Source organism: Pseudomonas sp. HUK17, assembly GCF_001566765.1.
Map to the genome: position 1 here is coordinate 56,195 of NZ_LSMW01000015.1, position 56,783 is coordinate 112,977.

50 protein-coding genes (2 of these 50 running past the window's edge) are annotated in these 56,783 nt (G+C 63.5%); 29 read left to right on the plus strand and 21 right to left on the minus strand.

Annotated features, from left to right (window positions below):
- On the minus strand, positions 1 to 759 hold the 5' portion of the coding sequence (locus tag AX284_RS10540; protein WP_068385242.1) for a hypothetical protein. Its footprint begins 117 nt before the window's first position; the window shows 759 of its 876 coding nt (coding positions 1–759); it begins with the start codon at positions 757 to 759; its stop codon lies beyond the left edge, outside the window.
- Positions 760 to 943: 184 nt separating this feature from the next.
- Between AX284_RS10540 and AX284_RS10545 the strand changes: the two genes are divergently transcribed.
- On the plus strand, positions 944 to 1,963 hold the full coding sequence (locus tag AX284_RS10545; protein ID WP_068385244.1) for a quinone-dependent dihydroorotate dehydrogenase: 1,020 nt from the start codon (positions 944 to 946) through the stop codon (positions 1,961 to 1,963).
- A gap of 120 nt (positions 1,964 to 2,083) precedes the next feature.
- On the opposite strand, the gene rmf is transcribed toward AX284_RS10545, so the two are convergent.
- Positions 2,084 to 2,299: a ribosome modulation factor gene (gene rmf, locus AX284_RS11765; RefSeq protein WP_081594565.1), complete on the minus strand. Its 216-nt coding sequence runs from the start codon at positions 2,297 to 2,299 to the stop codon at positions 2,084 to 2,086.
- A 318-nt stretch (positions 2,300 to 2,617) separates the two neighbouring features.
- Between rmf and rlmKL the strand changes: the two genes are divergently transcribed.
- Together rlmKL and AX284_RS10555 are read left to right on the plus strand one after the other, a co-directional pair.
- Positions 2,618 to 4,789, plus strand: coding sequence for a bifunctional 23S rRNA (guanine(2069)-N(7))-methyltransferase RlmK/23S rRNA (guanine(2445)-N(2))-methyltransferase RlmL (gene rlmKL, locus AX284_RS10550; protein ID WP_068385247.1), 2,172 nt, complete (start codon positions 2,618 to 2,620; stop codon positions 4,787 to 4,789).
- 167 nt (positions 4,790 to 4,956) lie between these two features.
- Positions 4,957 to 5,991, plus strand: a complete 1,035-nt coding sequence (locus AX284_RS10555; protein ID WP_064306672.1) for an acyltransferase family protein — start codon at positions 4,957 to 4,959, stop codon at positions 5,989 to 5,991.
- Here AX284_RS10555 and AX284_RS10560 read toward each other — a convergent pair.
- Positions 5,985 to 7,043 carry an oxidoreductase gene (locus tag AX284_RS10560; protein WP_068385250.1) on the minus strand — a complete coding sequence of 353 codons (1,059 nt, stop codon included), beginning with the start codon at positions 7,041 to 7,043 and terminating at the stop codon, positions 5,985 to 5,987. The two genes, AX284_RS10555 and AX284_RS10560, sit on opposite strands and share 7 nt — an antisense overlap.
- An 82-nt stretch (positions 7,044 to 7,125) precedes the next feature.
- Entirely contained in the window at positions 7,126 to 7,563 is a 438-nt protein-coding gene (locus AX284_RS10565) for an HPF/RaiA family ribosome-associated protein (protein WP_068385253.1), read from the minus strand.
- Between the two features lie 223 nt (positions 7,564 to 7,786).
- On the opposite strand from AX284_RS10565, the gene AX284_RS10570 reads away from it, so the two are divergent.
- Both AX284_RS10570 and ybaK read left to right on the plus strand, forming a co-directional pair.
- Positions 7,787 to 8,851: a diguanylate cyclase gene (locus AX284_RS10570; protein ID WP_068385256.1), complete on the plus strand. Its 1,065-nt coding sequence runs from the start codon at positions 7,787 to 7,789 to the stop codon at positions 8,849 to 8,851.
- Positions 8,848 to 9,318 carry a Cys-tRNA(Pro) deacylase gene (ybaK, locus tag AX284_RS10575; protein ID WP_068385259.1) on the plus strand — a complete coding sequence of 157 codons (471 nt, stop codon included), beginning with the start codon at positions 8,848 to 8,850 and terminating at the stop codon, positions 9,316 to 9,318. The genes AX284_RS10570 and ybaK overlap by 4 nt, the downstream gene beginning before the upstream one ends.
- 144 nt (positions 9,319 to 9,462) lie before the next feature.
- On the opposite strand, the gene xylB is transcribed toward ybaK, so the two are convergent.
- The 9 genes from xylB to AX284_RS10620 form a co-directional block, all read right to left on the minus strand.
- Positions 9,463 to 10,959 (minus strand): xylulokinase, encoded by a 1,497-nt coding sequence (gene xylB / locus AX284_RS10580; RefSeq protein WP_068385262.1) that lies wholly within the window; start codon positions 10,957 to 10,959, stop codon positions 9,463 to 9,465.
- A 69-nt stretch (positions 10,960 to 11,028) separates the two neighbouring features.
- A complete protein-coding gene (locus AX284_RS10585; protein ID WP_064306666.1) occupies positions 11,029 to 12,504 on the minus strand; it encodes a mannitol dehydrogenase family protein in 1,476 nt (491 codons plus the stop codon).
- Between the two features lie 64 nt (positions 12,505 to 12,568).
- Entirely contained in the window at positions 12,569 to 13,666 is a 1,098-nt protein-coding gene (locus tag AX284_RS10590; protein ID WP_064306665.1) for an ABC transporter ATP-binding protein, read from the minus strand.
- A gap of 157 nt (positions 13,667 to 13,823) precedes the next feature.
- The gene (locus AX284_RS10595; RefSeq protein ID WP_064306664.1) at positions 13,824 to 14,657 is read right to left on the minus strand and encodes a carbohydrate ABC transporter permease; all 834 of its coding nucleotides are present in this window, start codon (positions 14,655 to 14,657) and stop codon (positions 13,824 to 13,826) included.
- A gap of 10 nt (positions 14,658 to 14,667) precedes the next feature.
- Positions 14,668 to 15,600, minus strand: coding sequence for a carbohydrate ABC transporter permease (locus AX284_RS10600; protein WP_064306663.1), 933 nt, complete (start codon positions 15,598 to 15,600; stop codon positions 14,668 to 14,670).
- Between the two features lie 122 nt (positions 15,601 to 15,722).
- The gene (locus AX284_RS10605) at positions 15,723 to 17,048 is read right to left on the minus strand and encodes an ABC transporter substrate-binding protein (RefSeq protein WP_068385265.1); all 1,326 of its coding nucleotides are present in this window, start codon (positions 17,046 to 17,048) and stop codon (positions 15,723 to 15,725) included.
- A gap of 216 nt (positions 17,049 to 17,264) precedes the next feature.
- Entirely contained in the window at positions 17,265 to 17,579 is a 315-nt protein-coding gene (locus AX284_RS10610) for a hypothetical protein (RefSeq protein ID WP_064306661.1), read from the minus strand.
- Positions 17,580 to 17,722: 143 nt separating this feature from the next.
- On the minus strand, positions 17,723 to 17,968 hold the full coding sequence (locus tag AX284_RS10615) for a hypothetical protein (protein ID WP_068385268.1): 246 nt from the start codon (positions 17,966 to 17,968) through the stop codon (positions 17,723 to 17,725).
- Between the two features lie 152 nt (positions 17,969 to 18,120).
- Entirely contained in the window at positions 18,121 to 18,561 is a 441-nt protein-coding gene (locus AX284_RS10620) for a hypothetical protein (RefSeq protein ID WP_017638913.1), read from the minus strand.
- A gap of 651 nt (positions 18,562 to 19,212) precedes the next feature.
- On the opposite strand from AX284_RS10620, the gene AX284_RS10630 reads away from it, so the two are divergent.
- Entirely contained in the window at positions 19,213 to 20,022 is an 810-nt protein-coding gene (locus AX284_RS10630; protein WP_068385275.1) for an inositol monophosphatase family protein, read from the plus strand.
- Positions 20,023 to 20,132: 110 nt separating this feature from the next.
- Here the strand turns inward: AX284_RS10630 and AX284_RS10635 are convergent, their stop codons facing one another.
- Positions 20,133 to 20,699, minus strand: coding sequence for a histidine phosphatase family protein (locus AX284_RS10635; RefSeq protein ID WP_068385278.1), 567 nt, complete (start codon positions 20,697 to 20,699; stop codon positions 20,133 to 20,135).
- Positions 20,700 to 20,973: 274 nt separating this feature from the next.
- On the opposite strand from AX284_RS10635, the gene AX284_RS10640 reads away from it, so the two are divergent.
- The 3 genes from AX284_RS10640 to AX284_RS10650 are packed head-to-tail and all read left to right on the plus strand — an operon-like array spanning position 20,974 to position 24,060.
- A complete protein-coding gene (locus AX284_RS10640) occupies positions 20,974 to 21,423 on the plus strand; it encodes a FecR family protein (RefSeq protein WP_068385281.1) in 450 nt (149 codons plus the stop codon).
- Positions 21,420 to 22,052, plus strand: a complete 633-nt coding sequence (locus AX284_RS10645) for an OmpA family protein (RefSeq protein WP_068385284.1) — start codon at positions 21,420 to 21,422, stop codon at positions 22,050 to 22,052. The genes AX284_RS10640 and AX284_RS10645 overlap by 4 nt, the downstream gene beginning before the upstream one ends.
- A gap of 10 nt (positions 22,053 to 22,062) precedes the next feature.
- Complete coding sequence (locus AX284_RS10650) at positions 22,063 to 24,060, plus strand: CHASE2 domain-containing protein (protein WP_236712161.1); 1,998 nt, start codon at positions 22,063 to 22,065, stop codon at positions 24,058 to 24,060.
- A 97-nt stretch (positions 24,061 to 24,157) separates the two neighbouring features.
- Here the strand turns inward: AX284_RS10650 and AX284_RS10655 are convergent, their stop codons facing one another.
- From AX284_RS10655 to AX284_RS10665, 3 genes are read right to left on the minus strand one after another with little or no spacing between them, the layout of a single operon-like run.
- Positions 24,158 to 25,741, minus strand: a complete 1,584-nt coding sequence (locus AX284_RS10655) for a M48 family metallopeptidase (protein WP_068385289.1) — start codon at positions 25,739 to 25,741, stop codon at positions 24,158 to 24,160.
- Positions 25,742 to 25,743: 2 nt separating this feature from the next.
- A complete protein-coding gene (locus AX284_RS10660; RefSeq protein ID WP_017638906.1) occupies positions 25,744 to 26,103 on the minus strand; it encodes a hypothetical protein in 360 nt (119 codons plus the stop codon).
- Positions 26,100 to 27,314 carry a CHASE2 domain-containing protein gene (locus AX284_RS10665; RefSeq protein WP_160329278.1) on the minus strand — a complete coding sequence of 405 codons (1,215 nt, stop codon included), beginning with the start codon at positions 27,312 to 27,314 and terminating at the stop codon, positions 26,100 to 26,102. Before AX284_RS10665 ends, AX284_RS10660 begins: the two co-directional genes overlap by 4 nt.
- Positions 27,315 to 27,824: 510 nt before the next feature.
- Here AX284_RS10665 and AX284_RS10670 point away from each other — a divergent pair.
- From AX284_RS10670 to AX284_RS10680, 3 genes are all read left to right on the plus strand, one after another.
- The gene (locus tag AX284_RS10670; protein WP_017638904.1) at positions 27,825 to 30,227 is read left to right on the plus strand and encodes a TonB-dependent siderophore receptor; all 2,403 of its coding nucleotides are present in this window, start codon (positions 27,825 to 27,827) and stop codon (positions 30,225 to 30,227) included.
- 92 nt (positions 30,228 to 30,319) lie between these two features.
- On the plus strand, positions 30,320 to 30,820 hold the full coding sequence (locus tag AX284_RS10675; RefSeq protein ID WP_068385295.1) for a GNAT family N-acetyltransferase: 501 nt from the start codon (positions 30,320 to 30,322) through the stop codon (positions 30,818 to 30,820).
- A gap of 102 nt (positions 30,821 to 30,922) precedes the next feature.
- Entirely contained in the window at positions 30,923 to 31,987 is a 1,065-nt protein-coding gene (locus tag AX284_RS10680) for a 5-methyltetrahydropteroyltriglutamate--homocysteine methyltransferase (RefSeq protein ID WP_068385298.1), read from the plus strand.
- Between the two features lies 1 nt (position 31,988).
- On the opposite strand, the gene AX284_RS10685 is transcribed toward AX284_RS10680, so the two are convergent.
- Entirely contained in the window at positions 31,989 to 32,618 is a 630-nt protein-coding gene (locus AX284_RS10685) for a LysE family translocator (RefSeq protein ID WP_068385301.1), read from the minus strand.
- Between the two features lie 49 nt (positions 32,619 to 32,667).
- A complete protein-coding gene (ppsR, locus tag AX284_RS10690) occupies positions 32,668 to 33,486 on the minus strand; it encodes a posphoenolpyruvate synthetase regulatory kinase/phosphorylase PpsR (protein ID WP_058767088.1) in 819 nt (272 codons plus the stop codon).
- Positions 33,487 to 33,612: 126 nt separating this feature from the next.
- Here ppsR and ppsA point away from each other — a divergent pair, with 126 nt between their 5' ends.
- From ppsA to AX284_RS10720, 6 genes are all read left to right on the plus strand, one after another.
- Positions 33,613 to 35,982, plus strand: a complete 2,370-nt coding sequence (ppsA, locus tag AX284_RS10695) for a phosphoenolpyruvate synthase (RefSeq protein WP_026083586.1) — start codon at positions 33,613 to 33,615, stop codon at positions 35,980 to 35,982.
- A gap of 148 nt (positions 35,983 to 36,130) precedes the next feature.
- The gene (locus AX284_RS10700) at positions 36,131 to 37,132 is read left to right on the plus strand and encodes a zinc transporter ZntB (RefSeq protein ID WP_068385304.1); all 1,002 of its coding nucleotides are present in this window, start codon (positions 36,131 to 36,133) and stop codon (positions 37,130 to 37,132) included.
- A gap of 48 nt (positions 37,133 to 37,180) precedes the next feature.
- Complete coding sequence (locus tag AX284_RS10705) at positions 37,181 to 37,444, plus strand: hypothetical protein (RefSeq protein ID WP_017638897.1); 264 nt, start codon at positions 37,181 to 37,183, stop codon at positions 37,442 to 37,444.
- A complete protein-coding gene (locus tag AX284_RS10710; protein WP_017638896.1) occupies positions 37,445 to 38,269 on the plus strand; it encodes a mechanosensitive ion channel family protein in 825 nt (274 codons plus the stop codon). It abuts the gene before it with no gap.
- Positions 38,270 to 38,324: 55 nt separating this feature from the next.
- Entirely contained in the window at positions 38,325 to 38,909 is a 585-nt protein-coding gene (sigX, locus tag AX284_RS10715; RefSeq protein ID WP_007159259.1) for an RNA polymerase sigma factor SigX, read from the plus strand.
- A gap of 100 nt (positions 38,910 to 39,009) precedes the next feature.
- The gene (locus AX284_RS10720) at positions 39,010 to 40,065 is read left to right on the plus strand and encodes an OmpA family protein (RefSeq protein WP_017638894.1); all 1,056 of its coding nucleotides are present in this window, start codon (positions 39,010 to 39,012) and stop codon (positions 40,063 to 40,065) included.
- Positions 40,066 to 40,200: 135 nt separating this feature from the next.
- Here the strand turns inward: AX284_RS10720 and gltA are convergent, their stop codons facing one another.
- The gene (gene gltA / locus AX284_RS10725; RefSeq protein ID WP_017638893.1) at positions 40,201 to 41,481 is read right to left on the minus strand and encodes a citrate synthase; all 1,281 of its coding nucleotides are present in this window, start codon (positions 41,479 to 41,481) and stop codon (positions 40,201 to 40,203) included.
- Between the two features lie 347 nt (positions 41,482 to 41,828).
- On the opposite strand from gltA, the gene sdhC reads away from it, so the two are divergent.
- The 10 genes from sdhC to brnQ all read left to right on the plus strand — a co-directional run bounded on the left by sdhC (position 41,829) and on the right by brnQ (position 54,676).
- Positions 41,829 to 42,215, plus strand: coding sequence for a succinate dehydrogenase, cytochrome b556 subunit (gene sdhC / locus AX284_RS10730; protein ID WP_026083585.1), 387 nt, complete (start codon positions 41,829 to 41,831; stop codon positions 42,213 to 42,215).
- Positions 42,209 to 42,577 carry a succinate dehydrogenase, hydrophobic membrane anchor protein gene (sdhD, locus tag AX284_RS10735; RefSeq protein ID WP_017638892.1) on the plus strand — a complete coding sequence of 123 codons (369 nt, stop codon included), beginning with the start codon at positions 42,209 to 42,211 and terminating at the stop codon, positions 42,575 to 42,577. Before sdhC ends, sdhD begins: the two co-directional genes overlap by 7 nt.
- Before the next feature lie 3 nt (positions 42,578 to 42,580).
- On the plus strand, positions 42,581 to 44,353 hold the full coding sequence (gene sdhA / locus AX284_RS10740; protein ID WP_026083584.1) for a succinate dehydrogenase flavoprotein subunit: 1,773 nt from the start codon (positions 42,581 to 42,583) through the stop codon (positions 44,351 to 44,353).
- A gap of 11 nt (positions 44,354 to 44,364) precedes the next feature.
- On the plus strand, positions 44,365 to 45,069 hold the full coding sequence (locus tag AX284_RS10745; protein ID WP_017638890.1) for a succinate dehydrogenase iron-sulfur subunit: 705 nt from the start codon (positions 44,365 to 44,367) through the stop codon (positions 45,067 to 45,069).
- Positions 45,070 to 45,254: 185 nt separating this feature from the next.
- Complete coding sequence (locus tag AX284_RS10750) at positions 45,255 to 48,086, plus strand: 2-oxoglutarate dehydrogenase E1 component (RefSeq protein ID WP_064306648.1); 2,832 nt, start codon at positions 45,255 to 45,257, stop codon at positions 48,084 to 48,086.
- Between the two features lie 42 nt (positions 48,087 to 48,128).
- A complete protein-coding gene (gene odhB / locus AX284_RS10755; protein WP_064306647.1) occupies positions 48,129 to 49,349 on the plus strand; it encodes a 2-oxoglutarate dehydrogenase complex dihydrolipoyllysine-residue succinyltransferase in 1,221 nt (406 codons plus the stop codon).
- A gap of 80 nt (positions 49,350 to 49,429) precedes the next feature.
- On the plus strand, positions 49,430 to 50,866 hold the full coding sequence (gene lpdA, locus AX284_RS10760; protein WP_017638888.1) for a dihydrolipoyl dehydrogenase: 1,437 nt from the start codon (positions 49,430 to 49,432) through the stop codon (positions 50,864 to 50,866).
- A 207-nt stretch (positions 50,867 to 51,073) separates the two neighbouring features.
- Complete coding sequence (sucC, locus tag AX284_RS10765; RefSeq protein WP_064306646.1) at positions 51,074 to 52,240, plus strand: ADP-forming succinate--CoA ligase subunit beta; 1,167 nt, start codon at positions 51,074 to 51,076, stop codon at positions 52,238 to 52,240.
- Positions 52,240 to 53,127, plus strand: a complete 888-nt coding sequence (gene sucD, locus AX284_RS10770) for a succinate--CoA ligase subunit alpha (RefSeq protein ID WP_017638886.1) — start codon at positions 52,240 to 52,242, stop codon at positions 53,125 to 53,127. Before sucC ends, sucD begins: the two co-directional genes overlap by 1 nt.
- A 205-nt stretch (positions 53,128 to 53,332) precedes the next feature.
- On the plus strand, positions 53,333 to 54,676 hold the full coding sequence (gene brnQ / locus AX284_RS10775; RefSeq protein ID WP_064306645.1) for a branched-chain amino acid transport system II carrier protein: 1,344 nt from the start codon (positions 53,333 to 53,335) through the stop codon (positions 54,674 to 54,676).
- Positions 54,677 to 54,731: 55 nt separating this feature from the next.
- Here the strand turns inward: brnQ and AX284_RS10780 are convergent, their stop codons facing one another.
- Positions 54,732 to 55,013 carry a hypothetical protein gene (locus AX284_RS10780; protein WP_007159246.1) on the minus strand — a complete coding sequence of 94 codons (282 nt, stop codon included), beginning with the start codon at positions 55,011 to 55,013 and terminating at the stop codon, positions 54,732 to 54,734.
- A gap of 200 nt (positions 55,014 to 55,213) precedes the next feature.
- Here AX284_RS10780 and htpG point away from each other — a divergent pair, with 200 nt between their 5' ends.
- A protein-coding gene (gene htpG, locus AX284_RS10785) for a molecular chaperone HtpG (RefSeq protein WP_064306644.1) crosses the window boundary here: on the plus strand, positions 55,214 to 56,783 show its 5' portion. Its footprint extends 335 nt past the window's final position; 1,570 of the gene's 1,905 nt are visible here — the first part of the coding sequence; the start codon lies at positions 55,214 to 55,216; its stop codon lies beyond the right edge, outside the window.

Consider the following 56,783-nt stretch of genomic DNA (forward strand, 5'->3'; position numbering starts at 1 on the left):
CGGTGCGGGCAGCGGCAGGCGCGCATAGTCGAGCTTCAGCCCCAGCAGCACCTGGATGAAATCCGGGTGGTTCCAGACCGCGTTGGGCAGGGCATAGAGGGCAAAGGCCTCTTGCAGGCGGTCGATGGCCGCCGGATCCAGGCGCAGACGCTGGATCTGCGCCGGCACTTCCACGGCGATGCCGCGAATCCGGGCATAGGCGATGATGCTGGCAAAGGCGAGCGTGGTAGCTGGGTCGTTTTCCAGGAACAGCCGAGTACCGCGCCAGCTGGCCTGGCGCAAGCGCAAGGGCTGTTCCGCAGACAGATTCGGCAGGGTGCGATAGAGCGCCGCCTGAAAATCCCGATAGCCGATGATCCGCACCTGCTCGCGCGCCGCGGGCAGGGCGGCCAGCTCCTCCAGCTGCACCACCGTCGCGGGTGTGCTGTCGCCTAGACGCTGGCAGAGTCCATCGATGGCGCGCAGGTCGAGGGCCGCGACCTGAACGGTTTCAGCCACCACCAGTTGACTCAGCAAGGCATGGGTCCGGCTCTTGATCTCCTGGGTCGGACCGGACAGGGCGGCGCGTGGCAGGCCGAGGAGCAGATGCAACGGATGGCCTTCATCCCACCAAAGGCTGTCGGTTGGCGCGGGCAAGGGGACGAAGGCGTCGGCCAGCCGCTCCAGGCAGCGCTGGATGCGGCGGCTGGCCAGGGAAGGATGCAGATGCAAGGCCAATGAAGACCAGGGGCTGCCCAGGAGGTTGGCACTGTTGCTCATGGGATCTCCGGGGCGGATAGGAACGCACGGCCGATTCTAGCGTGGCAAAGACCGCGCTATCGTCAAATGATTCCCGAAAGGTAGGATCTTTTGTGCGAGTGACCGTTCGAGTCCGGCGCGAGCGACGTATGGCCGCTGGCAAGCCTGTATAATGCGCGCTTTCCGAATTGCCTGTGAGTCCGCCATGTACGACGCGCTCCGTCCTCTGCTTTTCAAAATGTCTCCCGAAGGATCGCACGATCTGGCGCTGGATCTGATCGGTGCCGCGGGTCGTCTGGGCCTGACCGGTCTCGGACGACGGCCGGGTCGGCTGCCGGTCCAGGTCATGGGTATGGAGTTTCCCAATCCGGTGGGCCTGGCCGCCGGACTCGACAAGAACGGCGCCGCCATCGACGGCTTCGCCGGCCTGGGTTTCGGCTTCGTCGAGATCGGCACCGTGACGCCACGGCCGCAGCCGGGCAATCCCAAGCCGCGATTGTTCCGTCTCGAACAGGCCGACGCCATCATCAACCGTATGGGTTTCAATAATGCGGGTGTCGACGCCCTGATCGAACGGGTCAAGGCGGCACGCTTCCAGGGTGTGTTGGGGATCAACATCGGCAAGAATGCCAGTACCCCGGTGGAGCGGGCGGTGGACGACTACCTGATCGGCCTGGACCGGGTCTACGCCCATGCCAGCTACATCACGGTGAACGTGAGCTCGCCCAACACGCCCGGCCTGCGCAGTCTGCAATTCGGCGATGCGCTCAAGAGCCTGCTGGAAGCCCTGCGCCAGCGCCAGGAAGACCTGGCGGTCCAGCATGGCCGGCGGGTGCCCATCGCCATCAAGATCGCCCCGGACATGACCGATGAGGAAATCGTGCTGACCGCCCAGGCGATCCGCGATGCTGGAATGGACGCCATCATCGCCACCAACACCACCCTGGGGCGCGAAGGGGTGGAGAATCTGCCCTATGCCGCCGAGGCTGGTGGCCTGTCGGGCGCTCCGGTGCGGGAAAAGAGCACCCATGTGGTACGGGTCTTGGCGGGCGAACTGGGTGGCCGGCTGCCGATCATCGCGGCGGGCGGGATCCTGTCGGGGGAAGATGCGGCGGAAAAGATCGCCGCAGGGGCCAGTCTGGTGCAGCTCTACAGCGGTTTCATCTATCGCGGACCGGCGTTGATCCGCGAAGCCGTGGACGCGATCGCGGCAGCACGCCGCTGAGGGATAGGGGGCTCGCTGGGAGCCCCCGTGGGACCGGGTCCCTGATCCTGGGAAGGGATCTGACTGGAACAAAACCAGAACGCTGGTGGAAGCCCTCGGGCTTCCGCTAGTGAAATCGAATTAGCCTACGGCTTGAAGTTGATTCACGCGTTGAAGACCGGCGGTGCCTACGTAGCCGTCCCATTGGTCGCTACGGCCCTCACGCCAGCCATTGAGCCAGGCCTGCCGGACGGCGTCCTGGGTGAAGGGGCAGAGGTCCCGCGATTTGCCCACAATGCCGTGCTGATAACCACGCTGGAAAGCTCGTTCCATTGGATCACGCTTGAGTCTTCTCATAGGGTAGTGCCCTCGTAGGTTGACTTGCAGATTGTCCATGGCCCGTTGCAGGCCTGGATGCCAGAGCCGGCGTCCTGACATCCGCCCCGCACCTTCGCGCTGCGGGTGGTCAATTACTAACCAATGAGACCCTGGCTGGGAACGACCTTTTAGCTATAAGACGTAATCAAATCGAAATGAAATGGCGATAAACCGCCGCTGGAATGCCGTCACTGCGGCTTGTTGAGACGCAGTCAAACTTTCACGGGAGGCGCTGTCCTTACCGGTCAATCCGACCAAAGGCAGAGAAGCGCCTTTCGCTAACCTATGGATTCAACGATGTCCGCGATGCAACAACTCATCCTCACCTGTCCCAAGGGGCTCGAGACCCTGCTGCTGGAAGAGGCCCAGGGCCTCGGTCTACAGGAAGCCCGTAGCCAGACCGCGGCGGTGCGCGGCGAGGCGAGTCTCGCGGACGCCTACCGCCTGTGCCTCTGGTCGCGTCTGGCCAACCGGGTGCTGCTGGTGCTGGCCCGTTTCCCGGTAGAGGACCCCCAGGGGCTGTACCTGGGTGTGCATGGCGTGGAGTGGGAAGAGCACCTGGCGCCCAACGGCACCCTGGCGGTGGGCTTCAGCGGCCAGGGCGCGGGCATCGACAACACCCATTTCGGCGCCCTCAAGGTCAAGGACGCCATCGTCGACCGCCTGCGCGAACGCACCGGGCAGCGCCCCACGGTCGACAAGGTCGCCCCGGACCTGCGCGTCCACCTGCACCTGGAGCGGGGTCAGGCCATCCTGTCGCTGGATCTCTCCGGCCAGAGCCTGCACCAGCGCGGTTATCGCCTGCAGCAGGGGGCGGCGCCGCTCAAGGAAAACCTGGCGGCCGCGGTGCTGATCCGTGCCGGCTGGCCGGCCCTGGCCGCGGCGGGCGGGGCCTTGGCCGACCCCATGTGTGGGGTGGGTACCTTCCTGGTCGAGGCCGGGCTGATGGCGGCGGACATCGCGCCCAACCTGCGCCGCGAGCGCTGGGGCTTTTCCGCCTGGCTGGGCCATGTGCCCGCGCTCTGGCAGCAGCTGCATCAGGAAGCCGAAGCGCGGGCGGCGGCTGGCCTGGCCAGGACGCCGGCCTGGATCCGCGGCTACGAAGCCGATCCCCGACTGATCCAGCCGGCGCGCAACAACATCGAGCGCGCCGGTCTGTCCGAGTGGATCAAGGTCTACCAAGGCGAGGTGGCCAGCTTCGAGCCGCGGCCCGACAAGGGCCAGACCGGTCTGGTGATCTGCAACCCGCCCTATGGCGAGCGCCTGGGCGATGAAGCCAGTCTGCTGTATCTCTACCAGAATCTCGGCGAGCGGTTGCGCCAGGCCTGCCTGGGCTGGCGCGCGGGGGTCTTTACCGGTGCGCCCGAACTGGGCAAGCGCATGGGGATCCGCAGTCACAAGCAATACGCCTTCTGGAACGGCGCCTTGCCCTGCAAGCTGCTGATGTTCGAGGTGGAGACCCGCCAGTTCGTCACCGGCAGCCGCAGCGGTGAGCGCTCGGCCATCGGTCAGGCGGCGGAACCGGCCAAGCTAAGCGAAGGCGGGCAGATGTTCGCCAATCGCCTGCAGAAGAATCTCAAGCAGCTCGGCAAGTGGGCGCGCAACCAGGGCGTGCAGTGCTATCGCCTCTATGACGCCGACATGCCCGAGTACGCGGTGGCCGTGGATCTCTATGGTGACCGGGTGCACGTGCAGGAGTATGCGCCGCCCCGTTCCATCGATCCGGACAAGGCCCAGGCGCGATTGCTCGATGCCCTGGCCGCCATTCCCCAGGCCCTGAACATCGATCCGGCGCTGGTGGTGGTCAAGCGGCGCGAGCGGCAGAGCGGCACCAAGCAGTACGAGCGTCAGGCGGCCCAGGGTGAATTCCTGCAGGTAGAGGAGGCGGGTGCCAAGCTGCTGGTGAATCTCACCGACTACCTGGATACCGGCCTGTTCCTGGATCATCGCCCGCTGCGCCTGCGCCTGCGTCAGGAAGCCCAGGGCAAGCGCTTCCTCAACCTGTTCTGCTACACCGGCGCCGCCACGGTGCAGGCCGCGGTGGGCGGAGCGCGCAGCACCACCAGCGTCGATCTCTCGCGGACTTACCTGGACTGGGCTCGACGCAACCTGGCGCTCAACGGCTTTTCCGAGCGACACCGCCTGGAGCAGGGCGATGTCTTGCACTGGCTGGAGAACGATCGCGGCGAATACGATCTGATCTTCGTCGATCCGCCGACCTTCTCCAATTCCAAGCGTCTGGAAGGCGTGTTCGACGTCCAGCGCGATCACGTCGCCCTGATCGATTCGGCCATGGCCCACCTGAGTCGCAATGGCGTGCTGTACTTCTCCAACAACTTCCGCAAGTTCGAGTTGGATGCCGGCCTCGCCGAGCGTTATCGCGTCGAGGAGATCAGCGCCAGCACCCTGGATCCGGATTTCGCGCGCAATCCCAAGATCCACCGCGCCTGGCGTCTCAGCCTGCAATGAGACCCGCCGCCTGAACTGCCGCTGAACGGGTCGAGCATCGATCCGTTCAGCCTGTGATCCGGCGCAATCCCGCCTTTTCCCGGGAACACCCGATCCGCCCAGGCCGTCCACAATGACGGCGCGGCGCTGGGTCGTGCCTGGCGGGACGAGGAGGGAAAGGTTCTACAATGCTGGTTTCACTGCAGGCTCTCAGGGCCCTGGCCGCCTGGCTGGTGGTCTTTCATCACTTCATGCAGGTGTTCTTCGACTTCCACGCCGACAGCCTCGGCGGCCATCTGCTCTCGACCCGGGGACAGGTCGGGGTCGATATCTTCTTCGTACTCAGCGGCTTCGTGATCTACCTGTCCACCGCCGGCCGATCGCTCAGGCGCAGCACCTTCCTCTGGCACCGCATCGCCCGTATCGTCCCGGCCTATTGGCTGTACACCGCGGTGACGGCGCTGATCCTCTATCTGGCCAGCGACGTGATGCCGGTCTACGGGATCGCCGCACGGGAACTACTACTCTCGCTGTTCTTCATCCCCAGCGAGAACCCGGCGGGCTTCGGCCATTATCCGATCCTGCCGGTAGGCTGGACGCTCAACTTCGAGATGCTGTTCTACCTGCTGTTTGCCCTGTCCTTTGGCGTGGCCGAGCGCTGGCGCATCGGCGTGGTCAGTCTGCTGGTGATCCTCGTCAGCCTGGTGCTGGCCCGCGAGTCCTTCGTCAGCAGTTTCTATCGCAATCCGATCATCTTCGAGTTCCTGCTAGGCGTGAGCCTGGCGGCGCTCTATCGGCGCGGCGCCCTGCGCGGCTCCAAGCCGCTGGCCCTGACGGCTGCTCTGGCGGCACTGGTCTGTCTGGTGGCCTTTCCGGCGGACCATCCCTGGCGGCTGCTGACCTGGGGCGTGCCCAGCGCGGTCCTGGTGGGCGCCTGCGTGATCCTCGAACCCTGGTTCGCCGGCTCACGCCTGTGCAAGGCACTGGGGGACTGGTCCTATTCGGTCTACCTGGTGCACGTCATCGTGCTCTGGTTGGGCGACTACTGGCTGCACCAGCAGTGGGGGCTGAGCCCCTACCAGACCCTGGCGGTCTGCCTGCCGGTGATCCTGCTGCTGGCCTGGGGCAGCTACGAGTGGATCGAGCGTCGTCTCTCGCGCACCCTGCGCCAGTTGGGCGAACGCCTGGCGGGACGGCGTCCGCAGTGGGTGGCGGGTCAGTAGGACGCGCGTTCGGCAGCCGTGAGCTCGGGCACTAGCGCCCGACCTTCCGCCGAGGAACGCTGTGCCGCTTCCAGCAGGGCCATGAGGGCGCAGGCCTGGGCGGGAGGGACGGGATTGGCGGCGCGCCCGGCAAGAGCCTCGACCAGGGCAAGGTAGTAGCGGCGGTGATCTCCCGCTGGCGTCGGCAATGCCTGGCGTTCGCCATCGCCCGTGATGAGCCAGCCAGAATCAGGATCCTGGCCCCAGTCCGGACCACCGGGGCGTACGCCGGCCTTGAGCGCGTCTTCCTGGCGATCCGCTCCCTGCTTGATCCAGCTGCCCGCGGTACCTTGGGCGAGAAAGCGCGGCACACCGCCAGCAGCCAGCATACCGGCTCTCAGGGTCACCTGGCGGGCGCCGTAGTCCAGTTGCACCTGGAACCAGTCATCGGTGAGGGCGCCAGCGCGTTGCCGTACCAGATTTGCCTGCAGGCGCTCGGGCAGACCGAACAGGCAGAGCGCCTGATCCAGCAGATGGGGGCCAAGATCGAACCAGAGACCGCTGCCGGGCAGCGCCGCTTCGCGCCAGCGCGTGCGCACCTCGGGGCGAAAGCGTTCGATGCGCGATTCCAGGCTGGTCAGTTCGCCCAGGGCGCCGCTGGCCAGCACCTCCTGCAGTCCGAGAAAATCACTGTCCCAACGGCGATTCTGGAACACCGACAGCAACCGCCCGGCCTGTTCGGCTTCGGCGGCCAGTTGTCGGGCTTCGGCGAGGGTGACGGTAAAGGGTTTGTCGACCACCACGTGCTTGCCAGCGGCCAGGGCGGCGCTGGCGAGGGGCGCATGGGTCTGGTTGGGCGAGGCGATCACCACCAGGTCGATGGCCGGATCCTGCACGGCGGCCAGGTAATCCGCGGTCACCCGTACCTCGGGCAGATCGGCGTGCACCCGCTCGGCGTCCCGCGAGGCCACCAGTTCCAGGGTGAGGCCGGGGATGGAATGCAGCAGCGGGCCGTGGAAGGTTTGACCGACGAAGCCATAGCCGATCAGGGCGACGCGAAAGGGGGAGGGCATGGAGCATCCTTTTTACCGGGGTGGAAAAGACTGGGGCCGCTCGATGAGCGGCCCCGGTTGTAGGCTGAAGCGCGAGGTTGCCTTACTTCAACTCATGATCGTGAGCCAGTTGCTCCCGTTCAAGGAATTCGTCCTGCCGCAAGGAATCCTGGAACTCTGCGGAATCCTCCAGGGCCAGGGGGTCATTGAGTTCGCCACCGGAAAGGCGCTTTTTCTCAAGCTTACCGGACAGGTGGGTAATGGCTCGCAACAGCTTGTCCGCCGCGCCATCCACGGCCAGATCGAGAGACTCGGCCTTGTGGGTGACCGAAAGGGGTTGATGGCCCTTGATGCGCGCTTCCATCTGGCAGCGCTTGTCCTGGGCGCCAGACTTGCCAGCGTTTTCGTCGTTGAGATGCACCTCGACGCGGGTCAGGAGTTCGTCGAAGCGATCCAGGCGGTCTTCCACCACGGACGCCACCCAATTCTGCAAACCGGCACTGCCTTCGATGTTGTGGTCACTGTTCACTTGGACTTGCATGCGGCTTCCTCTTTTTGACGGGCCTGACCATTGGATGAGGCCGGTCAGGCCGAGGTTCAAGGCTGTTCGTCCGGAGTGCGTGTCACCCGATGTTTCCTTCTGGCAGTGTTGAGGCTTGTCGCAACGTTTGGAAAGCGACGCTGAGGTCGCGGGTCGCTGGCGTTTTGCCTTTATCCACTGATAATGCGCGACCTTTCATCGTCCGTCGCAGTGGGGATTGCCAATGCCAGATGTGCTCACGCGTGGCCGCGGTTTCGCTCGGCGGCTCTGGCTACCCCGTGCGGTCGGTCTGCTGCTCAGCTTGAGTTGCATCGTCTCGGTGCAGATCACCCAGCCGGTGTCCATTGGGCTATGGATCCTGCTGCTGGCCAATGCGCTGCTCTGGTCACCGCTGGCCTACTGGCGAGCGGTGCGCGCTCGCGACCCCTATCGCACCGAACTGGGCAATCTGCTGCTGGACTGCGGCTCGGCCGGCTTCTGGGCAGCGAGCATGGGCTTCAACCTCCTGCCCAGCGTGACCTTGCTCGCCATGACCGGTATGAACATGCTCGGCGCCGGTGGCCTGGCGTTCTGGCGCCGGGGGCTGCTCGCACAGCTGGTGGGCATCCTGGCCGGTCTGGTCGTGCTGCGCCATCCGGTCGCCATCCAGACCTCCACCGCGCAGATCTATGCCTGCCTGCCGATGATCATCGCCTACCCCTGGGCCCTGGGCCTGGTGAGCTTTCGCCTGGCGCAGCAGCTGTCGCGGCGCAAGCAGGAGCTGGAGCTGATCAGCAAGCAGGATGGCATGACCGGTCTGCATAACAGAACGCACTGGGATCAGCTGCTGCAGCGCGAGTTCGCCCGCTGCAAGCGCAGTGGCGCCGAGGCCAGCCTGGTGATGATCGACCTGGACAACTTCAAGTTGGTCAACGATCGCTTCGGCCACCAGGCCGGTGACGAGATGCTGCGCCAATTTTCCGGTCTGCTGGCGCGCACCATCCGCACCAGTGACCTCGCCGGTCGTTTTGGCGGCGATGAATTCGGTATCCTCTTGCCCGACACCTCGCCCGAGCGAGCCCTGGATCTGATTCGCCGCCTGCAGGAGCGCCTCCACGAGATGCAGGCGGGCAGCCCCGGCGACCGGCAGAACGTGCGGGTCGGCATGAGCTGCGGCGTCGCCGGATTCGACCGGGCCTACGATGACGTTGCCCACTGGCTGCAGGCCGCCGACTTCGCCCTCTACCGGGCCAAGGCGCAGGGCCGCGGGCGGGCCGAGGTGGCCGATCCCCAAGGAGTGCTGGCATGACCCCGGCGATAGAATTGCTCAAGAAAGCCCAGGTGCCCCATGAGGTGCTGAGCTACCACCATGATCCCAAGGCCGCCTCCTACGGCCTGGAAGCCGCCGAAAAGCTCGGTCTGGCGCCGGAAACGGTGTTCAAGACCCTGCTGGCAGCGAGCGAGAAGCAGGAACTGCTGGTGGCCATCGTGCCGGTCGCCGGCACCCTGGATCTCAAGGCCCTGGCCCAGGCGGCCGGGGTGAAGAAGCTGGAGATAGCCAAGCCCGAGCAAGCCCAGCGCAGCACCGGCTACCTGGTGGGTGGCATCAGTCCGCTGGGGCAGAAGAAGCGGCTGCGTACCTTTGTCGACGAGTCCGCCGCGGAGCTGCCGAGCATCCATGTCAGTGCGGGGCGCCGCGGACTGGAAGTGGCCCTGGCACCGACGGATCTCGCCCGGCTGCTGGATGCGCCCTTCGTGCCGATCGGCAAGGCCTGAGACGTAGGTTGGTGCTGAGCGCAGCGAAGCCCAACGATGTAAAGGTACGGCTGTGTTTTGTTGGGCTTCGCGGTGCTCAGCCCAACCTACGGCTGAGTCTCCATGGGGTGAAAACCGCCTGGCGTTTTCCACCCCCTCCGCTCGCTAGGCTACCCCGTAGCTCTCCCGCAGTTGCTGCCGATAGCGCTGGTAGGCCGCCTCGTATTCGGCGACCCGTGCGGGATCCGGTTCGGCGCGACTGGCCGGATCCAGGTGCACGCAGCGTTCGGTGAGGCTGTCGAGCGATTCCGGACGACCCTGTTCCCGACTCCAGCACCAGGCCGCCTGCAAGGCGCCGCCCAGGGCCGCGGCTTCGCCGTGGACCGGGCAGACCACCGGGGTGTTCATCAGATCGGCGATCAGCTGGCGCCACACCGGGCTCCTGGCGCCGCCGCCGATGAGTCTCAGGGTATCGCCGGGCATGCCCAGGTCGCGCAGCAGGTCGAAGCCGTATCTCAGGGCGAAGCTCACCCCCTCGACCACCGCCCGGCACAGGTTGGCGCGGGTCAGGTTGGTGGCGGTCAGGCCGTGCAGGCTGGCGGTCGCCGTCGGCAGTGCCGGTACCCGTTCGCCGTTGAGGAAGGGCAGCATCAGCACCCCTTCGGCGCCGATGGGTGATTCCGCCACCAGGCGGGTGAGTTCGGTGAGATCCAGACCGAGCAGCTCGCGGATCTGGCCACTGGCATTGGTCAGGTTCATGGTGCAGATCAGCGGTAGCCAGCCGCCGTTGGAGGAGCAGAAACCCGCCACGGCGGGATGCTCGCTGATGCGGGGTTCGTCGGAGTAGCCATAGAGGGTGCCCGAGGTACCCAGGCTCAGGGTGATCTGGCCAGCGCGGCTGTTGCCGGTGCCCAGGGCGCCCATCATGTTGTCGCCGCCGCCGCTGGAGACCAGCGCCTGGGGATTGATGCCCAGTTGGCTGGCGACCTCCGGCCGCAGCCGCCCGACCGGCTGGTCGGCTTCGATCAGCGCCGGCAGGGCGCGTTCCAGGCGACCGCTGGGGTCGATATGGCGCAGCAGTTCCAGGTCGTACTGGCGCGTGCGCACATTGAAATAGCCGGTACCCGAGGCATCGCCGTATTCCGCCACGGCCCGGCCGGTCAGCCAGAAGTTCAGGTAATCGTGGGGCAGCAGTACCTGGGCGATCCGGTCGAACACCTCAGGATGCTGCTCCTTGGTCCAGAGCAGCTTGGAGACGGTGTAGCCCGGCGCGATGGCCAGACCCAGGCGCTCGATGGAGCCTGCCGCGCCACCGAGATGCTCCAGCAGACGCTGGTTTTCCGGGGTGGACTCGGTGTCGCACCAGAGCTTGGCCGGACGCAGCACCTTGCCGCTGTCGTCGAGCAGCACCAGACCATGCTGCTGGCCCGAGACGCCAACACCGAGGATGTCCTGGCCATCGCTGCCGGCCTGGGCCAGGGCGGCGCGGGTAGCCGCTACCAGTGCCCTGATCCAGTCCGCCGGATTCTGCTCGCGACGGCCATTGGCGCCCTCGGTCAGGGGGTGAGGCGCATTGCCTTCACCCAGTACCACGCCGCGCTCGACATCCAGGATCACCGCCTTGGTGCCCTGGGTACCGCAGTCGATCCCGAGAAACTTCATGCCTGGCCGCTCCTTGTTGTTAGGGCTTGTATGAACCATCGACGCTACCTAGGCAGCGTTTTGCCAAGGCTAGTCGCCGAGCAGGGTCTGCAAGGTGGCGCTGACCCCATGGGTCCGCAAGTTGTACAGCTGCCGCTCGAAGGCGGCAACGAAGGCGGCGGATTTCGGGATGTGCTTGCCGAAGATTTCCTCGGCGCCCAGCAGGCGCTCGGTGAGGTTCTTCTGATCCTGCACCAGCTCCTCGCAGTAGTTGGCCCGCGGATCGGGGATGCGATAGGTCGCCCCGCTCTCGTCCACGCCGCGCAGATAGACCGCCCAGGCGGCCACCACCAAGGCGGCGCGATCCATGGCCTGGTCGTCTTCGATCAGCCGGTTGATGGTCGGCACGGTGAACTTGGGAAACTTCGAGGAGCCGTCGGAGCAGACGCGCTCCAGCTGGTCGGCGATCGCGCGATTGGAGAAGCGCTCGATCAGGGTGTCCTTGTACTGGTCGAGATCGATGCCGGGTACTGGGGCCAGCTGCGGGGTCACGTCCTCGTCCATGTAGGTGCGGATGTAGCGCACGAACAGCGGGTCGGCCATGGTCTCGTGGACGAAGCGATAGCCCTTGAGGAAGCCCAGGTAGGTGAGGGCCAGGTGGCTGCCGTTGAGCAGCTTGATCTTCATCTCCTCGTAGGGGGTGACGTCATCGGTGAACTGCACGCCGACGTCTTCCCAGGCCGGACGGCCGGCGACGAATTTGTCTTCCAGCACCCACTGCAGGAAGGGCTCGCAGACCACCGGCCAAGCATCCTCGACGCCGTGTTCGGCCAGCAGGGCCTCGCGATGGGCGGTGCTGGTCATGGGGGTGATGCGATCGACCATGGCGTTAGGGAAGCTGACGTGCTCGGCGATCCAGCCGTGCAGCTCTTCGTCTACCAGGCCGGCGTAGGCCAGCAGGGCCTTGCGGGTCACCTGGCCATTGTGCGGAAGGTTGTCGCAGGACATCACGGTGAAGGGGCCGGTGCCCTCGGCGCGGCGCTTGGCCAGGGCCGCCAGCAGGAAGCCGAAGACGCTGCGCGGATCGCCGGGATGCTGCAGGTCGTGCTGGATCAGCGGCAGTTTGAAGTTGAATTCGCCAGTGCTGTCATCCATGCAGTAGCCGCCCTCGGTGATGGTGAGGGAGACGATGCGGGTGCTGGGATGGGCCAGCTTGTCGATCAGCGTTTGGGTGCCTTCCTCTGCCAGCAGCATGCCGCTGATGGCGCCGACGACGCGGACCTCGGTGTCCGGCTCGTCGGCCAGCACCACCTGGGTATAGAGGTAGTCCTGTCCGGCCAGGGCGTCACGCATGGCGCGGTCCTCGGCGCGCAGGCCGACGCCGCAGATGCTCCAGTCCAGGTCGCGGCCCTGGTTGAGCAGGGCTTCGGTGTAGATGGCCTGGTGGGCGCGGTGGAAGCCGCCGACGCCGATGTGGACGATGCCCTGACGCAGCTGGCAGGCGGCGTAGGAGGGCTTGGCGATGTATGCGGGAAGCTGGTCGAGATTCTGGCGATTGAGTTTCATGAGAGGGATCCTGGCAGAAGGCGCTCCTGGTCATGGTCGGCCATGACCAGGAGAGAAGGGGAGATCAGGCGGCCTGGCGCAGCAGCGGCGCCACGGCGCGGCCCTGTTCGTCGAACAGGTGACAGAAGTCCGCGTCCAGGGCCAGGCGCTGGCGTTCGCCGTAGGCCACGGCGCAGTCACCCGGCACGCGCACGGTCAGCGGCTCCTCGGCCTCGGTGACCATGTGGCAATAGGTGTCGCTGCCCAGGCGTTCGGCCACATCGCTGATTACCGGCAGCTGGCCGTCGGCGGCCAGGCGCAGGTGTTCCGGGCGAATGCCCAGGGTCACCGGACTGCCAACCGTCAGGCCGTCACCGCGCCGCGGCAGGTGCAGGCGCGGACCGGCGGCCAGCTCCACTTCCACGCCCTGGGCGTCGGTGGCCAGCACCTTGCCCTTGAGAAAGGCCATCTTCGGCGTGCCGAGGAAGCCGGCGACGAAGAGGTTGGCCGGATGGTGATAGAGCTCCAGGGGCGAGCCGACCTGCTCGACCCGCCCGCCATTCAGTACCACCACCTTGGTGGCGAGGGTCATGGCCTCTACCTGGTCGTGGGTCACGTAGATCATGGTGGCCTGCAGTTCCTGGTGCAGGCGTGCCAGCTCCAGGCGCATCTGCACGCGCAGGGCGGCATCTAGGTTGGACAGGGGTTCGTCGAACAGGAAGATCTTTGGCTGGCGAACGATGGCGCGGCCGATGGCCACCCGCTGGCGCTGGCCGCCGGAGAGCTGGCGCGGCTTGCGCTCCAGCAGGGGTGTCAGTTCGAGGATGCGGGCGGCATCGGTGACCTTGCGCTCCACTTCCTGCTTGTCGATCTTGGCCAGATCCAGGGCGAAGGACAGATTCTTGCGCACGCTCATGTGCGGATAGAGGGCGTAGGTCTGGAACACCATGGCCAGGTCACGTTTGGCTGGCGAGACCTCGGTGATGTCGCGCCCGTCCAGTTCCAGGGTGCCGCTGCTGACCTCTTCCAGACCGGCGATGAGGCGCAGCAGGGTGGACTTGCCGCAACCCGAGGGACCGACGAAGACCACGAACTCACGGTCGTTGATGTCCAGGTCGACGCCCTTGATGATTTCCAGCGAGTCGAAGCCCTTGCGCAGGCTGCGGATTTTCAGATTGGCCATGACAGGAATCCTCTTGTTATTTGAGCCGTCGCTGCGCGTCGCGAGCGAAGGCGAGACAAGGAGGAAGGTCGCGAGAAAGCGCAGTTTACGCGGGTAAATGAGCATTTCGAGCGAGCTTCCGACGCCGGATCGGCAAGCGCAGTAGCGCAGCGACGGCTCATTTCACGGCGCCGAAGGACAGGCCGCGCACCAGTTGTTTCTGGCTGATCCAGCCAAAGATCAGGATGGGCGCGCAGGCCAGCGTCGAGACGGCCGACAGCTTGGCCCAGAACAGTCCTTGGGGACTGGAGTAGGAGGCGATCAGCGCGGTCAGCGGCGCGGCGTTGGACGAGGTCAGATTCAGTGACCAGAAGGCCTCGTTCCAGCACAGGATCAGCGACAGCAGCATGGTCGAGGCGATGCCGCCCTTGGCGATCGGCAGCAGCACCCGGACGATTTCCTGGTAGGTGGTGGCGCCATCCAGGCGCGCGGCCTCGAGGATGTCCTTGGGAATGTCCTTGAAGTAGGTGTAGACCATCCAGACCACGATCGGCAGGTTGATCAGGGTGTAGACGGCGATCAGCAGCAGCCGGCTGTCGAGCAGTTCGAATTGCTTGGCCAGCAGGTAGATGGGTACCAGCACCCCGACCGCCGGCAGCATCTTGGTGGACAGCATCCACAAGAGCAGGCGCTGGGTGTGCTTGGTCTCGTGGAAGGCCATCGAGTAGGCCGCCGGTAGCGCCAGCAGCAGGCTGAGCAGGGTGGCACCAAAGGAGATCACCACCGAGTTCAGCGCGAAGTGGAAGTAGTCGCTACGCGCCTGGATGGTCAGGTAGTTCTCCAGCGTGGGCGTGAAGAAGAACTGCGGCGGCGTGGCGAAGGCGTCGATCTCGGTCTTGAAGCTGGTCAGCACCATCCAGAAGATCGGGAAGAACAGCACCAGGGCCACCAGCCAGGCGAGCAGGCCCAGCAGCAGGCTCTGCAGGCGCCGGGATTGCTTGAGCGTCAGCATGTCAGGGTCCTCACTGTTGGGTCAGGTTCTTGCCAAGCATCCGCACCAGGATGATGGCGGCGATGTTGGCGATGAGCACGGCGATCAGGCCGCCGGCGGAGGCCAGGCCGACGTCGAACTGCAGCAGGGCCTGGTTGTAGATCAGGTAGGCCAGGTTGGTGGAGGCGAAGCCCGGGCCGCCGCTGGTGGTGGTGTAGATCTCGGCGAACACCGACAGCAGGAAGATCGTCTCGATCATCACCACCACGGCGATGGGGCGCGCCAGGTGCGGCAGGGTCAGGTGCCAGAAGATGGCGAGCGGACCGGCACCGTCCAGGCGAGCCGCTTCCTTCTGCTCCTGGTCCAGCGACTGCATGGCGGTCATCAGGATGAGAATGGCGAAGGGCAGCCACTGCCAGGAGACGATCAGGATGATCGACAGCAGCGGATGGGTGGCCAGCCAGTCCACCGGGGTGGCGCCGAACAGCTTCCAGACCGCGGCGAGAATGCCGGAGACCGGATGGAAGATCAGGTTCTTCCAGATCAGGGCACTGACCGTGGGCATGATGAAGAAGGGCGAGATCAGCAGGACGCGGACGATGCCGCGGCCAAGGAACTCGCTGGCTTCCAGCAGCGCCGAGATCAGTACGCCGAAGACCACGCTGATCAGCAGCACGCTGCCCACCAGCAGCAGGGTATTGCTCATGCCGGGCCAGAAGCCGGCATCGGTGACGAAGTATTCGAAGTTCTCCAGGCCGACGAAGCCATGCTCGCCGGGATACAGCAGGTTGTAGCGGATCAGCGAGAACCAGATGGTCATGCCCAGGGGCACCAGCATCCACACCAGCAGCAAGGCCACCGAAGGACTGATCAGGAACCAGCCGGGACCGGCACGACGGCGTTGACGCCGGGCGGGTGCGGCAGGAGTTTCGACGGCAGGCGTCTTGAGGGTGGAGGTCTGCATGGCGATGCTCCGCAAGGCAGTGGGCCGTGACGAGGCACTGGCGTCTTGCGAGGCCAGTGGCGGATCAGGCAGGGAAAGCCGCTAGGCCGGGATCCGCGCGCGGCGGATCCCGGTATCCAGCGCTACTTAGGATAGCCGGCGCGCTTCATTTCCCGGGCGGTGGACTGCTGGGCCGCCTGCAGGGCCTGCTCGACCGACATCTGCCCGGTAAGGGCCGCGGCGAACAGCTTGCCCACCGAAGTGCCGATGGCCTGGAACTCGGGAATGGTCACGTACTGGATGCCCACATAGGGCACCGGCTTGGCCGAAGGGTGGGCCGGGTCGGCGTGCTGCAGCATGTCCAGGGAGACCTTGGCGAAGGGCGCCGCGTCCATGTAGGCCTGGCTGTAGGTGGACTTGCGGGTACCCGGCGGCACGTTGGCGATGCCGTCCTTGTCCGCGACCAGCTTGGCGTAGTCCTTGGAGGTAGCCCAGGTCACGAAGGTCTTGGCGGCATCCTTGTGCTTGGAGGAGGTTGGGATACCGAGGGACCAAGCGTACAGCCAGGAGGAGCCCTTGTCGGTGACCTCGCGCGGCGAGCCGGCGAAGCCGACGCTGTCGGCGACCTTGCTCTGGCTCTTGTCCATGGTGAAGGAGCCGGCGACGCTGGCATCGACCCAGATGGCGCACTTGCCGCTGTTGAACAGCGCCAGGTTTTCGTTGAAGCCGTTGCTGGAGGCGCCGGGCGGACCGTACTTCTTCATGTTGGTGACGTAGTAGTTGGCCGCCGCGGTCCATTCCGGACCGGTGAATTCCGGTTGCCACTTTTCATCGAACCAGCGCGCGCCGAAGGCGTTGGCCATGGTGGTGACCAGGGCCATGTTCTCGCCCCAGCCGGCCTTGCCTCTCAGGCAGAGACCGTACTGGTCCTTGTCCGGCTGATGCAGCTTGCCGGCGAACTCGGCGATCTGGGTCCAGGTGGGCTGGGCGGGCATGGTCAGGCCAGCCTGCTGGAACAGGTCCTTGCGGTAATAGGTGATGGAGCTTTCAGCGTAGAAGGGCAGCGCATAGAGGGTGCCCTTGACCGACAGGCCTTCGCGAACTGACGGGAAGAGGTCGTCCAGGTCGTAGTTGGCGGGCAGGTCCTTCATGGGCTCCAGCCAGTTCTGGGCGCCCCAGAGGCCGGTCTCGTACATGCCGATGGTCAGGACGTCGAACTGACCGCCCTGGGTGGCGATGTCGGTGGTCAGGCGCTGGCGCAGCACGTTTTCTTCGAGCACCACCCAGTTGAGCTTGATGTCGGGATGCTGTTCTTCGAAGGTCTTGGACAGCCGCTGCATGCGGATCATGTCACTGTTGTTGACGGTGGCGATGGTGACCGTTTCAGCGGCCTGAAGGGCCAGTGAAAAGGTCAGGCCTGCAGAGAGGGTGACAGCGGACAATAAAAGCGCTTTTGGTGTGGTTTTCATCTTGCACTCCGCGTCCCGTGCCAATGCAGCAGACGCTTTTCTTGTTGTTGTAACCCACTACGCGACCGGCTATTGCGGCCTTGGCAGCGGAAGCCTCGGACTGATTACAGCCCGTAGCCGCCTGGGAAACAAATGCTGGAAGACACCAAAATCGGTATTTTTTTGCACATCCCTTCCAGGCCGTGCGTTAACCTCCGGCAAGGGCGTCCGCTCTGCCTAGAGGCTTTCCGCCTTGACCTTGGTGATGCCGTCCTCGCGATAAAGCTGCAAGGTTCCGGGGGTAGATTCGATCACCCGTTCGTTTTCGATGAGGAAGGAATAGACCGGCGTCGCGCTACCCGGGGCGCGCAGGTTGCGATATTCGTAGACCACCAGGCGATCGAGCTGCGCGACTCGCTGCGGCGAGCCGAAACTCTGCCGGAGTTGCTCCTGGGTACGGCCGCCGAATTGCGAGGGGTCGGCCGGAGGAGAGGTAGGCGCCGAACTGCATGCCGACAGCGCGGCGAACAGGAGAAGGGACAGGCGTTTCATGACGGCTCCGCATGCAGGTCGAAAGGGCAGACGGGGTGAGCTGCCCATAGAACCAGACGGACCTGGAAAACGGCGATTCATTCCCTAGGCGGGATTAAAAATAATACGAATTGGAAGCCATCCGTCGACATCAATCGAACGGCCTAGAATACCCAGCGCTGTTCTTGAACAAAGGTCTGACGTTCGTTCAGCCAGCGGGCGCTATTGATAGGCTGTCGAGTGTCACGGGGCTGGGCGTCGGTTCTGCTAGGGAGAACCTCGGTACTTGCGACGGGAGCCTTGAGCGTAAGATCCGCCAGCTTGAGCGGCGGTACGGCGGGAAGGGTGGCAGCCTGGGCGTGAAGGGCTGCAAAGATCGCAATGACACTGGCCAGAATACGAATTCCCATTCCTTGGGTCTCCTGGTAGATCCGAAGCGCGAATCTACCATTACCCTGCCTATTTGGTTCCTTCTTAGTCTGACGTTACTGCGTAACTGTGATCCTGTTCGTCATCCTGAGTACCGGTCGGTCACACCACCGACAACCGGATGCCGAACCGTTCAGTCAACCGATAGCAGCTCGCGATGCTTGGCTGCCAGATAGGCGAAGAGCGGCGGGCAATCCGAGACCAGGCTGACCAAGGTTTGGCTGGCAGCGGGCTCTTGTCGCAACAGGACTTTTTCACCACGCGCATTGAGGTAGAGGGTGTATTCGGGCGTACTGGACTGGGCCATGAACCCCTCACCCATGAGCGCGCTACCCAGGGCCATCCGCTGCGGCAGGTCGCAGCTGCCTTGCCACTGGAAGGCACGGATGCCGAGGTTTTCCAGGGTTTCGGCGATGGGACAGTCGATCATCAGTGGCGGATGATCGAAGAGTGGGAATTCGCTCGACAACAGCTCCAGATGGCGCTCCAGACACTCGAAGTGCTTTCTGGGAATCAGTCGGCGCAACTGCTGCAACTGACCATTGCCGTGGAATAGCGAAGTTTGTGCGGTCATGGCGTCCTCCCGGTACATCGAGCGCTTGAATGTTCTGACCGGCTGCTGGCGGATTTGGTGCGGTCCGCTTCCACATTTCGCCGTATCGACTGCCAATACCCGACAGCCTGCAGCTTGCAGATGACATGGTGGTGACCGCCTGGTACTGGTAGAGCTTAAAGAGTAAGGACGGCGTCAATAAGGATTAGTCATATGTTCTATCGCTTTCCTCCTGGCACCTTAGGTAGCGCCAGTCTCGCCTATCAACGACCTTATCCAAATTCGCTGGCAGTTGCAGGCGGCGATATCGTTCAGCCGGTAATCGATGGCTCGCAAGAGATCACGGATATGCTGGGCTGGACATGGTGCAAAGCTGTGGATGGTCGTTCTGGTTGGGTGCCCAACGCCTGGTGCCAGCCTTGCGCCGATGGCTGGCAACTCAAGCGCGATTTCGCAGCCTTGGAATTGAATGTCCGCGAAGGCGACCAATTGAGATTGCATTACAGTGAGAGCGAATTTGTATTCTGTACCACTATGACTGGAGACACGGGTTGGTTGCCGGACGCCGTAATTCTGCTTGAGGACGATGACCTGGTGCCGTCCCGTATGGAGGATTTGCATCTTGGTTCCGAGCTGGCACCCTGGCGCTTTTCAACTGCTCCAGGAGTCTTCATGGTCAACATTGCCCCCGCCATCGCCGAACGCTACCGCGCCGTCCAGGAGATCGCCCAGGAAGCGGCGCAACTCGGCCTCGACTTCTATCACCGGCGCGGCGCGCTGCAGGTGGACCACAAGGGCAGCGACCTGCAGGACGTGGTGAGCATCGCCGACAAGACGCTGGAGGAGCTCATCCGCCAACGCCTGAGCGAACGCTTTCCAGAGGATGGCCTGCTGGGCGAGGAGGGCGGTGCAACCGATCTGGCTGCCCCCTATCTCTGGGTCATAGATCCCATCGACGGCACCGCGCCCTTTCTCAACGGACTGCACAATTGGTGCGTGTCCATCGGCCTGATGCACGAGGGGGAGCCCTTGCTCGGCGCGATCATGGATCCGAATCACGACGAACTCTTCCATGGCCTGCGGGGGCATGGTGCCTTCGTCAACGATCAGCCACTGCGTGTCCATCCCGCCACCGAGATCCGCCAGGGCTTGACCGGCCTGGGTACCACCCACAGACGTGGCAAGGAAAACTTCCTGCCCTTCGTGACCGGTCTGCTGGCCGAAGGCGGGCAGTTCTTTCGCAATGGCTCGGGCGCCCTGATGACCGCCTACGTCGCCGCCGGCCGGCTGATCGGCTATTACGAGACCCTGATCCATGGCTGGGACTGCCTGGCGGGCCTGGTCCTGATCCAGGAGGCGGGCGGCCGCCACAACGCCTTCCTGCGTAACGAGGGCCTGGTCAATGGCAATCCCCTGCTGGTGGCAGCGCCAGGGGTCTACGACCAGCTCGCCGCATTGGTAGGGCCTTCGCTGGACAAGTGAGCGGACAGTTCCGGCGGAACGAAGAGGCAAGAGGGCAGGTTGCCTGGCTATTACCGGTCACCTTGCCGCCGTCGGACGTGGCCGGTGTGACCGAAGCCAGGCGCCGCGTCCTAGCGCTGCTCTTTGCGATAGAGGCTCGGCTTCCAGTAGTCCTTCAGCAGCAGATGCAGTGGACCGCGCCAGCCGCGCTTGCGCAACTGCCAGGCGATCAGCACGTTCATGATGCCGTGTCCTAGCAACAGCACCGAGCCGTGGCGTTCGGCCAGTTCGATGAGTCGATCGGCCGCCTGGCCAGCGCGCACCGAAGAGCTGCCGATGGATTCGGTATGGGCGGCGAAGCTTAGGAACCAGGCGGATCTGAACAGCAGGCGCCAGGCCTTGACCGGCAGCCGCGGCGCATCGAGTTCCAGATAAGGCAGGTGCGCTTCGGCATAGACCTCATCGACCGGGCTGTCCGTGCGCCCCATCAGGTATTCCAGCGAGCGTACGCAACGTCCCAGGGGGCTGCTCACCACATAGCCCGCCTCCTGCGCCAGCCGCCGTGTTTCCACAGGCTCCTGGCCTGCCGGCACCGGCGCCTCCTGGTAGCGCGCGACCCAGTCCTTCATCTCCCGCGGGGTGCAGCGAGCCTTACTGGAAAGATCGGGTTTGCCGTGACGGACTAAAATGATGTGCATGGAAGGCGACCTGGGAAAGATGGTCACTAGACCGCAGTTATCAGCGTTCGTCTCGCACTGTCCCGCCCCGTAACGGTGATATCAAATTGCCACTTGTGCTGCTGGCTATGCCGCCTGGCTTGTTTATCTGGTAGAAGGTGATTGGGTTCACGAGCCTAGTGCCTGACTCGCTGGGTAGCAGGCTGCTTCGGGAAGTTGCCTGGGCGCCTGCTGCAACCCGCGTTGCCTAGTCAGAGACCGTCCAAGCACGTCGTCCATCCAAGGACAGGAAAGCATGAAAAGAATACTGTGCGCGTTGGCGCTGCTCGGTGTGCAGGTGCTGGGATCACCATTGGTGACTGCCGCGGAAGAGTCCCACGTCGCGCTGATCAAGAGCGTGTCGGGTAGCGTCAAGGTGTTGCGTCAGACGACGACCTTCCAGGCCCAGGCCGGCACCACCCTGCAGGTGGCCGATCGCTTGCAGGCGGGCCCGGAATCCACCGCGGCCATCGTCTTTCTCGACGGTACCCTGCTCACCCTGGGCAAAGACGCCGATGTGCAGCTGCGCGATTACCTGTTTGAACCCAAGAGCAGCCGTTATGGCTTCTCGGTCTACCTCACCAAAGGCGCGGCCATCTACTCGTCCGGCAAGATCGGCAAGGTCTCGCCCGACTCGGTGAAGATCGAGACGCCTTCCGCCACCATCGGCGTGCGTGGCACCCGCTTCCTGGTCCAGGCCCAATGAGCGCCGTGATCGCTGCCTCGTCCCAAGGTCGCCCGCTGCTAGGTGTTCTGCTGTCGGCGCTGGTGCTGGGCGGCTGTGCCAGCCCTCCGCTGCCCCAGACCAGGGTCACCCTGATGCCCGACGAGGATGGGCACGTCGGTGCCGTCTCCGTCACCAGCTCCGCCGGGCGCCAGGCAATCGACCAGGGCTTTGCCGAGGTTACGGTAGCCGGACCGAATCAGGCGCCGACTGCCGCGCAGTCAGTGGCCCAGCCGCTCTTCGAGCAGCAGCACCGCCAGGTGCTGGCGGCCCAGCCCTCGCCGCCAAAGACCTTCGTGCTCAACTTCCGGTCCGACAGCATGGAGCTGACACCTCAATCCAAAGCGCTGCTACCAGAGGTGCTGGACGCTGCGCGCCAGCGCATGCCTACCGAGATTTCGGTATTCGGCCACGCGGATGCGTCGGGTACGCCTTCCTACAATCTCGACCTCTCAGGGCAGCGCGCCCGCAAGGTGGCCGGTCTGCTACAGCGGCTCGATCCCAAGCTGCGTATCAACGTCGAGTTCTTCGGCGACACGGTGCCACTGGTGCCGTCTCGCCCGGGAAAGTCGGAACCGCGCAATCGCCGTGCCGAAGTCCTGATTCTCTAGGGTCTGGTGCATGAAATCCGTCACCCACCCGTTGCGTCGTCGTGCGCCCTGGATGTTCCTGGTCAGTCTGGGGCTGTCGCTGGCCTTTGGCTTCGCCGCCTTGCTGCAATGGACGCCACTGCAGTATCTCGACCGCCTCGCCTACGATCAGCTGAGTCGCTTTTCGGCCAGCGACGAGGAGGCGACCGGGGTACAGGTGGTCAGCATCGACGAAGCCAGCCTGGCGGCACTGGGCCAGTGGCCCTGGCCCCGCTATCGGGTAGCCGAGCTGCTCTCCCGCATCGCCGAAGCCGAGCCCGCCGCGATCGCCATCGACGTCTTGTTCAGCGAGCCGGACCGCACCTCGCTCAAGGCGTTGCAGCAGAGCTTCAAAGACGACTTCGGCATCGACCTGAGCTTTTCCGGCGTGCCTGCGGAGTTGCAGGACAACGACGGCTATCTTGGCTACGTCATGGGACAGACGGGGGCCATCGCCGCCCGCTTCTTCTTCCTCGATCTGCACCAGCCCGCTTCCAGCGGCCTACGGCCCGGGATTGGCTTCAGCGGTGCCCTCGACGCCCTGGCGCTGCCCGAGGCTACTGGCGCGCTGGACAACGTAGCCCCCATCGCCAGCCAGACGCGCTTTAGCGGCTTCATCAACAGCCAGCGTGACAGCGATGGCATCCTCAGGCGCACCCCCCTGCTGCTCAGTCACCAGGGCATCATCCATCCCAGTCTGGCCCTGGCCGCCACCATGCGCGCCCTGGGGCTGGCCGAGGGCGTGGTGGAGACCAGCGTCACCGGACCGGTGCTGCGGCTTGGCGATCACCGTCTGCCGCTCGACAGTCGAGGCCAGGCGCTGCTGCACCTGCACAGCACTGCCGAGCATTATCCAGAGGTCTCGGCGCTGGCGGTGCTCAGCGGCGCGGTGGCGCCCGCCAGACTCAAGGACAAGGTGGTCTTCGTCGGCGTATCTGCCGCGGGCTTCAATGATCTGCACACGACGGCCCTGGGCCAGACCTTTTCCGGCGTCAGGCTGCAGGCCGCCCTGACCCAGGACCTGCTGGACGACGCCTTGGTGCGGGTCCCCCAGTTCGCTGGAGTACTGCAACTGGCGTTGTGCCTGATCGGCGGCCTGTTGTTATCCGCCGGGTTTTTCTACAACCACAATCAGCGCCGCCTCGCCCTGTTGGCGGCAGCGTTGATCGTCCTGCCACAGCTGCTGGGCATCTGGCTGTTCGTGCGCTACGACGTCTTCCTGCCCCTGGCCGCACCCCTGCTGCTGGTGGCGATGCTTTCGGGCCTGGCGTTGGTCACCCGGATCATCCTGGCGCGCCAGTACGAAGAGCGCTGGCGCCGGCAACTGGAACGCTCACGCCAGGTCACCATCGAGTCGATGGCCGCGGTGGCCGAGACCCGGGATCCCGAGACCGGTGCCCATATCAAGCGCACCCAACACTATGTCCGTGCCATCGCCGAGCAGATGAGACGCACCGGTCAGGCGGCGGACCTGCTGACGCCGGACTATATCCAGCTGCTGTTCCTGTCCGCGCCGCTGCATGACATCGGCAAGGTCGGGGTGCCGGATGCCATCCTGCTCAAGCCCGGGCGGCTGACGCCCGAGGAAATGCAGGTGATGCAGCGGCACGCCGAATTCGGTCGCCAGATCATCCTCAGCACCGCCAGCCATCTGGAGGATGACAACTTCCTCGCCCTGGCCGCCGAGATCGCCAGTACCCACCACGAGAAATGGGACGGCAGCGGCTATCCCAACAGGCTGTCCGGTACAGACATTCCCTTGGCCGGGCGAATCATGGCGGTGGCCGACATCTACGATGCGCTGATCAGTCGTCGCTGCTACAAGGAGCCTTTCAGCCACGAAGACTCGCTGCAGATGATGCGCGAGATGCGTGGCAGCACCTTCGATCCCCAGGTGCTAGATGCCTTCCTGGCCATCGAGCCGCAGATCCTGACCATCGCCCAGCATTTTCGCGATGAAGGGGCGGGGGGAAGTCGGCGCCTGGTCTGAACGGGTGCGGCACCGACCGGACGGCGGTCCTGTACAGGGTGTTCGGATGCCGAATCGGAGATGCCCCATGGTCAGGAAGCGTCCCTCGCGTAACGGATCAAGCCTTCAGCCCTGGCACCAACTTCACGCAATTGGCCTTGACGCTGGGATAGGTCAGGCATTTCTTACCCAGCCGCTGCTGGGCGGGCTGGTCCTTGAGTTGTCGCGCAACATGGATCTTCTGCACGATGAACATTTCTTCGGAGCCGAAGTTCTGCTCGCCTTGATCGATCAAGGCGAGCGCACCCTGGGGATCGCCATTGTTCAGGCGTGCGGAAATCGCCAGCTCGTAAAGCTCCGGACTCGCCAGGCGCCAGTTCTCGATGGCCTGCAGGGTTGCCGCCGCCTGCTGCCGATTACCCTGGGCCAGGTGAAGATTAAAGGCTGCACGGCGGATGCCGGGTTGGTTGGCTACCGGTGATGACAGGGCACGTTCGACCAGGGCTTGAGCACCTCGCAGATCCTTGCGCTCCAGGGCCACATTGGCGCCATAGGCATCACGGTAGGCACTGAGTGCGGCCCGTACCCGAGGATCCTCACGCAGGTGCGACCAGCGCGAGCGCTCCACCTGGGCGCGCCGCTCGCCCTGATACTCCCGCTGCAGGTACTGGCGCAGGTCCTTATCACGTTGCATGGGCGACATGTGCGAGCGCTGCAGGTAGTCACTGGCTGTGGTAATGCTCACCAGCATGCCTTGATTGAGGAATGTCTGAGCTTCCTTGAACACTCTATTGACATCCAGCTTGGTAACCGCCGCCGTGAGGCCCAGCTGGCGTTCCTGAAGAAAGGTGGCCATCAGCGGGGTCTGCTTGCCCTGGTAGTCGTCCAGGCGTTGCAGGCTGTGGCTGGCGGCCCGCGGTGCATAGCCAGCACGGATCAGCAGGTCGACGCCGAGCAAATCTGCCTGATCCTCCTGGACGCGGCCCCAGGCCGTGTTCCAGACATTGTCGGAAAAGCTGTTGATCAAGGCGCTGTAGAGGAGGGTACGGTTGATGATCTTGCCGGTTTCTGCGGGATTCTTCTGGTTGAAGCGGACCTGATCGCCAGCGCGATCCATGCGGGTGTCGGCCACTGTCGCACCCAAGATCGCCAAGGTCGCCATGCGAGTGACGTTCTCTTTCTGCTGGATGAACGCCTTACGGCGATCATGGTGCCGCAGCAGAACGTGGCTCATTTCATGAGCCAGCATGGCGGCGATTTCATCTTCGCTGGCGACGTTTTCCAACATCCCCAGGGGCACGAAGATGTTGCCGTAAGGATCGGCCGAAGGGCCGAAGGCGTAACTATCGACCAGGCCGATCTTGAGGGGTGGCATCTCACCCGGCCAGCCCCGCCCGAGTTTTTGCACGATGCCATCCAGATACTCCTCTAGCGGAGCAATGGCGACGAGGTTCTGCTGGCGCACCTCATTGGCTGGAAGACTGTGGCCGTCGTAGCTGAGGCGCAGGTTTTCGACGTGCCGGGCATCGAGCGTGCGGTGGGCTCGCACATCCGGTTGATCCAGATAGTGGCCGTCGAAGGTGGCATACGTATGCTTTCCTGACAGATTGGCCAGGGCATCGGGCGCACCGGTGAGCGTCCCACATCCGCTCAGCGCAAGGCAGCCAAAGAGCAGCGGTAGGACAGCGCGGGCGGTGTTCATCGCTACTCCTTGGCGCAGCCGGCGCCGTAGCCCAAGGTGGCCCCACTGCTGCGGTCGGCCGTGCCACTGGCGAGCTTGGCGCACGGCATCTTTACCTCTGCGCCCTGGTTCAGGCGCACGTCCATCCGGTCCAGCCAGACTCGCCGACCATCTAGTTGTACCTCAACCAGATCCAATTCATTGGTGGACAAGACCGGTAGCGGCAGCTGGGGCAGGCGATCCCGAGACAGGCTACCCAAGGGTTTGCCGAGTGGGTCGAGCAGGCTCAAGGGGTCGCTCTCGATCGCCACGACCGTGAGGGGAGCGGCCTGAAGCTCAAGCGATACCACGAGAATTGCGCTGGTGAGCCACGCTTTGATCATGATTGTTCTCCTTGCCGGATGTGATCTCGGGTCTCCGCCCGAGCTTCTAGGTGATTGCGAAAAAGGGTGAGGCTGAGCAGTCCCAGACCGACCACGTTGAGCGGCGTCAGGCTCAGCAGGTAGCAGACGGCCATGGCGGCCAACAGGAGGATTGCCAGCACCGTTCTCAGGTAGAGCCTAGTGAACCAACCTTGCTCGCGAACCAGGACGATGGCGAGGATGGCGGCTGCAAACACCAGGCCGACGATACTGATGACATCCAGTGAGGTATCGCCCAGGCTTGGCGGGTCTCGGTAGTAGTCGGCCTGTAACGTAATGAGATTGTCCAAGGCCATGGCGTGCTGATAGACCGCCGGGATCTGTCCGTGAACCGGTGAATGGATGCGATCCGCCGCCCCCGTGATGTCGGCACCCACCAGAACCAGGCGCCCTTGTAATACGCTGCGCAGCAGCGCCCGCTCCTCGGGCAGGGTCGTTTCCAGTTCCGCTGCATTCAGGGTGAGGGTATAGGGGCAGGGCAGGGTCGCGGGAGTGGAGAAGCGCCAGAACAGCGCCGTCAGCACCATCTGGAAGGTCTCCGCCAGGGCACTGGAGCGCAGTTGGCAATGCTGGCTGTTGCTGAGCAAAGGCTGCTGGCTAGCCGTATGCAGTCCCCATTGCACGGCGATGGGAGGCGCATCCGCTGCCATCTCACGCAGCTCGCAAGTCTGGCGTTGACAGTATTCCTGATAGAGCGCTTGGGCAGGTGTAGGCAGCGGCTGACCGTCGCTGCCGGTTACGGTGAGGGGATAGCGGTCCCCCTGGTCATCCCATTGGATGATGGCCGGCTTCGTCACCTTCGCCAGCTCAGACAGGGTATCCGCCTGATTCGTCTGCGGGAGCGTCTGCCCGGTGCTGGCGAGTAACACTGGAATGTCCTGCTGGGCATAGCGGGCGAAGACGTTGGCTAGTACCTGCGGCGTCTCGTTCGCCCGGGAGTGATCATGGCTATACAGCAGGTCGACGAATACCGCCTGGGGCCGATAATGCAGCAGCCGCGCCAACACCTTGGCCTGTTCCTGATAAGGCAGAGGCCAATGCAGATCGTGCCGAAGCAGAAAGGCATCGTCCAGCAACAGCAAAACGATCTGTTGCTGGCCGCGATCGGAGTAGAAGGCCGACAGCAGTCGATTGAAGAATTGTTCGCTGGCCTTGTCCGTGGCGCTGGACAAGCCCAAGGGATCACAGGCCAGGATCAGCAGCCCTAGTACGCCTAGCAGCAGCCCACGACGCAGACGGGTCATGGACCTTGGTGGCATTCCTTGGCACATCAAAACGTTCCTTGTTTCAAGCGAGAGCAACTCTGCGGCAATGGAGGGCTTTTTGCAAATTGCGTCACGTTTTTCGTCTGGGAGTAGCTTGCCCGCTCTCTTGTCTTTGCTCCAGCCCTGGTACCCATGTTCCGCCAGTGTATTGGATGCAATGGATCAGGCAGCTTTTGCCTGAAGTGCACCCAGCTCCTGCAACTTCACGGAACCGCAGCCTAGAGCGCACGGACGCCAATGGGTAACGTTCGCGTATATTTATGATACTAATTTGCATTTACAGATAGGACATCATCTCATAGTCTTTCAGCCCGCCGCTGGCGGCGTTGGATGCAGGTCCATGGACCCGGGAGCCGGGTCTGTCGAGTCCTTACGTGGGGTATGGACGGACCGCTTCCATTCTGAGGACGAACCTAGATGCAGCACTTCACTCTTCGCGCCCTGGCGCTCTCCGTTTCCCTGGGCGTGACAGCCTTGGCCCAGGCCGCACCCATCGCCCTGTCGCAACCGGCGCAGCCGCTGGCCGATGCCCTGCAGAGCTTTGCGCGTGCCAGCGGCCTGAAGGTGAACTACGATCCCGCGGCCCTGGCCGGCAAAGGTGCGCCGGCGCTGTCGGGGCGGATGGAGCCGGATGTCGCCCTGCAGCGTCTGCTGGCGGGCAGTGGCCTGGCGGCCTCGGTCAGCGGCTCGGTCGCTACCGTCGCGCCGGTATCCACCCACGCGGAGACTGGCAGCGTGACCCTGGATGCCACCACTATCAGTGCGGACGACGGCTCCCTTACTGGTCGAGCGACCACCGAAGGGACCCGCTCCTATACCACCGGCGCCATGAGCACCTCCACCGGGCTGCCCCTGTCGATCCGCGAGACGCCCCAGTCGGTCAGTGTCATCACCCGACAGCGCATGGAAGACCAGGGCATGACCGATCTCAACGATGTGGTCCGCTACGCGCCGGGGGTGACGCTGAACAAGTTCGGCGGCGACCGCCAGGAATTCCTCGCGCGCGGCTTCCGTATCGACAACATCATGTACGACGGCCTGCCCACCACGGCCGGGACCTTCACCCTCGACACCCTGTCCTCGGCGGACCTGTCCATCTACGACCGGGTCGAGGTGGTGCGCGGCGCGACCGGCCTGATGACCGGTGCTGGCGACCCTTCGGCGACCCTGAATCTGGTGCGCAAGCGCCCGACCGCCTTTCCGCAGGTCAGCGTCACCACCAGCGCCGGCAGCTGGGATCGCTACCGTACCGAGGTCGACGCCTCCAACAAGCTGAATGAAGCTGGCACCCTGCGCGGTCGCGCCGTGGCTGCCTATGAAGACAGCAACAGCTTCCAGGACGTCCGCGAGCGCAAACGCCAGACCTTCTATGGTGTCCTTGAAGCGGATCTCAGCGACGCTACCACCTGGACCATCGGCGCCTCCAAGCAGCGCGAGGACAAGACCTCCGACTGGGGCAGCCTGCCCAGCGGTCCCAATGGCGAGGACCTGCACCTGTCACGCTCCACCTTCCTGAGCGGCGACTGGGCGTACTGGGATCAGGACACCTACACCCTGTTCTCGGACATCACCCACACCTTCGACAACGGCTGGAAGGCCAAGCTGGCAGCGCAGCAGGTCTGGGCGAATTCGGATACCTATTCCAATTACCTGACCTCTGTAGCGCCGGACTTCAGCTATTCCTCCGTCAGCGATCTGGCCACCGCCTCCGGTGCCTATCGGACGGATTCCGACCAGCTCAACCTCGATGCCTCGGTGAGCGGCCCCTTCCAGTTGCTGGGTCGAGAGCATGAGTTGATGGTGGGCATCAGTCGGCGTCAGGAAAAGTTCTACCAGCGCGGGGGCTTTTCCGGCGCAACCCCGGTCGACATCTACAACTTCCGTCCCAGCAGCATTCCCAAGCCGGCCAAGGACAGCTTGACGCCTTACGCCAGCAAGAACACCACCACCGAGGAAGCGATTTACGCTGCTGCGCGTCTCAATCCGATCGATCCCCTGCACGTCATCGTTGGGGGACGCGTCAGCTGGTACGACTTCGACAATCTCTACAGTGACAACGACTACAAGGCCACACGCGAATTCACGCCCTATGCCGGCATCATCTATGACCTGAACGACACCTACTCGGTGTATGCCAGCTATACCGAGATCTTCAAGCCGCAAAGCGAGCAGAACACCGGAGGTTCGGTACTTGAACCCCGGACCGGCAAAAGCTACGAGATCGGGCTGAAGGGCGCCTATTTCGATGGCGCCTTGAACGCTTCCGTCGCGCTCTTCGACACCGTCCAGGAAAATCGCGCCTACCTGCCGAGCAACCAGGCGACCTTCTGCCCGGGCTATCCGGTGCAAAGCTGCTACACCGCCGCTGGCGAGGTTCGCAGTCGCGGCATAGATGCGGAAATCTCCGGTCAATTCGCACCCAACTGGCAGGCGTCGGCGGCCTATACCCTGGTGCTGAGCGAGTTCACGAAAGACGCTGTTTACGAAGACCGCCGCTTCGCGCCGGAGCAGCCCAAGCACCTGTTCAAGGCCGCCACCAGCTATCAGCTCACCGGCGAGCTGAGCAAGTGGCGCATTGGCGCCGATCTGCTGGCCCAGAGCGGGACCTTCGAGCGTGTCGGTAATGGCGAAGCCAAACAGGATAGCTATGCGCTGGTGGGCGTGATGGCGGGCTATCGTTTCAACGAGCACTGGGATGGTCGCGTCAACTTCAACAACATCTTCGACGAGAAATACTGGCAGGGCATTCCAACGGGCACTGGTACCGGCGTCTACGGCGATCCCCGCAACGTCATGCTCAGCCTGAAGTGGACCCTCTGATCCCGCGACTCCGTTAGCGGGCTCACGCTTCGCCCTTGTCCGACCCACCGGACTTGGGCGAAGCTGCGGACTTCTGCGAAGGAGTGCCGCCCATGTCCAGCCCGATCGTCCATCTGGAACGCTATGCTGATCGCCATGCCGAGGGTCTCGCTGCCCTCTATGGCGATCCGGCCGTGGCGCGGCAGGTGCTGCAGCTACCCTATCAGAGCGCCGAACAATGGCGGCAGCGTCTGAGCGGCGAGCGCGAAGGGCGGATAGGATTGGTCGCCCTGCGGCAGGGGCAGGTGGTGGGTCGCGCCAGTCTCGAACAGCAGCAGCGCATTCGCCGCCAGCACTGTGGCGCCCTCGGCATGGGCGTGGCCCGGGATTGCCAGGGGCAGGGCATAGGTACCCAGCTGCTGACGGCCCTGCTCGACCTCGCCGACAACTGGATGAATCTGCAACGGGTCGAACTGACCGTCTTCAGCGACAACGAGCCGGCCCTGGCGCTCTATCGCAAGCTGGGTTTCGAAGAAGAAGGGCTGCTGCGGCGCTATGCCCTGCGCGATGGGGTGTTCGTCGACGCCTACAGCATGGCGCGCTTCAAACCCTGATCGCGGTGTATGAGAGAAACTTGAGTTCACCACAAGAAACCTGAGTTTGTTTCATGGGTCATGCGCGATGACAATCTTCACCTTGTCTGGTGGAGGTGTGCAATGGTCAAGATTCATTCCCAGAGTTCCGCGCGGCGCGAGCAACAGGGTGACGCGTCCCTGGCGACGATGGCGTCTCTCGACGATTGCGACCGGGCCGCCCTGATCGCCCAGGGACGTCAGCAGCGTCAGCAGGCGTGGCGCGCCCAGCAGGCCGCGGGTTGTGAGTGGCTCGCAGTAGGCGACTTCGGCTGGGGCGATCGGGTTCTGGCGCATTCGTATCTGGTCGGCGCCGCCACTCGCACCGAGGCGGCAGACGATCTGGGATTCGCCGGCCCCTGTCAGGTCCCGGTATTCACCGCGGACCAGTCCTTTGCCATCGGCTGGGAGCAGCTGTTCGACGAGGTCGCCGAGGCCCAGGCGCTCGGTCTGCTGGTCAAGCCGGTGATCCTCGGACCCCTGAGCTATCTATGGCTCGGTCGCTCGCTCGATCCGGCCTTCGATCGCCTCGAACTGCTGGAAGCGTTGCTGCCGGTCTACGGCGAGATCTTCGCGCGGTTGGCCGCCCAGGGCGTGGAATGGATCCAGATCGACGAGCCGCTGCTGACGCTGGAACTGCCGCTGGCCTGGCGTACCGCCTTCGAAAGAGCCTACAACCTGCTGCAACGCGAGCCGCTGAAGAAGCTGCTGGGTGTGCGTCATGGTGAGTTGATCGAGAACCTGGGGTTGGCTGCCGGTCTGCCGCTGGAGGGGCTGCATGTCGATTGGCCACGGTCGGTCCAGGCCCAGCAGGGGCTGCTCGATCGGCTGCCGGCCTACAAGACGCTGTCGCTGGGCTTGGTCGAAGAGACTGAAGCCGGACCCGTAGGCCAGCAACGGCGGCTGCACTTCGTTCGCCAGGCCGGCGAACGCCTGCAGGAGCGCCTCTGGTTGTCACCCGCGGTCCTTTCCAGGGACGCCGACGCGACGCAGGCCGATGCGGTGGCGGCCGAATTCGCCTGCCTGGTGCGGGCCGCTCGCCAGGCCGCCATAGGCAGGCCAGCAGTGCGCCCGGAAAGGCCTTGGTCGGCGATAGAGGTGGCCCTGGCGAAGCTAGGCGCTGCCCAGTCCCACCTGGTAACGTCCTGAGCTAGCGGTGAGCGGTCAGCAGCAGGCCGCCTGCGCCGGCAAAGAAGGCGCCGGTGGCCTGGTTGAGGCGGCGCACTCCGCGGGGCCCGCGGATGAAGCGGCGGATCTGCCGGCCGAACAGGCCATAGATGAAGGCCGCGACCATTTCCGCTAACAAGTGGGTACCACCCAGGTAGACGAATTGTTGGGTGGTCGGCTGGGTGGGGTCGATGAATTGCGGAAAGACCGCGGCGAACAGCAGGATCGCCTTGGGGTTGCTGATGCCGATGAGAAATTCCTGCAGCATCAACCGATGCAGCGCGCGTGGTTGCGCTGCGCCGTTCTCGCTCAGGTCCAGGCCGTCGAAGGCCCGGCTGCGCCAGCTCTTCACGCCCAGGTAGAGCAGATAGAACGCGCCGATCCACTTGATGACGGTAAAGGCCGTTTCCGAGGCCAGCAGCATGGCGCCCAGGCCCACCGCCGAAATCACCAGGAAGATCACGAAGGCCACATTGCGACCCAGGGCCGCCAGTCCCGCCGTCACCGCGCCGTGACGGATGCCATTGCCGAGCGAGCAGAAGTTGTTGGGGCCGGGTGTCAGGGCGATGAGCAGGGCGACCGGAAAGAACAGCAGGGCATCGACGAGATTCATGGCGGTCGCCTGGTGCGCCGCGAGGGCGCCGAAGAGGAGGGGTGGTCGGCTATTTAAACCGTCTTTCCACGCCTTTCTCCACCAGAATCTTCGCCGAGATCTCCTCTACGGAAAAATGCGTGGTGTTGATGAAGGAGATGTTCTCGCGGCGGAACAGACTCTCCACCTCGCGCAGTTCGAATTCGCACTGGGCGAAGCTCGCATAGCGGCTGTTCGGCCGGCGCTCGTGGCGAATCGCCGCCAGCCGCTCGGCGTCGATGGTCAGGCCGAACAGCTTGTCGCGATAGGTCTTGAGCGAGGCAGGGAGTTGCAGGCGCTCCATGTCCTCTTCGGTCAGCGGATAGTTCGCCGCGCGGATGCCGTATTGCAGCGCCATATAGAGGCAGGTCGGCGTCTTGCCGCAGCGCGAGACCCCCACCAGGATCAGATCGGCCTGGGCATAGTGGGTCGTGCGGGCGCCGTCGTCGTTTTCGAGTGCGAAATTGACGGCCTCGATCCGCTCCATGTAGTGACTATTGTGCATGATCGAATGTGACTTCCCTACCGAATACGAAGATTCGGCGGAAAGTTCCCGTTCGAGCGGGGATAAAAACGTGGAGAAGATGTCGATCATGAACCCGTTCGACTGGTCCAGAATGGCCCGGATGTCGCGGTTGACGATGGTATCGAAGATGATGGGTCGCGCACCGTCCTGGACGGCGGCGGCATTGATCTGCTGTACCATCGCCCTGGCCTTGTCCAGCGTATCCACGTAGGGGCGGGTGACCTTCCTGAAGGTGATGTCCCCGAACTGGGCCAGGAGGCTCTGACCGAGGGTTTCGGCCGTGATGCCGGTACCGTCGGAAATGAAAAAGGCGGTTCGTTGCATGGAGGGACGTCCTGGTGGCGTACGGGGCAGGGATCGCTGCACTGTAACCTACCGCCGTCCACTGTCCATGGGGCGAGCGCCGAGGCGTACTGCTTTCCCACAAAGACACAAGATGGAGAGAAGACCTTGGACGAGTATGTAATTTCACTGGAGCAGCTTGGCGTGCACGACGTCGAGCGCGTGGGCGGCAAGAACGCATCCCTCGGCGAGATGATCGCCAACCTGGCCAACGCGGGCGTCTCCGTGCCGGGCGGGTTCGCCACCACGGCCCAGGCCTATCGCGATTTCCTTGAGCAGAGTGGGCTGAACGAGCGTATCCACGCGGCCCTCGATGCCCTGGATGTCGATGACGTCGTCGCCCTGGCCAAGACCGGCGCCCAGATCCGCCAGTGGGTAATGGACGCGCCTTTCCCCGAGCGCCTGGACGCCGAAATCCGCCGGGCCTTCGCCGAGATCTCGGCAGGCAACCCCAATCTCGCTGTCGCCGTACGCTCCTCGGCGACCGCCGAAGACCTGCCGGATGCCTCCTTCGCCGGTCAGCAGGAAACCTTCCTCAATATCCGCGGCGTCGACAACGTCATCCGCGCGGCCAAGGAAGTCTTCGCCTCCCTCTTCAATGACCGCGCCATCGCCTACCGCGTGCACCAGGGCTTCGATCACAAGCTGGTCGCCCTGTCCGCCGGCGTGCAGCGCATGGTGCGTTCGGAAACCGGCGCCGCTGGCGTGCTCTTCACCCTGGATACCGAATCCGGTTTCCGCGATGCGGTCTTCGTCACCGCTGCCTATGGCCTGGGCGAGACCGTGGTGCAGGGCGCGGTGAACCCGGACGAATTCTATGTCCACAAGCCCACCCTGGAAGCCGGTCGCCCGGCCATCCTCAGACGCAACCTGGGCAGCAAGGCCATCAAGATGGTCTATGGCGAAGAAGCCAAGGCCGGTCGCTCCGTGCGCACCGTCGATGTCGAGCCCGCGGATCGCGCGCGTTTCTCCATCACCGATGCCGAGGTCACCGAACTGTCCAAGCAGGCGCTGATCATCGAGCGTCACTATGGTCGGCCGATGGACATCGAATGGGCCAAAGACGGCGACGACGGCAAGCTCTACATCGTCCAGGCGCGCCCGGAAACGGTGAAGAGCCGGGCCAGCGCCACCGTCATGGAGCGCTACCTGCTCAAGGACAAGGGCCTGGTGCTGGTGGAAGGCCGCGCCATCGGCCAGCGCATCGGCGCCGGCAAGGTCAAGATCATCCGCGACGTGAGCGAGATGGATCGTGTCCAGCCCGGTGACGTCCTGGTCTCCGACATGACCGATCCCGACTGGGAGCCGGTGATGAAGCGCGCCAGCGCCATCGTCACCAACCGCGGCGGCCGTACCTGCCACGCCGCCATCATCGCCCGCGAGCTGGGGATCCCGGCCGTGGTCGGTTGCGGCAACGCCACCAGCCTGCTCAAGGACGGCCAGACCGTCACCGTCTCCTGTGCCGAAGGTGACACCGGCCTGATCTACGAAGGCGAACTGGACTTCGACATCCGCCAGAGCTCGGTGGATGCCATGCCCGAGCTGCCATTCAAGATCATGATGAACGTCGGTAACCCCGACCGCGCCTTCGACTTCGCCCAGCTGCCCAATGCTGGCGTGGGCCTGGCCCGCCTGGAATTCATCATCAACCGCATGATCGGCGTGCACCCCAAGGCGCTGCTCAACTACGACAGCCTGCCCTTCGAGGTGAAGGAAAGCGTCGACAAGCGCATCGCCGGTTACTCGGATCCGGTCGGCTTCTATGTCGAAAAGCTGGTGGAAGGGGTGTCCACCCTGGCCGCCGCCTTCTGGCCGAAAAAGGTCATCGTGCGCCTATCGGACTTCAAGTCCAACGAGTACGCCAATCTGATCGGCGGCAAACTCTACGAACCTGAGGAAGAGAACCCCATGCTGGGCTTCCGCGGTGCCTCTCGCTACATCAGCGAGAACTTCCGCGATTGCTTCGAGCTGGAATGCCGCGCCATGAAGAAGGTGCGCGAAGAGATGGGCCTGACCAACGTCGAGCTCATGGTGCCCTTCGTGCGCACCCTGGACGAGGCGGCGCGGGTGGTCGAGCTGCTCGGCGAGAACGGCCTCAAGCGCGGTGAGAACGACCTGCGCGTCATCATGATGTGCGAGCTGCCCTCCAACGCCCTGTTGGCGGACGAGTTCCTCGAGCACTTCGACGGCTTCTCCATCGGCTCCAACGATCTGACCCAGCTCACCCTGGGCCTGGATCGGGACTCCGGCATCATTGCCCACCTGTTCGACGAGCGTAATCCGGCGGTCAAGAAGCTGCTGGCCAATGCCATCGCGGCCTGTAACCGGGCCGGTAAGTACATCGGCATCTGCGGTCAGGGTCCCTCGGACCACCCGGACCTGGCCAAGTGGCTGATGGAGCAGGGCATCGAGAGCGTGTCTCTCAACCCCGACTCCGTGCTCGACACCTGGTTCTTCCTGGCTGAAGGCAACGCCTGATCCCAGGGGTCACCCTGCCTGCCTGAGGCAGGGTGACTCTTTCCAGGATTAATCCCCCATTCCCCACGAGCGTGGCCCTGCCCAGCTGGAGTCACGTTCGCCGGATCGCCTCACCACACGGGGGCAGGATCCTTGCACGAGACACCAGATGCAGCAGTACGACAGTGATGTGGAACAGGGCCTCGTCTATGGCTATCTCCTCGACGGCCGCGGTGGTGGACGGCGCCTGAGTCGCCGTGAACTGGCCGAGGTCGAGCCGGGTCCCGGCGAGGTGCTGTGGCTGCACTGGGATCGCAGTGTGCCCGAGGCCCAGGCCTGGCTCCGGCAATCCAGTGGTCTGAGCGAATTCGCCTGCGATCTGCTGCTGGAAGAAGCGACCCGCCCACGCCTGGTCAATCAGCCCGACGACAGCCTCCTGCTGTTCCTGCGCGGGGTGAACCTCAATCCTGGCGCCGTGCCCGAAGACATGGTGTCGCTGCGGGTATTCGTCGATAAACGCCGGGTGATCTCGCTGCGCATGAGGCCCATGAAGGCTGCCGCCGAAGTCCAAGAGGACCTGGAGGCGGGCATCGGCGCCCAGAATGCCGAGGAGCTGGTGCTCTACCTCGCCAGCTACATGACCAGTCGGGTCGATGACCTGGTGCGTGGCCTGTCCGATCAACTCGATAGTCTCGAGGAGCAGGTCGACCAGGACGAGGGCAGCCTGCCCGACCATGCCCAGGTGCTAACCCTCAGGCGCCGCGCCACCGGGCTGCGCCGTTATCTGGCCCCGCAGCGTGACATCTATGGCGATCTGGCTCGTGGCAAGCCGGCCTGGTTCGTCGAGGCGGCCAGTCAGGGTTACTGGAGCGAATTGCACAACAGTCTGGTGCGCAACCTGGAAGAGCTCGAGGTCATGCGCGAGCGGGTCGCGCTGCTGCAGGACGCCGAGCAACGGGCGACCACGGAAAAGACCAACCGCACCCTCTATCTGCTGGCCATCATCACCGGCTTCTTTCTGCCCATCAGCTTCATCACCGGTCTGCTCGGGATGAACATGGGGGGCATGCCGGGTTCGTCATCCGCCTTCGGCTTCGTGGCCGCCTGCCTACTGATCGGCGCGGTGGCGGTCTTCCAGGTCTGGCTGTTTCGCCGACTGCGCTGGCTGTGACCCGTCTCCACCTCGCTGCGTCAAGAGGAAACGACCAGCGAGGTGCCTATGCACGATCCCTTCGAAGCGTCCCTCAAGGCGCTCCTCAATACCCCGGCCAATGCTCAGGACGAGGAGGGCGATGATCAGGCACGATTGCATCGTGTGCTCAAGACCGCCAATCGTCAGGTGGGCGCGGGTGCGCTGTTCGATCTGATCGGGCGGCACTGGGCATCGGCGCTGCTGCTGGCACTGGGCAACGGCGCCCCTCATCTGAAGCCGCGCTCGCGCCGTACCGCACGTAGCGAATCTTCCCCGGAGATCCTGAAGTAGATGGAATTCGATATCTGGACCCAGAGTCTGCTGTCCGCCATGACCACCCTGTGGAGCAAGGTGGCCGGCTTCATTCCCAACGTCTTCGGTGCCCTGGTGGTGATCCTGGCGGGCTTCGCGGTCGCCAAGATTCTCGACACCGTGCTGTCGAAGGTCCTCGCCAAGCTCGGCCTGGACCGTGTGCTCGCCGGTGCCGGCGTGACCAAGCAACTGGCCAAGATCGGCATGCGCATGCCGGTCACCACTTTGATCGGCCGGATCGTCTACTGGTTCGTCCTGCTGGTGTTCCTGGTGTCGGCGGCCGAGTCCCTGGGTTTGCAGCGCGTTTCCTCCACCCTGGACGTCATGGCGCTCTATGTGCCCAAGATCTTTGGCGCCGCCCTGGTGCTCATCGTCGGGGTGCTGCTGGCGCAACTGGTCAGCGGCCTGGTCCACGGCGCCGCCGAGGGCGTCGGCCTGGATTACGCCGCAGGGCTGGGGCGTCTGGCCCAGGGCCTGGTCATCATCATTGCGATCTCGGTCGCGGTCGGTCAGCTGGAGATAAAGACCGAACTGCTGAACCTGGTCATCGCCATCGTGCTCACCGCCTTCGCCCTGGCTGCAGCCCTGGCCCTGGGGCTGGGTAGCCGGGGACTGGTGTCGCAGATTCTGGCCGGTATCTACGTGCGCGAACTCTACGAAGTCGGCCAGTGGGTGACCTTGGCGGACGTCGAAGGCGAGATCGAGGAGATCGGTACTGCCAAGACCCTCATCATGACCGAAGAGGGCGACATCGTTTCGGTTCCGAACCGTCTATTGCTGGAGGCTCAGGTCCGCAGCCGCTGACAGGCGTCGCGGAGATGGCTATCATGCCCGCCACTTTTTGGTAGCCAATTCCGTCTTGAACAAGCCTGCCCCTCATGCCTACGATCCGACCACGCTCAGCGATGAAGAGCTGGTCCAGCGCGCGCATGGTGAACTCTTCCACGTGACGCGAGCCTACGAAGAACTGATGCGCCGCTATCAGCGCACCCTGTTCAACGTCTGCGCCCGTTACCTGGGGAACGACCGGGATGCCGACGATGTCTGCCAGGAGATCATGCTGAAGGTGCTTTACGGTTTGAAGAATTTCGAGGGGAAATCGAAATTCAAGACCTGGCTGTACAGCATCACCTACAACGAGTGCATCACTCAGTACCGCAAGGAACGCCGCAAGCGGCGGCTGGTGGAGGCATTAAGTCTGGATCCGATGGAGGAAGCCTCCGAGGAACGGGCGCCGAAGCTGGAAGAAAAGGGAGGGATGGATCGCTGGCTGGTCCATGTGGGGCAGGTCGATCGGGAGATCCTGGTGCTGCGTTTCGTCGCGGAGCTGGAGTTCCAGGAGATAGCCGACATCATGCACATGGGGCTCAGCGCCACCAAGATGCGATACAAGCGGGCACTCGACAAACTGCGTGACAAGTTCGCAGCTGAAGTTGAGGGCTGACCGGATGTGTCAGCTGTAAGTTTTTGAACTTCACGAAAACTTGTTGTCGAAGCCTCCGGAGATTGCCGGAATTAGTACCACTAAAATGGGGATACAAAGGATGAAACTGAAGAGCACCTTGGGCGTCGTGATCGGCTCCCTGCTGGCAAGCGCCTCGCTGAGCGCCCTGGCACAAGGTCAAGGCGCCGTCGAGACTGAGCTGTTCGGCAGCCGTCTGTTCACCGACAGCCAGCGCAACATGACCAACGCTGACCTGTACGGCGGTTCCGTTGGCTACTTCCTGACCGACGACGTTGAGCTGGCGTTGTCCTACGGTGAGTACCACAACGCTCGTGGCGACCGCGACCTGGGCCACAAGAACATCAAGGGCAGCCTGGCCGCTCTGGATGCCTACTACCACTTCGGTCAGCCCGGCGTCGGCCTGCGTCCGTACGTGTCCGGTGGTTTCGCTCACCAGTCCATCAGCAACCGCGACATCAACGAAGGTGGTCGTGATCACTCCACCTACGCCAACCTGGGTGCCGGCCTGAAGTACTACTTCACCGAGAACCTGTATGCCCGTACCGGCGTACAAGCCAACTACAACATCGACTACGGCGACACCGAGTGGAGCGCTGCTGTTGGTGTTGGTCTGAACTTCGGTGGTTCCACCAAGAAAGAAGTCGCTCCGGCTCCGGCTCCGGCCCCCGTTGCTGACGTCTGCACCGATTCCGACAACGATGGCGTTTGCGACAACGTCGACAAGTGCCCGAACACCCCGGCCAACGTCACCGTTGACGCTACCGGCTGCCCGGCTGCCGCTGAAACCGTTCGCGTCGAGCTGGACGTGAAGTTCGATTTCGACAAGGCCGTGGTCAAGCCCAACAGCTACGCCGACATCAAGAACCTGGCTGACTTCATGCAGCAGTACCCGCAGACCTCGACTACCGTTGAAGGCCACACCGACTCCGTCGGCACTGACGCCTACAACCAGAAGCTGTCCGAGCGTCGTGCCAACGCCGTGCGTAACGTGCTGGTCAACCAGTACGGCGTGCAGGGCGGCCGTGTGAACGCTGTTGGTTACGGTGAGTCCCGCCCGGTTGCTGACAACGCTACCGAAGCCGGTCGCGCTGTTAACCGTCGCGTAGAAGCCGAAGTCGAAGCTCAGGCCAAGTAATCTGCCTGATCCAGACGTGAAAAAGCCCGCCTAGTGCGGGCTTTTTCATGCCTGACGTTCTTGGCGTCAGACGTAGATCCAGGCACTGCAGGCATAAAAAACCCCGCCGAAGCGGGGTTCTTCTTTACGGATCGATCAGCCGCGATCGTCCGAGATATCACGTTGGGCAACGCCGGTGTACAGCTGGCGCGGCCGGCCGATCTTGTAGGGGCCGGACAGCATTTCCTGCCAGTGCGAGATCCAGCCAACGGTCCGCGCCATGGCGAAGATCACGGTGAACATGCTGGTCGGAATACCGATCGCCTTGAGGATGATGCCAGAGTAGAAGTCCACGTTCGGATAGAGGTTGCGCTCGACGAAGTAGGGGTCCTTGCGGGCCAGTTCTTCCAGGCGCATGGCCAGCTCCAGCTGCGGATCGTTGATGCCGAGCTCGGCCAGGACTTCGTCGCAGGTCTGCTTCATCACCGTGGCGCGGGGATCGAAGTTCTTGTAGACCCGGTGGCCGAAGCCCATCAGCTTGAACGGATCGTTCTTGTCCTTGGCCTTGGCCACGAACTTGTCGATGTTGGCGACATCGCCGATCTCGTCCAGCATCTTCAGCACGGCTTCGTTGGCACCGCCGTGCGCCGGACCCCAGAGGGCGGCAATGCCGGCAGCGATACAGGCGAAGGGGTTGGCGCCCGAAGAGCCGGCCAGGCGGACGGTGGAGGTGGAGGCGTTCTGCTCATGGTCGGCATGCAGGATGAAGATGCGATCCATGGCTCGGGCCAGCACTGGGCTGATGGGTTTTTCCTCACACGGGGTGTTGAACATCATGTGCAGGAAGTTTTCCGCATAGCCCAGGTTGTTGCGGGGATACATCATCGGCTGACCCATGGAGTACTTGTGCACCATGGCGGCCAGGGTCGGCATCTTGGCGATCAGGCGCATCGCCGAAATCTCGCGGTGCTGCGGATCGGTGATGTCCAGGGAGTCGTGATAGAAGGCCGACAAGGCACCGACCACGCCGCACATGATGGCCATGGGATGCGCATCGCGACGGAAGCCGTTGAAGAAGTTCTTCAGTTGCTCGTGAACCATGGTGTGGTTCTTGATGGTGTCAACGAACTGCGCTTTTTCTTGCGCGTTCGGCAACTCACCCTTGAGCAGCAGGTAACAGGTCTCGAGGTAGTCGGATTTCTCCGCCAATTGCTCGATCGGGTAGCCACGATGCAGCAGGATGCCCTTGTCACCGTCGATGTAGGTGATCTTGGACTCGCACGAGGCAGTGGACATGAAGCCCGGGTCGAAGGTGAACACACCAGTGGAGGTGAGGTTGCGAACATCGATCACGTCCGGGCCGAGGGTGCCGGACATAACGGGCAGGTCAACCGGATCCGCTCCCGAGATGATCAACTGCGCTTTCTTGTCAGCCATTAGGCCTCCTTATTTTGCTTTGAAATCATCAATAAACCCTCCACTCAGGGCCTCGCCCACTATAGAGGGATAAATTTGAAAGTCAATTTACGAAAATATCACCCTAGAGGCGCTTTCTGGGCAGATTGTGCGGCGAAAAGACATTAACACGCAGGCTTCTGAATATCAGCTGGCGACGTCGGGATCGGGTATCCGCGTTTGTCATGAGTAGGCTAACTGTCTATAATTCTCGCCCGACCGTGCCGGGTCGGCGAGCTGATGCCGAGCGGTCGAGACGCTTTCAACAGGAAGCGTGTAGCAGATGTGGAATCTCCTATAACTAGCCCGACCGTAATTGGGCCCTCAGTGTGAAAGAAGCCGTGAATAGCAAACGACCTGTAAACCTAGATCTCAGGACCATCAAACTACCTATCACAGCTTATACCTCGATTCTTCACCGTATCTCCGGCGTCATCCTCTTCCTCGGCATCGCAGTCATGCTCTATGGCCTGCATCTGTCGTTGGGTAGCCCGGAAGGCTTCGGCCAAGTGAAAGCTTTTCTGGCCTATCCGCTGGTCAAGCTTGTGATCTGGGGTCTGCTGTCCGCATTGCTCTACCACCTGGTCGCCGGCATTCGGCACCTGATCATGGATGGTGGCGCCGGCGAAACCCTGCAGGGCGGCAAGCTGGGTGCGCAGCTCGTGCTGGTCATTTCCGCAGTTCTGATCATTCTGGCAGGGGTTTGGGTATGGTAACCAACGTCACCAATCTTTCGCGTTCCGGTCTCTACGACTGGATGGCTCAACGGGTCTCGGCAGTCGTCCTCGCGGTCTACTTCCTCTTTCTCATCGGCTTCCTGATCCTTCATCCAGGGCTCACCTTCGAGCAATGGCACGGCCTGTTCTCCCACACCCTGATGCGCATCTTCAGCCTGTTGGCGCTGGTGTCCATCTGCGTTCATGCCTGGGTTGGTATGTGGACCATCTCCACCGACTACCTGACCACCATGGCAATCGGCAAGGGTGCTACCGCCGTGCGTTTTCTCTTCCAGGCGGTATGCGGGTTCGCGATGTTCGCGTTCTTCGTCTGGGGCGTGCAGATCTTCTGGGGTGTTTGATCTATGTCCACAATTCGTCATATTTCGTTTGATGCCATCATCGTAGGTGGCGGCGGCGCCGGTATGCGCGCCGCCCTGCAACTGGCCCAGTCCGGCCACAAGACCGCGGTGATCACCAAGGTTTTCCCGACTCGCTCCCATACCGTGTCCGCTCAGGGCGGCATCACCTGCGCCATCGCTTCGGCCGACCCGAACGACGACTGGCGCTGGCACATGTACGACACCGTCAAGGGGTCGGACTATATCGGTGACCAGGACGCCATCGAGTACATGTGTTCCGTGGGCCCAGAAGCGGTCTTCGAACTCGAGCACATGGGGCTGCCGTTTTCCCGTACCGAGCAGGGCCGCATCTATCAGCGTCCCTTCGGCGGTCAGTCCAAGGACTACGGCAAGGGTGGCCAGGCCGCACGTACCTGCGCCGCGGCCGACCGTACCGGTCACGCTCTGCTGCACACCCTCTATCAGGGCAACCTGAAGAACAACACGGTCTTCCTCAACGAGTGGTACGCCGTGGATCTGGTCAAGAACCAGGATGGTGTCGTGGTCGGCGTCATCGCCATCGCCATCGAAACCGGCGAGACCGTCTACGTCAAGGCCAAGGCCACCGTGCTGGCCACCGGCGGTGCGGGCCGTATCTATGCCTCCACCACCAACGCCCTGATCAACACCGGTGACGGCGTCGGCATGGCGCTGCGCGCCGGCGTGCCGGTGCAGGACATCGAGATGTGGCAGTTCCACCCCACTGGCATCGCCGGCGCCGGGGTACTGGTCACCGAGGGTTGCCGCGGTGAGGGTGGCTACCTGATCAACAAGCATGGCGAGCGCTTCATGGAGCGCTATGCGCCCAACGCCAAGGACCTGGCCGGTCGCGACGTGGTCGCCCGTTCCATGGTTAAGGAAGTGCTGGCCGGCAACGGTTGCGGTCCGGATGGCGATCACGTGCTGCTGAAGCTGGATCACCTGGGTGAAGACGTGCTGCACAGCCGTCTGCCCGGTATCTGCGAACTGTCCAAGACCTTCGCTCATGTCGATCCGGTCGTCGCACCGGTGCCCGTGATCCCCACCTGCCACTATATGATGGGCGGCATCGCCACCAACATTCATGGCCAGGCCATCACCCAGGACGCCAACGGCAACGACAAGATCATCGAAGGCCTGTTCGCCGTAGGCGAAGTGGCCTGCGTGTCCGTGCACGGGGCCAACCGTCTGGGTGGCAACTCGCTGCTGGACCTGGTGGTCTTCGGGCGTGCTGCTGGTCTGCACCTGGAGAAGGCGCTCAAGGAAGGTATCGAGCACCGCGGTGCCTCGGAAAGCGATCTGGAAGCCTCGCTGCAGCGCCTGTCCGGTGTCAACGAGCGCACCACCGGTGACGACGTCGCCACCCTGCGCAAGCAACTGCAGACCTGCATGCAGAACTACTTCGGGGTGTTCCGCACCGGCGAGTACATGCAGAAGGGCATCGCCGAGCTGGCCGACCTGCGCGAGCGCATCGCCAAGGTCAAGATCAACGACAAGAGTCAGGGCTTCAACACCGCCCGTATCGAAGCGCTCGAGTTGCAGAACCTGCTCGAAGTGGCCGAAGCAACCGCCATCGCCGCCGAGAACCGCAAAGAGTCCCGTGGTGCTCACGCCCGTGAAGACTTCGAAGAGCGCGACGACGAGAACTGGCTGTGCCACACCCTCTATTTCCCCGGTGAAAAGCGGGTCAGTAAGCGTGACGTCAACTTCGCGCCCAAGACCGTACCGATGTTCGAACCCAAGGTTCGGACTTACTAAAGGTGACCACCATGTTGAAAGTCAGCGTTTATCGTTACAACCCGGATCAGGACGGCCTGCCGTCCATGCAGGAGTTCCAGGTCGATACCGGTGGGAAGGACCTCATGGTGCTGGACGTCCTGGCTCTGATCAAAGAGCAGGATGAAGGCTTCTCCTACCGTCGTTCCTGCCGCGAAGGCGTGTGCGGCTCCGACGGTATGAACATCAACGGCAAGAACGGCCTGGCATGCATCACGCCGTTGTCGGCGGTGGTCAAGAACGGCAAGCTGGTCGTGCGTCCGCTGCCTGGCCTGCCGGTCATTCGTGACCTGGTCGTCGACATGAGCATCTTCTACAAGCAGTACGAGAAGGTGAAGCCGTTCCTGCAGAACGAGACCCCGGCACCGGCCATCGAGCGCCTGCAGAGCCCGGAAGACCGCGAGAAGATCGATGGTCTGTACGAGTGCATTCTGTGCGCCTGCTGCTCGACGTCCTGCCCGTCCTTCTGGTGGAATCCCGACAAGTTCCTCGGCCCCGCTGCGCTGCTGCAGGCCTATCGCTTCCTGGCCGACAGTCGCGACACCAAGACCCAGGAGCGTCTGGCCGCCATGGACGATCCGTTCAGCGTGTTCCGCTGCCGTTCGATCATGAACTGCGTGGCGGTCTGTCCCAAGGGGCTGAACCCGACCAAGGCCATTGGCCATGTACGGGCGATGCTGCTGCAGAGCGGTACCTGATCCACGTCCCGCCCGGCCAGTTGTGCCGGGCGGGTTCGTTAGCGACCTTGATAGCTTGATTCAACCAATGTCCATTCAGGGATACCCGGAACCGCATCCGGGCATTGGCGCAGTCGTAGTGAGGCCAGGTCTCGCGTCGAGGCTGGTCATCGGCTGATGCTATCTCTGCCGAAGGGGTGAACTAGATGCACGAAAGTCAGATGCAGCAACTGTGGGACAGCGCTCACCTGTCCGGCAGTAATGCTGCCTATGTGGAAGAGCTCTATGAGCTGTTTCTGCACGATGCCAACGCTGTGCCGGAAGAATGGCGCACCTACTTCCAGAAGCTTCCCGCAGTCACTGGCAATTCGCCGGACGTCGCGCATTCTGCGATCCGCGACCATTTCGTGCTGCTGGGCAAGAATCAGCGGCGAGCTCAGCCGGTCTCGGCCGGTACCGTCAGTTCCGAACACGAGAAGAAGCAGGTCGAAGTCCTGCGTCTGATCCAGGCGTACCGTCTGCAGGGTCATCAGGCTGCCCAACTCGACCCCTTGGGTCTGTGGCAGCGTCAGCCGCCTGCCGATCTGCTGCTCAACCACTATGGGTTGACCGACGCCGATCTGGATACCACCTTCCGTACCGGTGAATTGTTCATCGGCAAAGAGGAAGCAACTCTCCGCGAAATCAGGGATGCGCTGCAAGAGACATATTGCCGCACGGTCGGTGCGGAGTTCATGCACATCGTCGATTCCGAGGAGCGCCGCTGGTTCCTGCAGCGCCTGGAAAGCGTCCGTGGCCGCCCGCAGTATTCGCCGGAAGTCCGTACCCATCTGCTGGAGCGCCTGACCGCCGCCGAGGGTCTGGAGAAGTACCTGGGCACCAAATACCCGGGCACCAAGAGATTCGGCCTGGAAGGCGGCGAGAGCCTGATTCCGCTGATCGACGAGATCATCCAGCGTTCCGGCTCCTATGGGGTCAAGGAACTGGTGATCGGCATGGCCCACCGTGGCCGCCTGAACGTGCTGGTCAATACCCTGGGCAAGAACCCGCGCGACCTGTTCGACGAGTTCGAAGGCAAGAAGCTGGTCGAGCTGGGCTCCGGTGACGTCAAGTATCACCAGGGCTTCTCCTCCAACGTCATGACCCAGGGCGGCGAAGTCCACCTGGCGCTGGCGTTCAATCCCTCGCACCTGGAGATCGTCTCTCCGGTGGTGGAAGGTTCGGTACGCGCGCGCCAGGATCGCCGCGGCGATCGCTCCGGTGACAAGGTCGTGCCCGTGGCCATCCACGGCGACGCCGCCTTCGCCGGCCAGGGCGTGGTCATGGAAACCTTCCAGATGTCGCAGACCCGGGCCTACAAGACCGGCGGCACCCTGCACCTGGTGATCAACAACCAGGTGGGCTTCACCACCAACCGCCAGGAGGACGCGCGCTCCACCGAGTACGCCACCGACGTCGCCAAGATGATCCAGGCGCCGATCTTCCATGTGAACGGCGACGATCCCGAGGCGGTGCTGTTCGTCACCCAGCTGGCGGTCGACTACCGCATGCAGTTCAAGCGGGACATCGTCATCGACCTGGTGTGCTACCGCCGTCGCGGCCACAACGAGGCCGACGAGCCGAGCGGCACCCAGCCGTTGATGTACCAGCAGATCGCCAAGCAGCGCACCACCCGCGATCTCTATGCGGATGCCCTGACCCAGGCCGGCGTCGTCACTGCCGAGCAGGTCCAGGCACAGTTCGAAGCCTATCGCGGCGCCCTCGACGAGGGCCGTCACGTCGTGGCCAGCCTGGTCAAGGAGCCCAATCGCGACCTGTTCGTCGACTGGAAACCCTACCTCGGCCATGCCTGGACCGCCCGGCACGACACCGGCTTCGACCTCAAGACCCTGCAGGACCTGGCCAACAAGCTGCTGCAGGTTCCGGAAGGCGTCGTGGTCCAGCGTCAGGTCGGCAAGATCCTCGAGGATCGCCAGAAGATGACCGCCGGCGGTCTGCCCCTGAACTGGGGCTTCGCCGAGACCATGGCCTACGCCACCCTGTTGCACGAAGGCCATCCGATTCGCATCACCGGTCAGGATGTCGGCCGTGGCACCTTCTCGCACCGTCACGCGGTGCTGCACAACCAGAAGGACGCCGTACCCTACGTGCCCCTGCAGCACCTGGCCGAGAATCAGCCGTCGTTCGAGATCTACGACTCCTTCCTGTCCGAGGAAGCGGTACTGGGCTTCGAATACGGCTACGCCACCACCACGCCCAATGCGCTGGTGGTCTGGGAAGCCCAGTTCGGTGACTTCGCCAACGGTGCCCAGGTCGTCATCGACCAGTTCATCACCAGCGGCGAGATCAAGTGGGGTCGTCTCTGCGGCCTGACCATGCTGTTGCCCCATGGCTACGAAGGCCAGGGCCCGGAGCACTCCTCGGCACGCCTGGAGCGTTATCTACAACTGTGCGCCGAGCAGAACATCCAGGTCTGTGTACCCACCACGCCGGCGCAGATCTACCATCTGTTGCGTCGCCAGGTGATCCGCCCGCTGCGCAAGCCGCTGGTGGTGCTCACGCCCAAGTCGCTGCTGCGCCACAAGCTGGCCATCTCGACCCTGGAAGACCTGGCCCATGGCTCCTTCCAGACCGTGATCAACGAACTGGATCAGATCGATGCCCAGCAGGTGAAGCGCCTGGTGCTGTGCAGCGGCAAGGTCTACTACGACCTGCTGGAAAAGCGCCGCAGCGAGAATCGCCAGGACATCGCCATCGTGCGTCTGGAGCAGCTCTACCCGTTCCCGGAAGACGATCTGGCCGACGTACTGGCCGGCTATCCGAACCTCGAGCGCGTGGTCTGGTGCCAGGAAGAGCCGATGAACCAGGGCGCCTGGTACTGCAGCCAGCATCACATGCGCCGCGCCGTGTCCGGTTACAAGCAGGGCCTGGGTCTGGAATACGCCGGTCGCGATGCGTCCGCCGCGCCGGCCTGCGGCTATGCCTCCATGCACGCCGAGCAGCAGGAAAAACTGCTGCACGATGCTTTCTCCGTTTGATTCGCCACGCGACTACTAGAGATCACTAAGGAAATTCATAGAATGGCTATCGAGATCAAAGCCCCTACCTTCCCGGAATCGGTCGCTGACGGCACCGTCGCCACCTGGCACAAGAAGCCCGGCGAAGCGGTCAAGCGTGACGAACTGCTGGTCGACATCGAAACCGACAAGGTCGTGCTGGAAGTCGTGGCACCGGCCGATGGCGTCCTGGCCGAAATCCTGAAGAACGAAGGCGATACCGTGCTGAGCGAAGAAGTCATCGCTCGCGTGGAGGAGGGCGCCACTGCCGCCGCCGCTCCGGCTGCCCAGCCGGCTGCCGCCAGTGCTCCGGCCGCCGCACCGGCCGCCGGTGGTGAAGAGGATCCGATCCTGGCGCCCGCCGCGCGCAAGATCGCCGAAGAGAACGGCATCGACCCGGCTACCCTGGTCGGCACCGGCAAGGGTGGTCGCATCACCAAGGAAGACGCCGTCGCCGCTGTCGAAGCCAAGAAGTCCGGCGCTGCCGCTCCGGCTGCCAAGCCCGCTGCCGCCGCCGCTCCGGTGGTGACCGCCGCTGGCGACCGCACCGAGAAGCGCGTGCCCATGACCCGCCTGCGCGCCAAGGTCGCCGAGCGCCTGGTTGAAGCCCAGTCCAGCATGGCCATGCTGACGACCTTCAACGAGGTCAACATGAAGCCGATCATGGACCTGCGCTCCAAGTACAAGGACATGTTCGAGAAGAAGCACAACGGCGTGCGCCTGGGCTTCATGTCCTTCTTCGTCAAGGCCGCCACCGAGGCGCTCAAGCGTCAGCCGGGCGTCAATGCCTCCATCGACGGCAACGACATTGTCTACCACGGCTACCAGGACATCGGCGTGGCCGTGTCCAGCGACCGTGGCCTGGTGGTGCCGGTGCTGCGCAACGCCGAGTTCATGAGCCTGGCGGAAGTGGAAGGCACCATCGCCGACTTCGGCAAGAAGGCCAAGGCCGGCAAGCTGACCATGGAAGACATGCAGGGTGGTACCTTCACCATCTCCAACGGTGGTGTCTTCGGTTCGCTGCTGTCCACTCCCATCGTCAACCCGCCGCAGACCGCGATCCTGGGCATGCACAAGATCCAGGAACGTCCGATGGCGGTGAACGGCCAGGTGGTGATCCTGCCGATGATGTATCTTGCGCTGTCCTACGACCATCGCCTGATCGATGGCAAGGAAGCCGTGACCTTCCTGGTCACCATGAAGGACCTGCTGGAAGACCCGGCTCGTCTGCTGCTGGACATCTGATCCGGCTCTCGCGGTGCGGGGCAGGGGCCACGCACCGCTTCAAGTTTTCCTGCCTGAAGCTGCTCCAAGGGGATTAGTGTATGAGCGACAAATTCGACGTAGTGGTGATCGGCGCCGGCCCTGGTGGCTACGTGGCCGCCATCCGCGCCGCGCAGCTTGGCCTGAAGACGGCCTGTGTCGAGCGCTACAAGGGCAAGGAAGGCAAGGTCGCCCTGGGCGGCACCTGCCTGAACGTGGGTTGCATTCCCTCCAAGGCGCTGCTGGACAGCTCCTACAAGTACCACGAGGCCCACGAGGGCTTTAAGGTTCACGGCATCGACGCGCCGAACGTCACCATCGACGTGCCCACCATGATCGGCCGCAAGGACCAGATCGTGAAGAACCTCACTGGCGGCGTGGCCACCCTGTTCAAGGCCAACGGCGTGACCCTGCTGGAAGGCAACGGCAAGCTGCTGTCGGGCAAGAAGGTCGAAGTCACCGGTCTGGACGGCAACGTCCAGGTCGTCGAGGCCGAAAACGTCATCCTGGCGTCCGGCTCGCGTCCCATCGACATCCCGCCGGCTCCGGTGGACCAGAAGGTCATCGTCGATTCCACTGGCGCCCTGGAATTCCAGAGCGTGCCCAAGCGTCTGGGCGTGATCGGTGCCGGCGTCATCGGCCTGGAGCTGGGTTCGGTCTGGGCCCGCCTGGGTGCCGAAGTCACCGTGCTGGAGGCCCTGGACAAGTTCCTGGTCGCCGCCGATGAGCAGGTGTCCAAGGAAGCCTACAAGATCCTCTCCAAGCAGGGTCTGAACATCCGGATGGGTGCTCGTGTGACCGGCTCGCAGGTCAATGGCGAAGAAGTCACCGTCAACTACACCGAAGCCGGTGAAGAAAAGCAGATCACCTTCGATCGCCTGATCGTTGCCGTGGGCCGTCGTCCGGTGACCACCGACCTGCTGGCGTCCGACAGCGGCGTGGAAAGCGACGAGCGTGGCTACATCTACGTCGACGACCACTGCGCCACCAGCGTGCCGGGCGTGTTCGCCATCGGCGACTGCGTGCGCGGTCTGATGCTGGCCCACAAGGCCTCGGAAGAGGGCGTGATGGTCGCCGAGCGCATCGCTGGTCACAAGGCCCAGATGAACTATGATCTGGTCCCCTCGGTGATCTACACCCACCCGGAAATCGCGTGGGTCGGCAAGACCGAGCAGGCCCTGAAGGCCGAAGGCGTCGAAGTCAATGTCGGCACCTTCCCCTTCGCGGTCAGCGGTCGTGCCCTGGCGGCCAATGACACCGCCGGTTTCGTCAAGGTCGTGGCCGATGCCAAGACCGATCGCGTCCTGGGCGTCCATGTGGTCGGCCCGAGCGCGGCGGAGCTGGTGCAGCAAGGCGCCATCGCCATGGAATTCGGCACCAGCGCCGAAGACCTGGGCATGATGGTGTTCTCGCACCCGACGTTGTCCGAGGCGCTGCACGAAGCGGCCCTGGCGGTGAACGGTCATGCGATCCACGCAGTGAATCGCAAGAAGCGGTAAGAGATTTACGGAACCACGGGGTCGCCGACCGCCGTGGAGCCTCAGGGCTCCACCGCAGGAAGGCGCCTCGGACTCTTGTGAGTGGGGTGTGAGACACCCCACTAGGGCAGGGGTCACAGGTGGCGCGGTGCCCGCGACCGTCCGGAGGACGGCTCGGAGAACGCACAGCGTCGAATGCGCAATACCCAACGAAGACGGTAGACAAGCATGAATCTCCACGAGTATCAGGGTAAGCAGCTGTTCGCTGAATACGGCCTGCCCGTTTCCAAAGGCTACGCTGTCGACACCCCCCAGGAGGCCTACGAGGCTTGCGGCCGTATCGGCGGCGACGAGTGGGTCGTCAAGGCCCAGGTACACGCCGGTGGCCGTGGTAAGGCCGGTGGTGTGAAGCTGGTCAAGAGCAAGGAAGAAGCCAAGGAATTCGCCGCCAAGTGGCTGGGCCAGCGTCTGGTGACCTACCAGACCGACGCCAACGGTCAGCCGGTCACCAAGATCCTGGTTGAATCCTGCACCGACATCGATCAGGAGCTCTATCTGGGCGCCGTGGTCGATCGTTCCAGCCGCCGTATCGTGTTCATGGCGTCCACCGAAGGTGGCGTGGACATCGAGAAGGTCGCTCACGACACTCCGGAAAAGATTCTGAAGGCCACCATCGATCCGCTGGTGGGCGCTCAGCCCTACCAGGGTCGCGACCTGGCGTTCCAGCTGGGCCTGAAAGGTGACCAGATCAAGCAGTTCACCCAGATCTTCGTCGGTCTGGCCAAGCTGTTCCAGGACTACGACCTGGCGCTGCTGGAAGTGAACCCGCTGGTGATCAAGAAGGATGGCAACCTGCACTGCCTGGATGCCAAGATCAACATCGACAGCAACGCCATCTACCGTCAGCCCAAGCTGCGTGCCTTCCACGACCCGTCGCAGGACGACGCCCGTGAAGCCCATGCGCAGAAGTGGGAACTGAACTACGTGGCCCTGGAAGGCAGCATCGGCTGCATGGTCAACGGTGCCGGTCTGGCCATGGGTACCATGGACATCGTCAACCTGCACGGCGGCAAGCCGGCCAACTTCCTGGACGTGGGCGGCGGCGCGACCAAAGAGCGCGTGACCGAAGCCTTCAAGATCATCCTGTCCGACAGCAACGTGAAGGCCGTTCTGGTCAACATCTTCGGCGGCATCGTGCGCTGCGACATGATCGCCGAAGGCATCATCGGTGCCGTTAAAGAAGTTGGCGTGAAGGTGCCGGTCGTGGTTCGCCTGGAAGGCAACAACGCCGAACTCGGTGCCAAGGTCCTGGCCGAAAGCGGCCTGAACATCATCGCGGCAACCAGCCTGACCGACGCTGCCCAGCAGGTCGTCAAGGCCGCGGAGGGTAAGTAATGAGCGTCCTGATCAACAAAGACACCAAGGTCATCTGCCAGGGCTTCACCGGTAGCCAGGGTACCTTCCACTCCGAACAGGCCATCGCCTACGGCACCCAGATGGTTGGCGGCGTGACCCCCGGCAAGGGCGGTTCCACCCACCTCGGTCTGCCGGTGTTCAACACCGTGCGCGAGGCGGTGGAAGCCACTGGCGCCGATGCTTCGGTGATCTACGTGCCGGCTCCCTTCTGCAAGGACTCCATCCTGGAAGCGGCCTTCGGCGGTATCAAGCTGATCGTCTGCATCACCGAGGGTATCCCCACCCTCGACATGCTGGATGCCAAGGTGAAGTGCGACGAACTGGGCGTGCGCCTGATCGGCCCGAACTGCCCCGGCGTCATCACCCCCGGCGAGTGCAAGATCGGCATCATGCCCGGTCACATTCACCTGCCGGGCAAGGTCGGTATCGTGTCGCGTTCCGGCACCCTGACCTATGAAGCCGTGAAGCAGACCACCGACGCCGGCTTCGGCCAGTCCACCTGCGTGGGCATCGGCGGCGATCCCATCCCGGGTTCGAACTTCATCGATATCCTGAAGCTATTCCAGGAAGATCCGCAGACCGAAGCCATCGTGATGATCGGCGAGATCGGCGGCAGCGCTGAAGAAGAAGCCGCGGCCTACATCAAGGCCAACGTGACCAAGCCGGTGGTGTCCTACATCGCCGGCGTCACCGCTCCGCCCGGCAAGCGCATGGGCCACGCTGGCGCCATCATCTCCGGTGGCAAGGGCACTGCGGACGAGAAGTTCGCCGCCCTGCAGGACGCCGGTGTGAAGACCGTGCGGTCCCTGGCCGACATCGGCAAGGCCTTGGCCGAGCTGACCGGTTGGGAAGTCAAGCAGGCCTGAGCCTGACTGACTGTAGAAAAGGCCGCCTCCGGGCGGCCTTTTTCATGGGCGCGTTCATTACGCCTCATCAGCTGCCGGCTGCCTTTTCGCCGGTAATTCGTTAGGATGGCAACCTTCCGCTCCAACGGCCACGCCGTGGCCCCGCCAAGACCTGCTCCCATGAGGGCGGGCTGCCTCGTTTTCCTCATTGCTGGTACTGCCTTCCATGAAAGCTTTGCAAAGCCGGGATGTCCTGGCCCTTGGATTCATGACGTTCGCGTTGTTCGTCGGCGCGGGCAACATCATCTTTCCCCCGATCGTCGGTCTGCAGGCGGGCGAGCACGTCTGGAGCGCCGCCCTGGGCTTCCTGCTGACCGCCGTCGGCCTGCCGGTGCTGACGCTGATCGCCCTGGCGCGGGTCGGCGGTGGCATGGATGCCCTGAGCAAGCCGCTCGGCCAGACGGCCGCCCGCACCCTGGCCATCGTCTGCTACCTGTCGGTGGGGCCGCTGTTCGCTACGCCGCGCACCGCCACGGTGTCCTTCGAGGTCGGCGTCGCGCCGCTGCTGGGCAACGGACCCATACCGCTGTTTCTCTACAGCCTGGCCTACTTCCTAGTGGTGCTGGTGGTCTCGCTCTATCCGGGACGCCTGCTCGACACCGTGGGACGCTTTCTTGGTCCGCTGAAGATCCTGGCGCTGGCAGTGCTGGGTGGTGCGGCGCTGTTCTGGCCGGCCGGCGGTCCTGCCACGGCAGCGCCGGACTATGCTTCGCGGGCGCTGTCCCAGGGCTTCGTCAACGGCTACCTGACCATGGATACCCTGGGCGCCCTGGTGTTCGGTATCGTCATCGTCAACGCCATTCGCGCCCGGGGCGTGACGGCGCCGCAATTGCTGACGCGCTATACCATCATCGCCGGCCTGATCGCCGGGGCAGGGCTGGTGCTGGTCTACCTGAGCCTGTTCCAGCTCGGCGCTGGCAGCGGGTCGCTGGTGCCCCACGCCAGCAATGGCGCCGAGGTCCTGCATGCCTATGTGCAGCACACCTTCGGCAGTGTCGGCAGCGACTTTCTCGCGGTGCTGATTACCCTGGCCTGTCTGGTCACGGCGGTGGGCCTGACCTGCGCTTGCGCGGAATTCTTCAGTGAATTCCTGCCCTTCAGCTATCGCAGCCTGGTGGTTCTGCTGGCGGCCTTCTCGCTGCTGGTGTCCAACCTGGGGCTGACCCAGCTGATCCAGATTTCGGTGCCCATCCTGACCGCCATCTATCCGCCCTGCATCGCGCTGGTGGTGCTGAGCTTCTTCACCGCCCGCTGGGCGGCGCCCGGACGCATTCTCGGCCCGGTGCTGCTGGTCGCCCTGGCCTTCGGCATCCTCGACGGCCTGCAGGCGGCGCACCTGACGGTGCCCTATCTGAGCGGTGCCGTACAGTGGCTGCCGCTGGCCGACTCGGGGCTGGGCTGGCTGTTGCCGGCCGTGGTGGTGGGCCTGGTCGCCCTGACGCTGGAAAGCCTGCGGCCTGGCGAACGCGTCCAAGCGGACGAGGCCGAGCCGGATCCCTCGCGCTCCTGAATCAGCCGCCCACAAAAAAGCCCGCATAAGCGGGCTTTTTTCGTATCCAGACAGCTTACGGCTTGGGCTGGGTAGCCGGCGCGTTGCCGTTGGCGGTACCGGTAGCCGGGCTGACCGAGGTGGCTTCGCCTTTGGATTGCTCCTTGGCGGCCTCGTTGGCAGCTTCGTTACGCTGCTCGGCAGCCTTGTTGCTCTGCTCGGCGGCTTTGTTCAGGTTTTCCTGAGCTTTCTGTTCGGTCTTGGCAGCATCCTGAGCCTTGTTTTCGGAAGGCTTGTCACAGGCAGCGAGGCCGAAGGCGGCAGTGAAGAGCAGGGCGATGGCGAAGGGCTTTTTCATGTGTTTTCTCCTTATGAACTACACGACAGCCGTTCGAGCGCACCGTTAAAAGTTAAGTTCCGCGTCTAGCTCGAGCATCGCGCAAATTCCTACCTGCATCGCGAACCGAGCGCGCCAAGGTTGAAATGTCTCCGGGCGCCCCCATCTCGGCGACATCGCCAGGCATCTGGTGCGTACCTATCGATAGCGGAGTTCGTAGCATGAGTGTGGAGACTCAAAAGGAAACCCTAGGCTTCCAGACCGAAGTGAAGCAGCTGCTTCACCTGATGATTCACTCGCTGTATTCCAACAAGGAAATCTTCCTGCGCGAATTGATTTCTAACGCCTCCGACGCGGCCGACAAGCTCAGATTCGAGGCCTTGTCCAAGCCCGAACTGCTCGAAGGCGGGGATACGCTGAAGATTCGCCTGAGCTTCGACAAGGAGGCCGGCACGGTCACCCTCGAAGACAACGGCATCGGCATGAGCCGCGAAGAGGTGATCGCCCACCTCGGCACCATCGCGAAGTCCGGCACCGCCGACTTCCTGAAGAACCTCAGCGGTGACCAGAAGAAGGATTCCAACCTCATCGGTCAATTCGGCGTGGGCTTCTACTCGGCCTTCATCGTCGCCGACCAGGTGGATGTCTATACCCGCCGTGCCGGCCAGCCTGCCGCCGAAGGCGTGCACTGGTCGTCGAAGGGGGAAGGGGAGTTCGAGGTCGCGAACATCGACAAGCCCGAGCGCGGTACCCGCATCGTGCTGCACCTCAAGCCTGAGGAAACCGAATTCGCCGATGGCTGGCGCCTGCGCAACGTGGTCAAGAAGTACTCCGACCACATCGGCCTGCCCATCGAGCTGCCCAAGGAGCAGCAGGGTGGCGAGGACGAGCAGCCGACCGCCGCCGAGTGGGAAACCGTCAACCGTGCCAGCGCGCTCTGGACCCGTCCGCGTACCGAACTCAAGGACGAGGACTACCAGGAGTTCTACAAGCACGTCGGCCATGACTTCGAGAATCCGCTGACCTGGAGCCACAACAAGGTCGAGGGCAAGCTCGAATACACCTCGCTGCTGTACGTGCCGGCCCGTGCGCCCTTCGATCTGTATCAGCGCGAAGCACCCAAGGGCCTCAAGCTCTATGTGCAGCGCGTCTTCATCATGGACCAGGCCGACCAGTTCCTGCCGCTGTACCTGAGATTCATCAAGGGTGTGGTGGATTCCAACGACCTGTCGCTGAACGTCTCCCGCGAGATCCTGCAGAAGGATCCGGTGATCGACTCCATGAAGTCGGCGCTGACCAAGCGCGTGCTGGACATGCTGGAGAAGCTGGCCAAGAGCGAACCGGAAAAGTACCAGTCGTTCTGGGGCCACTTCGGTCAGGTGCTCAAGGAAGGTCCGGCGGAAGACTTCGCCAACCGCGAGAAGATCGCCGGTCTGCTGCGCTTCGCCTCGACCCACAACGGCGACGACGCTCAGAACGTGTCCCTGGCTGACTACATCGGCCGCATGAAGGAAGGTCAGGACAAGATCTACTACCTGACTGGCGAGAGCCATGCCCAGATCAAGAACAGCCCGCACCTGGAAGTCTTCCGCAAGAAGGGTGTCGAGGTGCTGCTGCTGACCGATCGCATCGACGAGTGGCTGATGAGCTACCTCACCGAATTCGACGGCAAGCACTTCGTTGACGTCGCTCGTGGCGATCTCGACCTCGGCAAGCTGGACAGCGAAGAAGACAAGCAGGCCCAGGAAGAGGTCGCCAAAACCAAGGAAGGCCTGGTCGAGCGCCTCAAGC

What these genes read in the sequence shown, in the direction of transcription:
- AX284_RS10545 (WP_068385244.1), top strand. Translation starts at nt 944, where the DNA reads ATGTACGACGCGCTCCGTCCTCTGCTTTTCAAAATGTCTCCCGAAGGA.
- rmf (WP_081594565.1), bottom strand. Translation starts at nt 2,299, where the DNA reads ATGAGAAGACTCAAGCGTGATCCAATGGAACGAGCTTTCCAGCGTGGT.
- rlmKL (WP_068385247.1), top strand. Translation starts at nt 2,618, where the DNA reads ATGTCCGCGATGCAACAACTCATCCTCACCTGTCCCAAGGGGCTCGAG.
- AX284_RS10555 (WP_064306672.1), top strand. Translation starts at nt 4,957, where the DNA reads ATGCTGGTTTCACTGCAGGCTCTCAGGGCCCTGGCCGCCTGGCTGGTG.
- AX284_RS10560 (WP_068385250.1), bottom strand. Translation starts at nt 7,043, where the DNA reads ATGCCCTCCCCCTTTCGCGTCGCCCTGATCGGCTATGGCTTCGTCGGT.
- AX284_RS10565 (WP_068385253.1), bottom strand. Translation starts at nt 7,563, where the DNA reads ATGCAAGTCCAAGTGAACAGTGACCACAACATCGAAGGCAGTGCCGGT.
- AX284_RS10570 (WP_068385256.1), top strand. Translation starts at nt 7,787, where the DNA reads ATGCCAGATGTGCTCACGCGTGGCCGCGGTTTCGCTCGGCGGCTCTGG.
- ybaK (WP_068385259.1), top strand. Translation starts at nt 8,848, where the DNA reads ATGACCCCGGCGATAGAATTGCTCAAGAAAGCCCAGGTGCCCCATGAG.
- xylB (WP_068385262.1), bottom strand. Translation starts at nt 10,959, where the DNA reads ATGAAGTTTCTCGGGATCGACTGCGGTACCCAGGGCACCAAGGCGGTG.
- AX284_RS10585 (WP_064306666.1), bottom strand. Translation starts at nt 12,504, where the DNA reads ATGAAACTCAATCGCCAGAATCTCGACCAGCTTCCCGCATACATCGCC.
- AX284_RS10590 (WP_064306665.1), bottom strand. Translation starts at nt 13,666, where the DNA reads ATGGCCAATCTGAAAATCCGCAGCCTGCGCAAGGGCTTCGACTCGCTG.
- AX284_RS10595 (WP_064306664.1), bottom strand. Translation starts at nt 14,657, where the DNA reads ATGCTGACGCTCAAGCAATCCCGGCGCCTGCAGAGCCTGCTGCTGGGC.
- AX284_RS10600 (WP_064306663.1), bottom strand. Translation starts at nt 15,600, where the DNA reads ATGCAGACCTCCACCCTCAAGACGCCTGCCGTCGAAACTCCTGCCGCA.
- AX284_RS10605 (WP_068385265.1), bottom strand. Translation starts at nt 17,048, where the DNA reads ATGAAAACCACACCAAAAGCGCTTTTATTGTCCGCTGTCACCCTCTCT.
- AX284_RS10610 (WP_064306661.1), bottom strand. Translation starts at nt 17,579, where the DNA reads ATGAAACGCCTGTCCCTTCTCCTGTTCGCCGCGCTGTCGGCATGCAGT.
- AX284_RS10615 (WP_068385268.1), bottom strand. Translation starts at nt 17,968, where the DNA reads ATGGGAATTCGTATTCTGGCCAGTGTCATTGCGATCTTTGCAGCCCTT.
- AX284_RS10620 (WP_017638913.1), bottom strand. Translation starts at nt 18,561, where the DNA reads ATGACCGCACAAACTTCGCTATTCCACGGCAATGGTCAGTTGCAGCAG.
- AX284_RS10630 (WP_068385275.1), top strand. Translation starts at nt 19,213, where the DNA reads ATGGTCAACATTGCCCCCGCCATCGCCGAACGCTACCGCGCCGTCCAG.
- AX284_RS10635 (WP_068385278.1), bottom strand. Translation starts at nt 20,699, where the DNA reads ATGCACATCATTTTAGTCCGTCACGGCAAACCCGATCTTTCCAGTAAG.
- AX284_RS10640 (WP_068385281.1), top strand. Translation starts at nt 20,974, where the DNA reads ATGAAAAGAATACTGTGCGCGTTGGCGCTGCTCGGTGTGCAGGTGCTG.
- AX284_RS10645 (WP_068385284.1), top strand. Translation starts at nt 21,420, where the DNA reads ATGAGCGCCGTGATCGCTGCCTCGTCCCAAGGTCGCCCGCTGCTAGGT.
- AX284_RS10650 (WP_236712161.1), top strand. Translation starts at nt 22,063, where the DNA reads ATGAAATCCGTCACCCACCCGTTGCGTCGTCGTGCGCCCTGGATGTTC.
- AX284_RS10655 (WP_068385289.1), bottom strand. Translation starts at nt 25,741, where the DNA reads ATGAACACCGCCCGCGCTGTCCTACCGCTGCTCTTTGGCTGCCTTGCG.
- AX284_RS10660 (WP_017638906.1), bottom strand. Translation starts at nt 26,103, where the DNA reads ATGATCAAAGCGTGGCTCACCAGCGCAATTCTCGTGGTATCGCTTGAG.
- AX284_RS10670 (WP_017638904.1), top strand. Translation starts at nt 27,825, where the DNA reads ATGCAGCACTTCACTCTTCGCGCCCTGGCGCTCTCCGTTTCCCTGGGC.
- AX284_RS10675 (WP_068385295.1), top strand. Translation starts at nt 30,320, where the DNA reads ATGTCCAGCCCGATCGTCCATCTGGAACGCTATGCTGATCGCCATGCC.
- AX284_RS10680 (WP_068385298.1), top strand. Translation starts at nt 30,923, where the DNA reads ATGGTCAAGATTCATTCCCAGAGTTCCGCGCGGCGCGAGCAACAGGGT.
- AX284_RS10685 (WP_068385301.1), bottom strand. Translation starts at nt 32,618, where the DNA reads ATGAATCTCGTCGATGCCCTGCTGTTCTTTCCGGTCGCCCTGCTCATC.
- ppsR (WP_058767088.1), bottom strand. Translation starts at nt 33,486, where the DNA reads ATGCAACGAACCGCCTTTTTCATTTCCGACGGTACCGGCATCACGGCC.
- AX284_RS10700 (WP_068385304.1), top strand. Translation starts at nt 36,131, where the DNA reads ATGCAGCAGTACGACAGTGATGTGGAACAGGGCCTCGTCTATGGCTAT.
- AX284_RS10705 (WP_017638897.1), top strand. Translation starts at nt 37,181, where the DNA reads ATGCACGATCCCTTCGAAGCGTCCCTCAAGGCGCTCCTCAATACCCCG.
- AX284_RS10710 (WP_017638896.1), top strand. Translation starts at nt 37,445, where the DNA reads ATGGAATTCGATATCTGGACCCAGAGTCTGCTGTCCGCCATGACCACC.
- AX284_RS10720 (WP_017638894.1), top strand. Translation starts at nt 39,010, where the DNA reads ATGAAACTGAAGAGCACCTTGGGCGTCGTGATCGGCTCCCTGCTGGCA.
- gltA (WP_017638893.1), bottom strand. Translation starts at nt 41,481, where the DNA reads ATGGCTGACAAGAAAGCGCAGTTGATCATCTCGGGAGCGGATCCGGTT.
- sdhD (WP_017638892.1), top strand. Translation starts at nt 42,209, where the DNA reads ATGGTAACCAACGTCACCAATCTTTCGCGTTCCGGTCTCTACGACTGG.
- sdhA (WP_026083584.1), top strand. Translation starts at nt 42,581, where the DNA reads ATGTCCACAATTCGTCATATTTCGTTTGATGCCATCATCGTAGGTGGC.
- AX284_RS10745 (WP_017638890.1), top strand. Translation starts at nt 44,365, where the DNA reads ATGTTGAAAGTCAGCGTTTATCGTTACAACCCGGATCAGGACGGCCTG.
- AX284_RS10750 (WP_064306648.1), top strand. Translation starts at nt 45,255, where the DNA reads ATGCACGAAAGTCAGATGCAGCAACTGTGGGACAGCGCTCACCTGTCC.
- odhB (WP_064306647.1), top strand. Translation starts at nt 48,129, where the DNA reads ATGGCTATCGAGATCAAAGCCCCTACCTTCCCGGAATCGGTCGCTGAC.
- lpdA (WP_017638888.1), top strand. Translation starts at nt 49,430, where the DNA reads ATGAGCGACAAATTCGACGTAGTGGTGATCGGCGCCGGCCCTGGTGGC.
- sucC (WP_064306646.1), top strand. Translation starts at nt 51,074, where the DNA reads ATGAATCTCCACGAGTATCAGGGTAAGCAGCTGTTCGCTGAATACGGC.
- sucD (WP_017638886.1), top strand. Translation starts at nt 52,240, where the DNA reads ATGAGCGTCCTGATCAACAAAGACACCAAGGTCATCTGCCAGGGCTTC.
- brnQ (WP_064306645.1), top strand. Translation starts at nt 53,333, where the DNA reads ATGAAAGCTTTGCAAAGCCGGGATGTCCTGGCCCTTGGATTCATGACG.
- AX284_RS10780 (WP_007159246.1), bottom strand. Translation starts at nt 55,013, where the DNA reads ATGAAAAAGCCCTTCGCCATCGCCCTGCTCTTCACTGCCGCCTTCGGC.